Consider the following 57671-nt stretch of genomic DNA (forward strand, 5'->3'; position numbering starts at 1 on the left):
TACAAGGGAGGCGATGAATAATGTATGATAAATCACAAATGATGCGGGGAACATTAGAAGGGTGCATTTTAAAAATTATAAGTGTTGAGCCCACATACGGCTATGAAATAGTCATGACACTTCAGAAGTTCGGTTTTGAGGATGTAAAGGAAGGTACTATTTATCCGCTTTTAATGCGTTTAGAAAAAAAAGAAATAATATCATCAGAGTTTCGTTCCTCACCTTTAGGACCAAGCAGAAAATATTATTCCCTTACGGATTCAGGAAGAAACCTTTTGTATGATTTTACAGAGTGCTGGCACAGTGTTTCAGATACTGTTAATACTATTTTAAGATTGGGGGAGAAATAATGGCTAATTATATTAATAGTGTGTTAAATTCCAACGGATTTGATATTCTGGTGAAGGAAAATAAATTAAGATCTGAATATCTGTCATTTGAAGATAAAAGTATCCTTAAAAAACTTGTAAGCCGTCTTTACGCTTCAAAACTTTCGGCCTTTGATATACAAACCTCACAGAAGGATTTCATAGGGATGGCTTTAGAGGCGGAGCAGAGGGGAGAGACCTTAAGCAGTGTAATAGGAGATGATATGAATTTATTTTGCGAGGAAATTATTAATAACGGAAGAAAAAAAGACTGGAAAGAAGCTGTAATTCTTGCCATGCCATGGTTACTTTTATTTTTAACTGTTTATTACGGGATTATCTACATCGTTTATAATTCCTGTCCGGTTATTATGAAGATAAATCTTCGTGACAGCTTTCTCTATCTTTTTTGGTGTTTAATAGGACTACCTTTGGGAAATTATTTAAGTAGGAAAACCGAATTTGAAAGCAAATTGAAAAAATCACTTCCATTTTGGATTTTTCCAGTATTACTTGTTTTAATGGCTGTTTTGGATAGAATCTTTTCTTTAAAACAGGTTATCTTATTTGAAGTTATAGGATGGGTTCCCTTAGCATTTATGGCTGTTCTTTTGATACTCTCTTATTTTCTTCGAAACATTTATCTTAACAGTCTTGCTATGAAATATAATTGGAGTGATAACTAATAATATACAAAATTATTAAACCTATGTTTAGTTTTAAGCTGCAATAAGGTTTGATAAAGCAATGAGGGAGGCTAAGCAACTTATGATAATTAACACAGGCAACAGAACAGATATACCTGCTTATTTTAGTAAGTGGTTTTTTAACAGAATTAGAGAAGGATATGTTTATGTTAGGAATCCCTATTACAAAAATCAGGTTACGAAATATAAGCTGGCACCCGATGTTGTGGATTGTATTGCCTTTTGTACAAAAAATCCAGCACCTATGCTGCCTAGAATGCAAGAACTTGCTTCCTTTGGGCAATTCTGGTTTGTGACAATTACACCTTATGGGAAGGAAATAGAGCCTCAGGTACCACCTATGGAAAAAGTATTGGAGGATTTTAAAAAACTTTCAAGCTTTATTGGTGCAGAAAAGATAGGCTTAAGATATGATCCCATTTTTATTTCGGATAAATATACCTTGAATAATCATATAGAGAGCTTTGAGAGGATGGCAGCAACACTTTCAGGATATACTCATGACTGTATTATAAGTTTCATCGATTTATATGAAAAGACAAAGCGTAATTTCCCTGGAATTAAGAAAGTTACAAAGGAAGAAAGGTCAATAATAGGAAGAGAATTCGTCCGTATTGGCAAGAAATATAATATCCAAATAAAAACCTGTGTAGAAGGGCAGGAGCTTTTAAATTATGGCATTGACTGCAGTGGCTGTTTGACTAAGCCTGTTATTGAGCGTGCAATCGGTAATACTTTAAAGATCCCTAAAAAGAAATTTTCACGAGAGGGCTGCAATTGCCTTCTTGAAAATGATATTGGAGTATACAATACCTGCGGCCACGGCTGTATTTACTGCTATGCTAACTATGATATGAAAACTGTGAGGGATAATTTGAAAAAGCATAATCCAAACTCCCCATTTTTGATTGGTGGAAACCTTGCTGATGACATAGTAAAAGATGCAAAACAGGAAAGTTATATTGATGGTCAAATTACACTGTTTTAGTTTGTAATTAAATAAAGGTATATTTGTGAGGGTAAAAATCGTATTTTACCCTCATTTTTTTACCTCTTACCCCTTTTATATAACCAGTGAATGAGGAAGCCTTTTAATGTATTCTAAAACTTTATATAATTTTAGTAAGGCAGGTGATAAGGTGAAAATACACATTGAAATAATAAATGATTTAGAAGAGGATGAGGTGGTAATACGATGTCCGCGGGTAGATGATACAATAGAGAAAATACACCAATATGTTATAGAACAGTCCTTAAGTAAAACTAAAATTACATTTTATAGAAAGAATCAGGAGTTTTATTTTCCACTTGAAGATATTTTATTCTTCGAAACTGAAGGTGAGCGTATTTATGCCCATACTTCAAATGAAGCCTATACTGTAAAGTACCGCTTATATGAATTGGAAAGTATTCTTCCAAAATATTTCGTGAGAGCAGCTAAATCTGCAATAGTAAATATTATGCATGTATATTCTATTACTCGCAATATTACGGCTTCCAGTCTTATAAGCTTTAATGACTGCCATAAGCATGTATATGTTTCCAGATCTTACTACAGTGAATTTAAGCATCGTTTAGATGAAAGGAGTTAACTATGAAAAATAGAAATTGGTTTTGGGGAGTATTCTTTTTGTTATCGGCAATATTCGTTATATTTAGCCAAGTTTGGGTCTTTTACGGAATTAGTGTTACTAGCATTTTGGCATCGGTTTTTCTTGCAGCCTTAGCTATAAGCAGTCTCTTACGATTAGAATACTTTGGAACTTTTATACCTTTATCATTACTTTATATTATATACAGCAAACCACTTAAACTTTTTTATATTTCACCCTGGCTTTTAATTTCTTCAGCCATTTTAATAAGTATAAGTTTTAGCTTGTTATTTCCAAAGCGTCATAAGAAAACTGTACACTTTTATAATAGTGCAAAGAAAATTAATCAGTTTAGAGAGAATATTGATAATAATAATCCTTATGTTAAGGTATCCCTAAATTCAGCCAGCAAGTATGTTCATTCTGATGATTTGCAAGGAGGACAATTTATATCATACCTTGGGGTATTGGATGTGTATTTTGACCAAGTGAAAATTAGTTCAGAGGGTGCAAAATTATTTATCGACTGCAATTTAGGAAGCATTAATTTGTATATTCCAAGGGATTGGAGACTAGATGAGGAACTTCATTCATATCTTGGTGAAGTAAGCTATCATAACGATCCTACTAATTTTTCGGGAAATGCACCTAGGGTTATTCTTACTGGTAAAGTAGTTCTAGGTGATGTAAAGATATTTTATATTTAGGAGGGGGAAGCAATGATTCAAACTGAGACAGCCATTTCTGTAAGTGGTCTTGAAAAGTCTTATGGAAACTTAAAGGTGCTTGATAAGATTAACTTTACAGTTAAAAAAGGCAGTATTTTTGCACTGTTAGGCTCTAATGGCTCGGGAAAAACCACAACTATTAAAATCCTATCTACTCTGCTCACTGCTGATAAGGGAAGCGTACAGGTCTGCGGTTTTGATGCTGCTATGAAGCCGCGTAAGGTGAGGGGAGCAATAAGTCTTACAGGTCAGTTTGCTGCAGTAGATGATGTTTTAACAGGTCGAGAGAATTTACGAATGATTGGAAAGCTTAGGCATCTTCCCAATGTAAACAAAAGGGTAGATGAATTACTGGAACGCTTTCAATTGTTAGATGCGGCAGATAGGCGAGCAAATACTTATTCCGGCGGAATGCGAAGAAGACTTGATCTTGCAATGAGCCTAATGGGCAATCCGCCTATACTATTTCTAGATGAACCTACCACGGGGCTTGACCCACAGAGCAGACTTTCTATGTGGAAGATAATAAAAGATTTGGTCCGTACAGGTATAACAGTATTCCTTACAACACAATATCTTGACGAAGCAGATGAGCTGGCAGATAAGATAGCCATTCTTGATAAAGGGAAAATTGTGGCTGAAGGAACCGCTGCAGAGTTAAAAAAATTGCTGCCCCATGGATATGTGGAGATAAAGTTTAACGAAAACAAAGATGTTGAATTGGCACTTAAGCTGCTATATAGCTATAAACCAAGCCTAAATGAGGAAGAACATTCAGTATATATAGCAACAGATGGGAGCATCAAGGAGATAACCAGTATCTTAAGCAGTATTGAAGCTGCGGGACTGAACGCTGTAAGCTTCTCACAGAAAGAACCTACTTTAGAAAACGTTTTCTTAACTATAATAGGAGAGAATAGAGAAAGGAGTGAGTCTATTGTATAGTAAAATCAGAGATGATATTTCTGATATGGCTGTAATAGCAGGACGTTGTCTGCGCCATGCTTTTAGGAGCATTGATACACTAATTACAGTAGTTGCTATGCCTATTATGATGCTGCTTTTATTTGTTTACGTATTTGGTGGATCAATAAATACAGGAAATGTAAATTATGCAAATTATGTTGTACCGGGTATTGTTCTAATGTGCATATTGAGCGGCACGCCTTATACCTCTGTACGGTTAAACATGGATATCAAAAGGGGGGTCGTGGACAGGTTTCGTTCTATGCCTATTGCGAAATCCTCCATATTGGCTGGACATGTATTAACCTCCGTAGCCTTCAATATGTTTTCTTCCCTTATTGTCATATTATTTGCCTTTATAACCGGGTTTAGGCCAAAGGCAGACTTCATGGGCTGGCTTCTTGCTCTTGGTATACTGCTGCTATTTACATTTGCAATGTCATGGCTTGCTGTGGTATTTGGCCTTTTGGCAGATAGTTCGGAAGGTGCAGGAGTGTACGCTTATATAATTTTAGTTATGCTCTTTATAAGCTCCGCTTTTACACCAACTGATTCTATGAACAAAGCTCTTCGCGTATTTGCTGAGCATCAGCCTATGACACCAATTATTGAAGCTGTACGTGCACTATTCCTTAATGCACCAGTTGGAAATAATGCCTTGATTGCGATACTGTGGAGTATAGGTATTCTTATTGTTTCCTACATTGCTTCAATGTTTGTTTATAAGCGTAAATCGGCATAATAAAAACAAAACAATGGCATCTATATCATAACTTATATGGATGCCATTGTTTTTTTATTTATTTCTTAAATTAAACTCTAGAGCTTTAGATAAGTTATCGATATTCCCATGAAATTTAAAGTAAGATGGTTTATTTTTATCTTCATAAATTATAAGAAATGGCGGCTTATTTTGGGGAACTATTATATATACCTCATTAACTTTTGCCGTTAAACTTTTCTTTCGTAATTCAACAGGAGGATTAAGGGGAAACCTAACTTTATATCCTTCAACTGTAAGTGGGCTGATTTTACCACAAAAATTGTCTATACTGTTTACCCAGCTTGAAACCATATTATTTATTTCAGAATTCACCTGTACAGATTTAACTACAATGTTTTGCCTTGTGTCGATAATATCTGCACATGGAGAGCCCATGGCATAAGCAGGTATTGATGGTAGAATTATTATAAGCAAAATTAGTATTACTAATACCTTTTTAGTCATATGAAACACCTCCTTATTTATGTTTCCACAATGCCTTATCATTATTCTTAAGGATATTTTTTATTAGGTATATTCGGGAAAGAATATTTATAATGAATACATTTCTAAAATTAGTTTTGAATAGTTTTCCTTTTTACTAATTTTTGATATATTATCATTATATAGAATTTGGGCAATCATTATTTGTAACATTGGTTTAAGGAGGAAGAAATGTTTGATTTTAATTATGAACCTATGAACAAGGAATTTTGGCAGGGTCGTGTAGATAGTGAGGATAATTATGATGCATTCCGCTGGCATCAATGGATTGATATAATTGATTTAAGAAAGGAGCCTATTACACCATTCATAGGAAAGTTAGGAATAGCTTTTATAGGGTTTTGTTGTGATAAAGGAGTTAATAGGAATAAGGGAAGAATTGGAGCCGCCTATGGGCCTGAGAGCATTCGAAAAGAATTAGCTAACCTGCCCTGCCGTTTTTCACAAGATGTAAAACTTTTTGACGCTGGCAATATACATTGTGAAAACATCTCTCTGGAAGAAAGTCAGGCGCTTCTTTCCAAGGCTGTTTCCAAAATACTGAGCTTGAATCTGTTTCCCATAGTTTTAGGAGGAGGCCATGAAGTAGCATTTGGTCATTACAATGGCTTAATGGATTATTTAACGCTGAATAATACTAAACCAAGGATAGGGATAATAAATTTCGATGCTCATTTTGATTTGAGGCCTTACCCTAATGGCAGCAGCTCGGGTACAATGTTTAGGCAAATATCAGATATATGTCTTAGTAAAGATATTGACTTCTCTTATTTTTGCATAGGTATACAAAAGCACAGCAATACCATTGAGCTGTTCAAAACAGCAGATAAACTTGGTGTGGATTACATCCTAGCAAAGGATATTGCTCAAAGTGATATGTGGAGTGTATTTGAAAGGCTGGATGACTTTATAAAACATCAGGACAAAATTTATATAACAATATGTTCTGATGTATTTTCTACAGCTTTTGCACCTGGTGTCAGTGCAGCTCAGCCCCTAGGACTTGACCCTGAAAGAGTTTTACGTTTTTTGAAGTATATAATTAAGTCCAACAAAGTAATAAGTTTTGACATAGCTGAGGTTGCTCCTCGTTTTGATCAGGATAATACTACTGCGAACCTTGCAGCTGTTATAATATTTACTGTTATCAATTCAATATGTCAGCTTCAGAATTTATCTCTTTAGAGTTTAAAAGTGGAAGATTTTACTTCTCTTGAATCAGGATGGCATAGAATCAAAGCTAAGAAGGAGAACTACTTAAGAAATTAAATGATATGAAAAGCTAAGGAGTGATATCGAGATCATATCACCCCTTTTAATTTAATCTCAAGAGTTAAGCATGAGATAAAACATATTATCTTTTCACTACATTGAAATTATCCTCGATAAGCAGCCAGTTTTGAGGGAATGGAATTCCTAACTTCCAATAGCTTATACCTCTTAGGTTTAGTTCTTTTATTAGATTAAATTTTGCTTGAATTGACCTAGCATCTTCAAACCATACTGTATGATGTTTTCCATCTGAAGCTGTATAGTCAAAATGAGGGGCTTGAGCCGTAGTATCATAGCTTATTGGTACATTATGATCTGCTGCGAGTAAAATGGCATCCTGAGGGCTCACTGCCTTTGCTGTACTTCCCTGTACAAAAGGAAGGGTCCAATCATATCCGTACATGTTTTGGCCCATCATGATTTTAGAACTAGGCATTTCTGTTAAAGCATATTCAATAACCTGTCTAACTTGAGGAAGTGGAGACACAGGCATTGCCGGGCCGCCGCTGTAACCCCATTCATAGGTCATTAAGACAACAAAATCTGCAATTTGACCATGTGCTCTATAGTCATGGGCTTCATACCATTCACCTGCTTGGGTGGCACTTGTTTTTGGAGCCAAGGCAGTAGACATTAAGAAACCCTGTGCACTTAACCTGGCTTTAGCCTTTCTCAGGAAAGCATTATAGTTTTCTCTTAATTCCTTAGGCAAATGCTCCATATCAAAATGTATATCTTTAAAGTTAAGGCGCTTTGCTGTGGCGATAATATTGTCAAGTAAAGTATTTTGCAGCTGAGGATTCGTTAAAATAAGTCTACCTAGTTCTGTACTGAATTGTCCTTGTTCAAGGTTAGTAACTGCCATCAGTAAAATCGCGCCACTATTATCTGCAATTCTTCTGAAATTGTTTAGAGGAGGCTCTTTCAAGGTTCCATCTCTCTGGATTTGGAAACTGAAAGGTGCCAGGTAGGTCAAGTGAGGAGCCGCACTTCGGGCTGACTGCTCTAATTCAGGGGAAACCTTACCAGCTATGGGTTCCACGTATGCGTTTGTTTCTGCACTTCTTTTCGGCTGAGGAGGAATATACAATCTAAATCCAACGGTTAGTGGGGTGGTAGGTGATATTCCATTAACCCTTGCAAGTGTTTGATAATTTATGCCGAAACTTCTTGCAATGCTATATAAGCTGTCTCCTGGTTGAACCCAATAGAAGCTTCCTACAATAGGAATTACAAGTGCCTGACCAACTACAAGATTATTGGGATTTGGAAGTTCGTTTGCTCCAGTAATGGCGCCAACAGTAGAGTTATATGTTTGTGCAATGCTAAATATAGACTGACCTGCTTGAACAACATGAATTTGCATAGTATCTCCTTTCACTTATGAATCATCCATTATTATTTTATGAATTAGCAGGAGAAGTGTACCAATTTCTTATAATTGTTATGGAAATTATTGCTGTATTAATTATTCAATTTTTGTTTATAGGTCAGTTAAATTAAATGCAAATCTTAATCATATTTAAGTACGGCAATACCCGAATAATCTTTAATAGTTGTCTTATTTAATTCCAATACTTTATATTCTGCTGCCTTAAGTCCTGAAGCCGAGATGAATTTGTCAACCTTAGCAAATGCCAGGCCTATTGGACCTAAAGCTTTTGTCCTGTAGTGCATTGGTATTACTACTGTAGGATTTAGTTGTTCCATTACTTTAACTGCATCTAAGGCATCAATGGTATAACCACCACCCACAGGAATAATCAATATGTCTACATTTCCTATTTCCTTCAAATGCTGGGAAGTTAGAATATGTCCAAGATCACCACAATGACAAACATTTATATCCTCAATTTTAAAATTATATATAATATTTTTTCCCTTCTTGGCTCCAGAAATTTTGTCATGAAAGGTTTCAATGCCCTTTATCTCTATACCTTGTTCACTGAAATTGCCAGCTTTATTTATGTGTACAAAACTATTTTTTACTGCATTGATATTATTATGATCACCGTGGTCATGACTAGTAGTTACTATATCTGCTTCAATTTCATCCGGCAGTTTGTAGCCTAAGACATTTTTATAAGGATCTAGTAGTATTTTTGTACCCTTTTCTGAGCTTATGATAAAGCATGAATGACCAAACCATTTAATTTTCATTTTATCCTCCAATTAATTCAAGTTAAAATTTTTATATACCTTTGAATAAACCCATAGAGCATTAAGTAGGAGCAGTGCACTTGTAATAAAGAAAACATAACTTATACCAAACCTGGCCGCCACTTGTCCACCTAGAACTGAACCTCCAAATATCCCCAAATAACCCGCTGATATAGTGAAGCCGAATATCCTGCCTGTAATAGAAGTTGGTGTGATTTTCTTTACGAGGGTATTCACAGAAGGATTTAAGCCTCCTAAGGTTAGTCCTAATAAAAATCGGAGTCCCATTAGCTGCCAGGGATTTTGTACAAAAGCCTGAGGTATATAGATTAGTCCCGCAGCAACAAGTGAAACTAATATAACTTTATGTGGACCAACTTTATCAGAAAGTTTACCTAGGTTTGGAGCTGCAATTATATTGGCAAGGCCTGAGGCTGAGAATGCCAATCCAGATATAAGAGCAATATGACTGGTATTTTTGCTTAACTGTGAAACATATACAGTTATTATAGGTTCAATTGTATATAATGCAAGAGTTATAACAAAAAAGGTTACAGATAAAACAATAGTCAGGCTCTTTTCAGGAACACTATTCCAAACTTCTCTGGCACTTAGCGGCTTTTTAGTCTCACGAACAAAAGCTTCTTTTACAAAAATAAGAGTAGTGATAAAAGCAACCAAGAGCAGTGCACCTGTTATAAAAAATACTGGTTGTAAACCAAAGCTATCTTCAATGAGACCTCCGATGGTTGGCCCCAGAAGTGATCCTGCAATACTTGCAGTTGAAAGTGTTCCTAAGGCATATCCGGCATTTTCCTTATCTGTTTGAGTAGCAATGAGTGTAGCGCAGGCCGTACTATAGCCTGTGATAGCCCCTTGAAGCAATCTTAATCCAATAAGTACATATACATTTGGTGCTAGTCCCATGCAGAATATAACAATTGCCATGCCAAGACTTGCTCTTAGGAGCATGGGTTTTCGTCCGTATTTGTCAGCTGCATTACCCCAAATAGGTGAGAAAATAGCTGAAATTATATAGGTAATGCCAAAGGCAATTCCTGAAAGCTCCGCAACTGATGCAGTATTGGTAATTCCAAGCTGCTTTATATAAAGCGGCATTACCGGTGCAATCTGACTCATTCCTATACCTGAAACAAACATTCCAAACCAGCAGACTATTAAATTTCTTTTCCACAATTTCATAAGCCTTCCCCTTTTCTTGTTGAAATAAGTCATCGTAGAAAACTATTTGTTTTTACTGTGCTTATTTTTCTCGCAGTAGTATAAATACTTGTAATATTATTATAAACTACATAATATAGCTAGTAAACTATATTTTATAGTTTGATAAAATTATATTGTAATGTTAAACTATATTTAATAAGAATTTTAGGAGGTTAAGGACATGCAAAAACGGAATCTTACAAAGGAAAAAATCATTCAAGTTGCTTTTGCATTGGCTGACGAAATCGGTCTTAATCAAGTTACCTTCCCAAAGCTTGCAGAAAAATTGGATATAAAATATCCATCTTTATATAATCATTTTAATAATATGGATAATCTTAAAAAAGAAATGACAGTATACCTTTTAAAGGACTTGAATTTGAAACTTATGCAGAGATTAATCGGCAAAAGTGGCGAGATTGCTATAAGAGAGTTTGCCTATGTTCACAGGGATTTTGCCTTTGAAAACAGAACCGGCTACGCACTTATTATGAATATTCCAAGTAAGGAAGATGAGGAATTATTCCGTTTAGCGAAAGAAACTAATAAGATTGTTAATCAGGTTTTAGAGTCTTTCGTGAAGGATAAAACCATAATGATGCATAAAAGTAGGGCGCTAAGAAGTCTTTTACATGGCTTTATCTCTATGACTTTTCTTGGATATTTTCAAGGTGATGCTAATTTAGAAGACAGCTTTGCATTAATGATAGATGATTTTATTTTGTCACTGTCAAGAAAATAGAAGGATCAATATTCTATTAAAAGACAGGTAAGTTATATTGATGAACAATGGTAAAGAATACGATATTAAGGAGGGTTTTATGCGAGATATTATAATCAATTTACTTGAGGAGTCTGATGCAGAGGAACTTTTTACATTCGAACTTAAAAATAGGGCTTTTTTTGAGAGAGTAGGCTTCCCAAGAGGAGATAACTATTATGAATTAAATAATTTCAATACAATAGTAAAGGAATCAATGGAGGAACAAAAAAAAGGATTAGCATATATGTATTTAATAAAGAATCATACCGGAATGATTCTTGGCAGAATAAATTTATTATCAATAGAAAGAGGAATTTTTAATAAGGCTGAACTAGGTTACAGAATGGGCGAGGAACATCAGGGAAAGGGATATGCAACAAGCGCTGTAAAACTTGTTTTAGATGAAGCAGTCAATAAGCATAAGCTTCATAGGATAGAGGCTGGGACATCACCTAATAATATAGGATCGCAAATAGTTTTAATAAAGAATGGTTTCCAGTTTGCTGGACGCTTTAGTAAATATATCTTTAAGAATGGAGAATGGTGTGACAGCATATTTTTTGAAAGAATACTTGAGTAAATATATTTTGCAAAATACAGCTAAGATGCATTCTTTTGATCATTGCCACGAAAGATTAGATAAATACGAATTAATTTTAAATGATAGGAGAGATAAAGTTGAGAATAGCAAATGGAATTGAAATGCTTGAAATATCATGCAACCTGATGGGTAGGGTGACCAAAATATACCCTGTACTAATATGGGATGACAAAGATATGGTGCTTGTAGATACGGGTCTTCCTGGACAATTGGAAAGGTTTCGGGAAGCAGTAGAAAAGATTGGGTTGTCATTTGAAAGAATCAGCAAGGTACTTATAACACATCAGGACATAGGCCATGTGGGTTCTCTTGCAAGCATTGTAAAAGAAATGAATATTCAGGATGAGCATTTATCAGGACCCAACCAGGAGAACACTTATGACATGGACGAAGTAGTTAAATCCATTAAAAAATTCACCAAGTATGATATACAGAATATAGTGTGCTATCACAGCGGGTTATACAATGATAATGCAAAGGAAGCAATTTGTGAATTAGTTGGGGGAATCAGGAAGTAGGATAAATTTAAATTAGATTGAGAAAAGTGAAATTTTAAACGCCACATATGATAAAAACATGTGGCGTTTAAATTTAAACTAAAAATTATATGTTTTGCGGAACTATTAGCAAGTTTATCCTGTTAAAGTGTATAATTATTAATAAGTAATTTGCAAAGTTATTATGAAGGCTGGTGGGGACATTGTATTTTGATGTTGAAAGGATTGAAAAGATACTGAAAGAGCTTCAGACACTTATTTATTATAAAAGAGAGCGAATAGATGAGGTCTACATAAAAGAAGGAGACTTTAAAAATTGCAAAGCTGCAGATGAGTCTTACGGGGCTTTTATTAAATTTGGGCAATACGATGTTTGGGGAGATAAGAATAAGAGATTTTGGTTTAAAGCTGAAGTTTCCATTCCAAAAGAATTTAATGACAAATATGTAGTTTTAGAAGTCGCTACTGGTAAGGAAGGGCAGTGGGATGCTGTAAATCCTCAGTTTTTGAGTTTCTTAAATGGCAAAGTAGTTCAAGGGCTAGATACAAATCACAGAGAAATTATTATAAGTAAAGCTGCAGCAGAAGGTGAGAACTATAGGGTTGATTTTCATGGCTATGGTGGTATGAATGACTCTAAGTCAAAATTCAATGTATACATAAAGGCCTTTGATGAACTAACAGAAAAATTATACTATGACATAAAAGTTCCTTTAGATACAGCAAAGTTATTAAAAGAAGAAGATAAAAGAAGAATAGATATTTTAAAGCACTTGATAAACACCTTGGAAATTCTAGATTTAAGAAAGCAATATTCCGAAAACTATTATAGGTCCGTTAATGAAGCTGTAAATTACTTAAGAGATAATTTTTATGAAGCTGAATGTGGAAAAATTAATGAGGGAACTGTTGCATGTATAGGACATACCCATATAGATGTAGCCTGGCTTTGGAATTTAAAGCAAACTAGGGAGAAAGCTGTGAGGAGCTTTTCAACAGTGCTGAGTCTTATGAAGGAGTACCCTCATTATAAATTTATGGCATCTCAGCCTGTACTATATAAATTTGTAAAGGATGAAGCCCCTGAGGTTTACGAAGAAATAAAGGAAAGAATTAAGGAAGGCAGATGGGAGGCAGAAGGTGCCATGTACCTAGAGGCAGACTGTAACCTTACCTCTGGAGAGTCCTTAGTAAGACAGCTTTTGCATGGGAAAAAGTTTTTTAAGGATGAGTTTGGAGTAGAGAGTAAGGTGCTATGGCTACCTGATGTATTTGGATATTCTGCAGCCTTGCCCCAGATTTTAAAGGGCTTTGGAATAGATTATTTCGTAACTTCTAAGATAAGCTGGAATGAATATAATAGACTTCCCTATGATACCTTTATGTGGGAAGGTATAGACGGTACAGAAATCCTAGCCTACTTTATTACCGCAAATGATTATGAAAAAGTTATAAATGGCAGTCATAGAACCATATACGAGGCGCAAATAAATCCATCTCAAGTTAAGGGAGCCTATGAAAGATACAAACCAAAGGAAATGAATGATGAGGTTATTATAAGCTACGGGTATGGTGATGGCGGCGGAGGCCCTACCAAGGATATGTTGGAGAATTACATTAGGCTTAATAAAGGCATACATGGCTGTCCTAAAACTGAGGTAAGCTTTACACTAGATTACTTTAAAGCTTTAGAGCATAGGATTAAGGATTATAATAGACTTCCGACCTGGAAGGGAGAGCTTTATTTGGAATTCCATAGAGGAACATATACTACTATGGCTAAGAATAAGAAGTATAACAGATTCTGTGAATATTTATATGAGGATTTAGAGTTATTCAGCTCTATAGCTAAAAACATAGACAAAGAGTTTAAATATGATAAAGAGGGGATAAACAATAACTGGGAGCTTATATTATTAAATCAATTTCATGACATTATTCCAGGTACCTCTATTAAAGAAGTCTATGATGAATCTTGGCAGCAATACGAAAAGGTTATAGAAAGCGGCAAAGATTTATTAAATAATGCTCTAAAAGTTGTAGGTAGAAACATTAAGCTAAGTGAAAAGGCTTTTATAGTATTTAACCAATTATCCTTTTTAAGAAATGAATACTTTGAGTTTGTGTTAACAGAAGAACTAAAAGGTAAAACTCTAGTGGATGCAGATGGTCGGGGGGTTTTAATTCAGACCTTAACTGATAATAAAGCCTTAGCCTATGTAACAGATATCCCAGCTAAAGGATATAAGGTGTTTTATATTAGAGAAGCTTCAGTAAATGAGATTCCTAATAAAGCTGCAGTAAAGATTAAGCGCATAGACAATAAGGAAGTTATTTTAGAAAATAAATTTATAAAAGTGAAGGTGGATTCAAGAGGAGAGCTAACTTCCATATTTGATAAAAGTGCACAAAGAGAAGTTATTAAAACAGGTGAAAAGGCAAATAACTTGGTAATTTATGAGGATAAGCCACATAATCCTTGGGAAGCTTGGGATACAGATATATATTATAGGGAAAAGTCCTGGGATATTACTGACATAGAAGCAGTTGAAGTTTTAAGCACTGGGCCTCTAAAGGCTAGTATAAGAATACGAAAGAAATATGAGGCATCCACAATAGAGCAGATTATAAATTTATATCATGAAAGTTCAAGAATTGATTTTGAGACTAAAGTCAATTGGAATGAAGAAAATGTACTATTACGAGTTAACTTCCCAGTAAGTATTAATGGAAACAGGGCTGCCTATGATATTCAATATGGAAACCTTGAAAGAGACACACATTTTAATAGCAGTTGGGACATGGCTAAATTTGAGGTTTGTGCACATAAATGGGCGGATTTAAGTGAATATGGTTATGGAGCTGCATTATTAAATAATTGTAAGTACGGCTACAGCGTGAAAGATGGAGTTTTAAGTTTAACACTTTTAAAGTCACCTAAATGGCCAAACCCAACCGCTGATATGGGTTATCATGAATTTACTTACTCATTTTTGCCTCATGAAGGTAAATGGCAGCAGGGAAAGGTTCAAGAGGAAGCTTACAAGCTAAATTGCAAGCCATATATCATTTTAGAAGAATCTCACAATGGAATTCTAGAAGATAAACTTTCTTTTATTACTGTTGATGCTGAAAATGTAATAGTTGAAGTGGTTAAAGAAGAGGAAGCAGGAAAGGATACTATAGTAAGATTGTTTGAGAGCTTTAACAAGAGGACAAAGATAAAGCTTTCAACATCAATAAAACCCAAAAGGGTATGGGAAGTAAATTTAGAAGAAAAGGAACTTAAGGAATTAGCATTTAATGAAAATACAATTGAATTTACTATAAAACCTTATGAGATTAAGAGTTTGAAAATAGAGTACTAAGTTTATTACTGCCGGTTATGAGCTGAGTATTAAAGTCTAGCTAGAACAATATGAATACCATAATAAATGTAATGAGGGAGCGCTTTTGAAGTGTTCCTTTTTTTATTAAGAATCTCTGAAGAAACCAGAATAAGCTCATTGACTTGTGTTTCACAGGCAATTTGTAATATTTCATAGACTCATTGACTAATTTAGTCAATGAGCCTATAATATTAATTGACTAGATTAGTCAATGATGCTCTGAGGAGGAGTTTAAGTGGAAGAATTAACAAAACATAAGATATTTACCATGGAAGATAATAAACGTGATACTCTTCTTACTGTGGCCATGAGTAAGTTTGCAAGTAGCGGGTACAAGAAAACTACTACAGATGAGATAATTTTAGCTGCAGAAATATCAAAGGGATTACTTTTTCATTATTTTGGAACGAAAAAGGATTTATATATATTTCTTTTTAAATATGCAAACGCTATAATAATGCAAGATTTCTATGATCGAATTGATATGAAGAAAAGGGATATATTTGAAAGACTGCGTAATATTTTCTTGTTAAAATTTGAGCTCACCAATAAATATCCTGCTATCTTTGACTTTGTGGCATCAGCATATTTTGAAAAAGACCCTGCGGTGGCAGCAAAAATTAATAAGTGCTCAAATCAATTGTTTCAAGACGCCCAGAAGGAGACATTTAAAGATATAGATTTATCTCTATTTAAGGCGAACATTGATGCTTCTAAGGCAATTGATATTATTATCTACACCTTTAGGGGCTATAGTGAAACTCAGGCATCACCTGAAAAACACATAGAAGACTATAATAAGGAACATGAACGATATATAAGGGAAATTGATGATTATATTAGGGTGCTACGTGCAGCATTTTATAAGGAGGGGAAATAAAATGAAGTTTGCTTATAGTTTTAGTGACATTACCAATGAGGCACTTGACTTGGCAGGGGGAAAGGGAAGTTCCCTTTGCAGGATGTATAATGCAGGTATTGCCGTTCCAAATGGATTTGTCATTTTATCTACGGCTTTTGAAAATAATAAGCTAAAGTCACTAGCGCAATTGGATATTAAAAAGTGTCTTGAAATGCTGCCTGAAAGCACTTTTGCAGTTCGCTCCTCAGCACTTTCAGAGGATAGTGCGAAGACCTCCTTTGCAGGGGAGTTCGAATCGGTTCTTGATGTGGCTAGGGTTGATGTGTTCTCTGCAATAGAAAAGGTTGCAGCTTCTGCAAAATCAGAGCGCGTTAGCGAATACAGCAAGGTTCATGGTATTTATGATGGACATAAAATAGCTGTTGTAGTACAAGGGATGATAAGTGCTAACATGGCAGGGGTGCTTTTTTCTGCTGATCCAATTACCGGAAGTCACATAAATATGGTGGGGAACTTTGTTTTTGGAGCGGGTGAGCAGCTTGTGTCAGGAGAAAAAAATGCCTTTCCTTTTACAATATCAAGAGTAGGTGGAAAATATCAGGGGGAAAAATCCTTGGAAGCATATGCTAAGGCCTTGTATAAAGCTGCATTAAAGGCAGAGGATATTTTCGGCTCTAAGCTGGATATTGAGTGGGTTACTAAGGATGGAAAGCTTTATATTGTACAAGCGCGCCCAATTACCACTCTTCAAACAATTGATAATGATACTTATGAAATCAATCAAAGTCTTGATACAGATGCTCTATGGAGCAGTAATAATGTTGGTGAGGCTGTGCCTGACGTAATGAGCCCATTTACATGGAGCTTGCTGCATGAGATGGATTTGGAGTGCCAGAAGGTACCGGGATATTTTATGTTTGGAAATATCTGCGGCAGAACCTATTCAAATATAAGCATTATGATATCTTCCTTAAGAGTGCTTGGATATAATGTTACAAAGGCAAAAGAGCTTATAAGTGATGTATTTGGTTACATTCCTGATAATGTTGAAGTTCCTATTTATCCCTTTGGAACGGCTCAATTAATCAAAGAGATGTTCCAGAGGTCAAAAAAGAGCATAAAGCGCATGAGGGATTCTAAAAAACAAAAGGATTATTACCTAGAAAATACACCTCTATGGTATGTTAAAACCCTTGATAGGATTGAAGATACTAAAAACAGAGAGGATTTATATAAGCTTTGGTCAGCTGATGTGCGTCCTTATTTATCAGCATTATGGTATATTTGGTTTGGAGGTGCTGGAAGTGCCACACTGGCAACCTTTAGGAAAAAGCTTGCAAAGATGACAGGTGAAGAATTGGCTAATTTGTTATGTTCCAATTTCAGCAGCGAACAAACCCTTGTAAGCATGAAACCGCTACTTGCAATAGAGCAAGTGATTAATGGTAGCTTAAGCCGTCAGAAGTATTTGGAGCTTTATGGCCACAGAAGCCCACATGAGTTTGATGTATATTATAAATATCCTGCAGATGATCCATACTTTATTGAAAATCAAATAAAAGAATATAAAGATGCAAATCTAAGGCCAATAGAAATGCAAAAGAAACAACAAAGTGAATTTATGAGGGGCAAAAAGCTTTTTGCTCAAAAATTCCCTAATAAGCAAAAATGGCTTGAGAAAAAGCTTGAACAAATCTCTAAGGATGCAAATACCCGTGAATCTCTTAGAAATGAATTTGTCAAAGTCTTTAGAGTTATGAGGCATTTGCTCTTAAAAATCGGCTCTGTTACAGGGATTGGCGATGACATATTTATGATGTACTGCTTTGAAGTTCCTAAATTTCTGCAGGGAGACACTGAAATGCTTGATAAGCTAGCAAAAAGACGTGCAAATTTTGAAGAATATCAAAAGATGCCTATTTTCCCACAATTAATAAGAGGGAGATTTAATCCGAAGGAATGGATTAGCTCTAAGAATAGAAGGCAGGACTACTACGATCCTAATGCAGAAACACAAGATTTAGATAAAAGTGCCATCAAAGGCTTTGCAGGAGCACCAGGTATTGTTGAAGGCAGGGTGCATATTCTACACAGCTTTGAAGAGGCAAAAGATTTTCATAAGGGCGAAATACTAGTAACTACTTTAACAAACATTGGATGGACGCCGTTATTTCCTAAAGCTTCCGCCATTATTACAGATCTTGGTGCCCCTTTATCCCATGCTGCAATTGTAGCACGAGAACTAGGAATTCCAGCAGTTGTAGGATGCGGAATTGCAACCACCGAGTTAAAGACAGGTGATTACGTAATTGTTAATGGTAGTAACGGTGTTGTTACCAAGAAAAATTAAGCTTCATCACAAACCCCTATACTAAAAATTGTATAGGGGTTAATTTATGTACTGCTATAAGCTTCTTTAAAAATTATATTAAAATTGGTACAAAAATTTATTACTTATGAAACTTTTTAATGAATTCTTCTACCTCAGGAATACCACCTTGATAAATTAGATATCCATTATATGGTTCTCTCTCTGTAATTTCCCCGCAGACAGGAGTAAGCATTATTTCTTTAACCTTTGATAAATCTGAAGTTTGTCCTAGTGCCCAACCTAGTTTAATATAAGCAACTTCTGGCAGTATATTTTCTGCAGGTATTATCCCCATAGTCATTAAATCTCTGCCTGTATCGTAGACGAACATATTAACATATCCCCATAGTGTTTGTACTGTCATATAGATGGCTACTCCTTTTTCAGCAGCACGTTTAATTGCAGGGTAGAGCAGTTTATTAACATGCCCTAGACCTGTACCTGCTATAACAATCCCTTTATAGCCGAGGTCAATCATAGCATCTATAATATCCGGATTCATATTTGGATAATAATAAAGTAGAGATACACGTTCTTCAAACACAGGAGTTATAACTACTTTACTGTCACTGCGGCGGTGATTGTAATCCATACGAAGAGGTGTTATTTTCTGGCGATTCACCATTGCTAGTGGAATATCTCCGATAGTACGAAATGTTGAACGGTAGGAGGAATGCATTTTTCGTACTCGAGTACCGCGGTGTAATAAGCCGTATTCGTCGGAGGTTGGTCCAAACATACACACCATTACTTCAGCAATATCTGAATCTGAGGCTGTTTTTGCTGCATGAATAAGGTTTAGGGCTGCATCAGAAGAGGGTCTATCTGATGAGCGCTGCGACCCAACCATGACAATGGGAATGGGGGATTTTTGAACCATAAAAGATAGAGCTGCTGCTGTATGACTCATTGTGTCAGTACCATGACCTATGATAATGCCATGGGTACCTTTCTTAATTTCTTCTCCAATAGATTGAGCCAGAACTTTATACTCAGCAGGCCCCATATTTTCTGAAAATACAGCAAAAAGTTTCTCAGTACTTAGATTACAAATGTCTGCAAGTTCAGGTACAGCACCATATAATTCACCTGGTGAGAATGCAGGAATAACAGCTCCGGTACGATAGTCAAGACGGGAGGCTATGGTGCCACCTGTACCCAATAATTTTACATTATGTTTTTCTTTTGATGTAGGAAATTCCCTTTCCGGAATTTTATATTGAATCTCTTTATAGTTAAATTCTTTCATATCCTGAATTGTATCTACAGCAATTCCGATATTGTATCCAGTGGCTAGCTTAATTACTATGTGTCTATCATCATCGTTTTCAGAACGTGGAAGTAAAACTCCCTTAAATTCCCCACGAGTAGTCTTTATAACAGCTTCACTCCATACGCGCATATTGAAGCTTTTTAATATTTCTAAGGCTGTGCCTTTATAACCCTTTAAGCTATTGTTCATTATCATATACCTCCTTTGCTGTAATATCAGCAAGTTCATTAAGAGGGATATTTCCAATGGCTATTTTACGTAATTCTTTCATCATCCACTTAAATTTTGCTTTATTATTCTTTGAAGTATTTATTTCATTAAATTTATTATTCATAAATGGAATCAGTGAAAGAATACTATCTCTGCTGCACTTAGTAAAGTTTATACTTTTTAATACAGACATCATTTCCATTTCAGGATGTTCATATACCACAGGCAGCATGTCATAAGCAATATCATACACTATATTATGTTCTTTGATGAAGGCAAAAAGTTCATATATTTTTTCAAAATCAAAGGATAAATTGGTATTAAATTTTCCTTGTATGTGCTTAAGCCTATGAGCTAGTAAGGTTGCAACAATTATGGGATTTATCTGAAAATCATTAGAAACCCTCTCCATAAGAGGAACTAGATTATTTTTCAAAAGATAGAAGAAAGTATCCTCAGGTATTTTCCAGTTTTCAAGCTGAGCTATTCTCTCATTGAGAGCTAGGGGAAGCTTGCTGCGCGCGTTATTGATTAAATCCTCGCTGATAGAAATAGGTGCGGAATCAGTATCTGGATACATACGGTCAGCTCCAGGCAATACTCGTTCAAACATAGTGGTACCATTTCCTAAGGATTTTCTGGTTTCATTAGGTACTCCAATAAAGGCCAATCTACAGCGTTCTTCAATTGTTTCCAAAGCTGTAGTTATATCAGCCTCAGGACCCCATAAAAGTATCTGTGCATCTTCATATTTGGCATGGAGCAGGTTACAAATATATTTAAAGTTAATAGATTTACTATCACTGTCCAAACTTTCTGAATGTGTCATATTGGGTTTTTCAATACAAGCAATTACTTTTAATCTGTCAGAGATTTCATCTGCGAACATTCGGCCAGGTTGAGTAAAAAACGAGAGAATGCCTTTAAAGCCTGGCAAGTTTACTGCCACCAATCGATAGCTTTTATTTAAAGCTTCGGAAACTTGATTAGATGAGGTAGCTACCTTGTTTCCACTAATAATTACGTAGCTAAATTTCCATTCTTTCCACTCTGGTATTCTGGTTATTAGATCACTTCTAATTTCTAAAAGGCTCTTCTGACGAAAGGCTTCATTGTGTACTAATTCTGGTATGGAGCTAATACGTGACACTCCCTTAATTTCCACTCTAGTGCCTCCAGTAATACTAACGTTAACATCCTCACGTGCAGCGCCAATGCCTGTCCTTACTTTACCGGTGCTGCGGTTTAGAAAACGTATATACTGGGCAGCTTCAGCAGCTTCATCAGGAGTTTTCATATCTGGGTAGGTAACAGTCTCAATAAGCGGCATGCCTAACCTATCTGTTGTATATACTCTCACGTGAGCAATGTCTGAAATTTCACGACAAGAATCTTCTTCTATACTAAGCTGAATTATTCGAACTGACTTGGTTCTTAAGGGTATCTGTCCTTCAATGCTTATGATACCTGTTCGCTGAAAGCCAGTAGGAATACTACCATCTAGATATTGCTTGCGTGTGATATGAAGCTCACCTACAATATTAGTTTTAAGAAGCAATGCTATTTCTAATGCAATTTGCAGTGCTTGCTTGTTTATCTTAAAAGGAGGTGTGTCATCAACATCATAAGTGCAGGTGGTTTCGTTGGCAATACGGTATATAATAGTTTTTTTTGTTTTAAACTCCATAAGTGCGGTACCGTCATATCCACCCATTTCACTTAAGGTAGGCCTCATATGTCTAATCACTTCTGCATGGAATTGACCTTTTTCCTGAAAAATACCTGCAGGGCAATGACAAAAGAGTTTCTTGTCTGTTTTGAGCTGTTGATGAACTTCTAGACCACACATAAATCCTAATTTTTCATATGTCTCAGGTTGAGTCTGTTTGCGAGGGGTATAACCAATGCGCTTTTGAGTTTCTATATAGTTATTTTCCATTTTTGTTAATCCTCCAAGATTAATATTTTAAAAGCATATATACAAAACTGAAAAGTATTTACTAAAGCTTGGGCATAACTTTAAAATAATAAATATTATTAATATGTACTAATGAGCAGCTTCTAAAGGTTTTTAAGAAAAATATTATAACTAATCTCTATAAAGAAATATATGTTTTATTATTTTAAATTATGAAGTATAACTTATTAGTTAATATATGAAAAATATAATATAAATACAATGAGGATATTTATAAATAAGTTGGAAAGTTTTTATGGTGAAAAGGCACTGATGTAGGAGAAGCTGCTATAAATAGAATGTTTGAAAAGTTGAGAGTTGAAGAAAAAATAGAAGCTGTAGGCAAGTGAGGTTTATACCATTTATATATACCTCATTAATATAAGAAAAATCTATTATAATATAAGAAATACTTCCCAGATTGATTTTTAAACTGGGAAGTATTTTCTGATTATATATTACCACAAAATTACTAAAATTTCAAGTCTTGTAATGGGTTAGAGTTAGGAGTACTGTGTATTTTGAGGTGATTATGGTGGATAAAAATATGACTTTAGTATTTCTAGATTTACAGAAAAAACAAGCTGCTGTTGACTTAAAAGCGTGTAATGAAATAACAATAAAATATGGATTAGCTTTATCTGATGGAGATATTAATGAGCTGGTGGAAAATCGTTTTAAGTCATTAAAAGATACAGGAAGAATTGAGTTTTCTGAAGGGGTTTTAAAAAAAATAGTGGAAGTCTTTTGTGACTCGCCTTATATAATGCAACAGAATTATAAAGATACATTAATGGAGCTTCAGGAGTCCTTTTATTTCTTTAAAAATGAAGCCATGGATCAGATAGCTGATGATGAACTTATTGAGTTTATGAAAAGACATTTTGATGGAAGATGTCAAGGTTCTTTGGAGTATTTAAGTGGAACTACTTTAGAAGAACTTTGTAGAAATACAAGATACGGATATGAAGTTGATGATACAGATATGTATGGACATGAATTTTAGGAGGCATAAAGATTAATAATCTTTATGTACTTTATAAGAAATACAGGAGGGTTTATGGAAGAAAGCAACAAGAGTTTAATGGCGTTTTCAGATAATATTCAAATAGATAAAAATATAAGTGAAGAAGCTAGAATGCTTATTGAGGTTAAAATATGGAATTTTCTAGGCAAGCACACTGAGAGATATACAATGGGTGATAGCACATCAGTTCCAATAGGAATAGCGGAAGAGTTACTTAATTCAATTTGTTTTTTATTAGCATTAGAATTAAGAGGATTAATGAACGTAAATGAAGTATTGATAGAGGAAGATATAAATGACTTGTTAAAAGCTTCTTGGAGTAAAATAGTCTCTTTGATGGATGAGGGGAAGAAATTATTAGAAGCAGTTAGAAAAAGCTCACCTAATATAGAAAACATATCATATAACGATACATTAAATGAAATAGGTCAATTTTTTTATAAATATGATTATCGATTTTTCGCTCATAAGATAGACTGCAGCATAGATTATCAACTTTCTAATCCCATATCAGAAAAGCTTCAGGGAATTGAATATATAAATGAATACTTAAAAGCGCTACTTATTGAAAATGAGTTTTGCATATGTTTTGATAAGGATAATATTAGTTATATTCTAAATAGCTATTGCTCAGATTATAAAGTACTATTAATTAATATTTTTGAACCAATACTAACAAATGCCATAGGACTTGAAATTTTAGGGGAGGATATATTAACATTAGCCATTTCGATGTTGCAAAGAAAAACATTACTAGGGATTTTTAGAAACTTGTCCAAAACTGAAATTTTAATAAAATTAAAGACCTCAGCAAAGAGAGTATGTGATATTTTAGGGATAGTTGATAATGAAAAGATAGAATATATTGAAAAAACAGCTGCAGATATTTATCCTAGAATTGAAGTAGGATTATCCACAGGAAATATTGATAATATATTTTTATCCTTTAAGTATGAAGAGGATTTAAAAGAAAGTGAGTTTATAGATAATGATACTATGGATAATGAAAGGTTATGCAATTTAATCAATGAAATAAATGATTGTAGGTTTATCTCTGATAAGATTGAAATGGTAAAAGAAGAGGTTCATAGCTTAAGTGACTTAGTGGAAGTGTTAAGCGTGTGTTTTTGGGAAGATGAAGCTTTAGAATTATTTAAAACACTATCAAAGGAAGAGATTTATATTATTAAACATTATTTAGATAATAAATATGAAGCATATAGTTCAGATACAGAATGGGAAATTAAATTTACGCATTATATAAGAAGTAATATATTTAATTACAAAAAAGAGTAAGTTTAGTATTGACTGGTGCCTAAGGGGATAGATTATCATAGAAAAGAGAGGTGATGCCAATCTTTATTTACTTTAGCAAAGAGACAGAAGCATAATACTTTCAAAAGATGCCATTAAAATAGAGAGACGGTAAAATGAAAGATTTTGAGCCCTTCGGAGAAAATTTATTAGTTGCGCAGCCAAAGAAGTTTGGCAATTTTAAAAAACAAGTTGAAATACATTTTAAAGCATTATATGATGAATTCAGGCATCGATGTACTCTATTAAAAAGAAGGTAAGTTATGGATATTAATATTGAAATAATATCACCATATAAAATTGCTTATATACGAAGAATAGGTCCTTACGGTTCAGAGAATGTGCAAATAATGGAACAATTAAAAAGTTGGGCTAGAGAAAAAAACTTATTTAATGAAAGTTCAATTATATTAGGAATAGCCCAAGATAACCCGGAGTTTACAGAACCTAAAGATTGTCGATATGATACATGTTTAGTTGTTTCGGATGAATTTAAGGTTTATGATAAGTATATTAACTTTGGAAAAACTATCGGTGGAAAATATTGCATATTTAAAATAAGTCATACGGTAGATGCTATGCAAAAAGCATGGATGGATATATTTTCAGAGTTATCAAAAAGAAATTATGAATTTGATGATAGTAGACCTATTCTTGAACGCTATGCAATGCAGATGATAAATAAGCATTATTGTGAAATTTGCGTACCAATATTATAAAAGAATGTTAAAACATTTGAAGAGGGATTTTATGAAACATATATTAGTGACAGGTGGAACTGTATTTGTAAGTAAGTATGTAGCAAAATATTTTAATTTACAGGGTTATGAAGTGTATGTTTTAAACAGGGGGACTAAACAACAATTAGATAACGTTAATTTAATATGTGCAGATAGAAATAATTTAGGAGATTGTCTGAAGCAGTATTCTTTTGACACTATAATAGATGTATGTGGATATAATGGAAAAGATATTAAAAATATATTAGATGCTGTTGGAGAATTTAAAGATTATATATTAATTAGCTCATCTGCAGTTTATCCGGAAACAAACATTCAGCCATTTTTGGAAAATCAAAGTATTGGATTAAATTCAATATGGGGCAAATATGGAACAGATAAGATTGAGGCAGAAGAGTACTTACTTTCGAGATTTCCTAATGCATATATTCTTAGACCTCCTTATTTATATGGGCCAATGCAAAATGTATATAGAGAATCATTTGTATTTGAATGTGCTATAAAAAACAGAAAGTTTTATATTCCTGATGATGGCAAAATGAAATTGCAATTTTTTCATGTAGAGGACTTATGTAAGGTTATTGAAAAAATATTAGAAAAGCATCCGAAAGAACATATATTTAATGTTGGAAATTCAAAGCTGGTAGATATAAATACATTTGTTGAACTATGCTATAAGGTTGTAGGAATTTCATTAGAAAAATTATATGTAACTAATCATGATAATCAAAGAGACTATTTTAGTTTTTATAATTATGAGTATAGCTTGGATGTATCAAGACAAGCAGAATTATTGGCAGAACAAAAGGATTTATTTGAGGGATTAAAGGAGTCTTATGAATGGTTTAAGTATAATTCTGATGAAGTAGTAAGAAAAGATTATATTAATTTTATTCAACAAAATCTTGAGTAACTAAGGATTTTCAGTACAAATTATTTAAAGGCTAGTATTATTTCACTTATGTTTTATGATAAATACTTTATTCGAAGCAGAGATTATATATATGAAACAGAACTCTATAAATAATCAGCGTGTAAGGAGGATTTACGCAAAATAAATCCTCCATATTTGAATGGAGGATTAACATGATAATTCTATTTATATTTCAATAATTTTATCTATATAATCATCTACGTCTATAGTGATATGAGAAACTATAATTAGAATTCCTTTAAATTTTATATTTTTAAGAATATTAGATATTATTTCTCTTGTTTCAACATCTACATTAGAGATAGGTTCGTCTAAAATAATTACATCTTTTTTAGAAAGCATTGCCCTGATAAAAGCAATAACCTGTGCTTGACCGCCAGAAACTCCAGACGTATTTTGATTTATTTCAGTATTTAATCCCATAGGTAATTTATTAATATAGTCATAAAGATTTAATTCTCGAATTATCTTTTCTACATCTTCAATGTTCTTTTCAGACTGACCATACAATATATTATCTAACACAGTACCCCTAAATAAAAATACATTTTGAGATACGACACTTATTTTTTCTCTTATATTTTTAACATTTATCAAACATGAGTCTATTTTGTTATATAATATTTGTCCCCCTGTAGGCTTGTACAGTCCAAGTAATAATTTTATTAGAGTTGATTTTCCAGAACCATTTTCACCCTTTATGAGAACTTTATTACCCTTATTTATTTTTACATTTAATTTCTTTAGAACATCTTTTGAATCACTTTTATATCTAAATGTTAAATTATTTAATTCTATAGATTCAATTTCATTATTCAACTGTTTACTTCTTCCGCTATTTTCATCTTCCATATCCAAAAGTTCATAAATTCTTTCAATACTTAAACAAACTGGCTTTATAGTTGTTCCAACAGTTGCAATGCCTTGAATACTACCAAATACTTTAAGAATATATAATGAAAATGATGTATATAATCCAATTGTAAATTGCCCATTTACAATCATAATTCCAGAAATAAGTAATATCAAAAGAGAACCAAGATTATTAATTAAGCCTATATTTTCCATAAATAATAAAATTGATTTACTCTGCTTTATACTACTTTGTACGAGTTCATTAAGTTTATTTTTAAATTTATTAAGATGTGTACTTTTACCATTAAGTGTCTTTATTTCTTCAACACCATTTATTATTTCAAAACATTCTCCATTCAAGACTGCACCAGACTCCAACATTTCATGTGTACTCTTCATAAGGCTATTTGCTGAAGTTTTAGAGGATAAATAAAATATTGGTGTCATAACAAGAACTACTATTGCTAATTTATAATTTATAGTAAACATGACTACTAACGCTAAAATAGCATCAATTATACTCAATAATATGCTAATAACTGATGGTGAGAAAATGCTTCCAATAGATGTACATTCTGAAATTCTGCCCTGAACATATCCTTTTTCAGTAACAGAAAGATAACTCATGGGTAAATCTATAACCTTACCCATTATTAAAATTCTCATCTCGTTTACAACTAAATTATTAATTTTAACAAACATATATTTTGAAACAATTGAAAAAATATATCGTAAAATATATAGTATCGCTATTATCAAAACATTATAATAAAGCATATTAAAACTATTTTTGCTTTTAAGCACATTGTCCAATATTTTCCCTATTAGATATGGTACAGGATTGGCAATTATTGAACTTAAAATTATACCGATGATTCCTGTCCAAAAAATTGTTTTATATTTTTTTATAAATGGCTTTAGTTTTAATAAACTACTTATTTTACCCATATAAACACCCCCAATAATAATCTTATATAAACTATTTCTAAACTTCTAATATAAACAGTTCATCAACATGTGTCTACTTATTATTTTCAACATAAAATTTTATGGCTTCTCCAATAAATTTAGATGCACCATCTCCATATTTCTTATCCAATACTTTTTTATAAGTAGACTCTGACAAATACCGCTCTGCCTGATAGCTCCAATAATTTTCTCCCACCTCAACTTTTAAAGTTTCATGCTGCTTTTGTGTCTCATCTACTATCTCAGAAATGATTTCTTGAATTTCCTTTGAAGAAGGATCTTTACTTAAGTCAGCTATAAGGTTTTTATATAGAGTTTCTATTTTAGGCTCATAATCTCCTAAATAAGCTTCCAAAGCTTTTCCTATAAATTTAGATGCTCCACTTCCATATCTTTCATCTATCCATGCCATGCCAACTCCACCATTTTCCTTATCAAGTTTTTCTAACTCCTTAGAAAATAATGAATAAAGTCGCACAATACTAAGCCAATAATAATCACCAAGTTCATTTTTAAAAGCTTCATAATCTCTTTTAGCTATGCTAGTTATTTCACCAGCAATTTGTTGAATCTCCTCTGAAGAAGGATCTTTACTTAAGTCGGCTGTAAGTTTTTTATATAGCTCTTTTAGTTCAGGATTTCGTTCATAAAAACAATCTTTTTTAAATTCATCAATTTGTTCAGCTTTAGTCATTGCCACAGAATTATTCAAATTCTTCTTTACAGCTTCAGCATATTTTTTTATACTTCCATATTCTTTTACAGCCATCTCTGCAATTTTTTCTTCTGTAGCTTTACATTTTTCAATCATTTCATCAAATTTATCTACACTTCCAAACTGCCTAATTACTTTATCCTTATTTTCTTTCTTAAATTCTTCTAGTACATTATAATATCCACTCATATCAAATTCTTTAAAACTCATCCTATTCGCTCCTTTTAAGGTTTTATTTATAAGCTCTAACAAACCATTTAATCTATCTCGTTTTAAAATAATTAGTTTCTTATGATTTTCTAGCGCTTTCATCTTATCAAAGCCAGGACTTGTTATGATTTCTTCAATTTCCTTTAGTGGTAAATCAAGTTCCTTAAAAAATAAAATCTGCTGCAGGGTTTCAAGAGCTTCATCATCATAAAGCCTATAACCTGCTTCTGTTAATTTAGTTGGTTTTAACAATCCAATCTTATGGTAGTGGTGCAGCATACGTACACTTATTCCTGTTAAATCCGAAACTTGTTTTACTGTTCTCATAACTTCACCTCAAACTTTGATTTTAGAGCCTTAATACCACCTAATCCTCTGCCGGCATGAGTTTTATTAGCATTGTCAACCTCTAATTCTATATTACACTATGACATTGTGTTAGGGTCAACACTTTTAAAAAGTTTAATTCTATACTATTTCTTAAATATAGCTAATTCTAAATTTCAGCAGCAAAAGGCAAGCCCACCTTGTATTTAGGTGGGCTTAAGGCTAATACGTTTATCTATGCTGTCAATAATTGATGAATCAATTAATATCTTTAGTTCTAATATATTACATCAGATTATTTACATCCACTGTCTAAGTGCGAATAATATTTAATAGACCAAGACTCAATTTCTTTAATGATTTTAGTAAGTTCTCTTCCCTTTTCAGTAAGGTAATATTCAACTTTTGGTGGAACTTCAGGATAAATCTGCTTATTTATTAAATCTTCGTTTTCTAATTCTTTAAGCTTTTCATTTAATACCTTTTGACTTATTCCTTTAGTTATTCGTTGAAGCTCTAAAAATCTTCTAGGTTCATCATATAAATGACATAATAAAACTGCCTTCCATTTACCTCTGATAAAATCCATTGCAAAATCTAATAAACATATATAGTGCCTACCATTATAATTTATCATTTGCTTACCTGCCTTTAATCTTTTATATTTAATTAAACTTGATTAACTATGCATTAGAATTACAGTATATACCAAGTAACCTTATAATAACAAATTTATAAATTAAAATAAACATAGATTATTATTAAATATAACTTTATTTTATGTCAATAATATAGATATTACGATAAATCTTACCTAAAGGTAAGTAATCTAACGAAAAAGTACGTACTTGTCGCTTGTATTATTGAACCATATAATAAACACATATTTGAAAATAAATTATATGGAGGTATATATGAAAGTAGTTGCTTTTAATGGAAGTCCTAAAAAGAATGGAAATACTTATGAGGCAATAAAGGCTGTAGCAGCAAAGCTCGAGAAAGAGAATATAGAGGTAGAAATTGTCCATGTTGGTAATAAAGTAATACGTGGATGTATGGATTGCGGCGGATGCAGCAGAAACATGAACGAGCGTTGTGTTATGAAGAATGATGAAGTTAATGACTGGATTCAAAAAATGAAAGAAGCTGACGGGATTATTTTAGGTTCTCCTGTACATTATTCAGCTATACCAGGAACGATGAAATCATTTTTGGATCGTGCATTTTTAGTTACATCTGTGAACAATGGAATGCTTAGACATAAGGTAGGGGCTAGTGTTGTAGCAGTAAGAAGATCCGGTGGTGTTCCAACATTTGAACAGCTGAATAACTTTATCAATTATTCAGAGATGGTAATGCCTACATCAAATTACTGGAATGTGATTCATGGTACAAAACCTGGAGAAGCGGTGCAAGATGAAGAAGGAATGCAAATTATGAGTGTTCTAGGAAAGAATATGGCATGGTTATTGAAGGTTATTGATTCTGGTAAAAATAATGTAAAGGAAAATGAAAGAGAAGATAAAATATTTATGAGCTTTATAAGATAAGCTTTGAAGGTAAAGGTATTTAATTCATTATAAGGAGAGAGATAATATGATAAGTGATTTAAAAAATACAGTAGCTTTAAATAATGGTGTAAAAATGCCATGGCAAGGGCTTGGCGTTTTTAGAGTAGAGGATAGCCCAAAATTAGTTGATGCAGTAAAGACTGCAATAAAAAACGGTTATAGAAGCATAGATGGAGCAGCTATTTATGATAATGAAGTAAGTATGGGAAAGGGAATAGCTGAAGGAATAAAAGCAGCAGGTATTTCAAGGGAAGATCTATTTATAACATCTAAGGTTTGGAATGCTGATTTGGGATACGAATCCACAATAAAGGCTTATGAAACAAGTCTAAAGAAACTTGGACTTGATTATTTAGATTTATATCTTATACATTGGCCTGTAGAAGGTAAGTATAAAGATGCTTGGAGAGCATTGGAATATTTATATAAACAAGGCCGTGTAAAAGCAATAGGAGTAAGTAATTTTCAAGTACATCATCTTGAAAATTTAATGAAGGATGCAGAGATTAAGCCAATGATAAATCAAATAGAATTTCATCCACGCTTAACACAGGAGAAGGTTAGAGTGTTTTGTAAACAAAATGATATTCAAGTTGAAGCATGGTCACCACTCATGGTTGGTAAATTATTTGATAATGAAATATTGAAGGAAATTGCTCATAATCATAATAAATCTATTGCTCAAATTATACTACGCTGGGATATACAAAATGGAGTGATAACTATTCCTAAGTCCACAAAGGTCGGTAGAATAATAGAAAATTCACAGATATTTGATTTTGAATTAACTAATGAAGAAGTAGAGAAGATAAATTCTTTAAATCAAGATTTGAGAGTAGGACCTGACCCAGATAATTTTGATTTTTAATAATAAAGATGTCATAAAGTCTTTCACATATCTATGTAAGACTTTATGACTATTTTTTTATTCAGCTGAATCATCTTTTTTAGATTCTTTATTAAAGTATTTATCTAATTCCTTTCTCATGTTATCTGGGATTTTTCTTTCAATTGGAAATACTACTGAGTTTACAATAGATTCGCTGAATTCTCTAGTTATAATAGTAGTTTTTTCTAAGGCTTCAGCACTTAAATAATCAATAACATCGTTGCGAGTGTGGATGAATGCCCCGCCGCTGGGAGCAAAACGACAGAACGTAACAGAAGGAATTCCTGCATCAGCAAAGGCTGTAGAATCACTTGAGTATATACTCTGTTCTACCTTAAGTGGGAAGCCTTTAATTTTAGCCACATGATCAATATAATCAACTAAGCTCTGCTCTGCGGTAACTAGAGCCTTCTCTTTTCCAAGAATGGAACCTCCAACATCTACATTAATCATTAGAAGATGTTTCTTAAGCTCTTCCTCATGAGCCTTTAAATAAGCATGACTACCAAAAAGTCCGATTTCCTCAGAACCATACCATACAAATTTTACAGTTCTGATTGGTGGATTTTCTTTAAAATGTCTAAGCAGCTCCATTATAATAACTGAACCAGCACCATTGTCATATACACCTGTACTGAAGGGAACACTGTCATAATGAGCACCGAAGGATATTATCTCCTCAGGGTACTTAGAGCCTTCTAAAGTTACAACAACATTATGGGAAGTAAGTTCAATATCTTCAGTAATTAGGTCTATTTTAACTTTAGAAGCTTTGTTTTTAACCATATGGAAGCAATCTTTCATGCGCATATTTAATGCTGGTATTTTCCCATATTGTGTGTTCTTTTCACGCATTCTAACTATAGAAATATCAGTTTTGTCTTTCTCATCATTAGCAGTGCCGCACATTGTTATATAACCAGCGATACCAGCTTCTATAAGTTTTTTATAAAGCTCTGGATTTGGCCTCATATTTAGAAGTACAAATTTTCCTTTAAGGTCAACTAAATTTGCATCAAGCCCATCTTCTATGTATATAAAATCTGTAGTTATTCCGCCTTCAGGTGTGCTAATTGAGCAGTTATATGGTGTAATTTCATATTCTTTTTCATAGGGCTTTACTACCTTTAGCGAAGCTTTTTTAATTTTAGAAGTAGGAACCTTATAATCCTCTAAGTGGCCCACACATCCTATGGAAGATATTTCTTCTAGTAGTATGTTTGCTGCCTTTAATTCTTCTTCAGAACCGCTAGTTCGTATAAAGCCAATTTTCTTTAAAAGTTCAAATTCTCTTTGACTATTAATAGACATAACACTTTCCCCCCCATATCTTCTTATAAATAGTATACTAAAGTTAATAAGAATATTCAAAAGGATCAAATGTAATATTCTATCCAGACTTGTCTAATAATATAGTATGTACAGGGATATCCTCTCTGTATTTATAATCTTTTATAAGTATTCTTCAATAATAAGGCATCTTTCTCAACTTGAGGCCCTTCTAAAATAATGCATCCTTTTACATCAAAGTCTTTTATTGCTTTTAAACATTCCACATAATCGAAGTCACTTTCTGATAGAGGAAGATGATGCTTTTCGCCTTTTTCATTATAATTTATTCCGCCCATATGAATGTGTAAATCTTCCAGTGCAGGTCTACCAAGCTCATTAAGAACATATTGAAGTATATTTGCAAAATCGTCATAGGATTTTAATGAGCCATTTCCTCTAGCATGTATATGGGAAAAATCAATACAAAGTTTGCAGGATTTCACTTTCTTACAAAGGGAAATCAATTCCTCAAGTGTCCCAAACTGTGTTCCTTTTCCTGTAGTCTCAAGCCTATAGTCCACTTTTTTATATGGAAGCTTTAATAAATTCTCTCTTATTGTATTGTATGCATCCTCCTTTGAATCTTTTAAGTAAAACCCTGGATGAAATACTAAGCTCCTCCCGTTGACTTTCGATAATCCTTCTGCAGCTTTTATTATTCTTTCCATTGATTGCTTTTGCTTTTCAGTTTCATCTGCATTCAAATTTATATAATGTGATCCATGAGCTGACAAATAAAAATCATTTATAAAACTAGTATTTAAGATTATATCTTTATTCTTATCTGTTACATTAACATTTCTTACAAAAAGAAGCTCCATAGCATCTAGACCTATTGACTTTGCATAATGAATACCAGAGGCGTAGTTAATATTTTTTATTCCACTGTAAATTGGCAAACCTGATATTCCAAATAAAAGCCTATCCATGGGTTATCACCTTTGTACTTTCTGACAAATAATTTTAAAAATTAATTGCATTACAATAAAAAATCCATATAAAAGTGAAGCAACTAAAGTTATTTTATAATTAATATAGATGAAATATTCGTAAGTAGTCTTAATATTATAACTAATTTATTCTTCAATAAATCCTGTTAGTTCTTCGTTGAATTTCTCTTTCTGATCATAAAATATCCCGTGACCACTTTCTTCAAATGCTATCAGCTTTGAGTTTTTAATACCTTGTCTTTGTGCTTCTGCTAAAGGAAAGAGGCAGACTTGGTCATGAATTCCATGAAGAATTAGAGTTGGAACGCTTATTTTTTCTAGATCAGAAAATAATGGTTCAAACCAAGCATTTGCAGTTCCAGCAGTAGCCCAACCTGCTGCCTGTAATCCTAATTGGAAGAACCAATCAGAAAATGGCTGAGTTATGTGTTGGAAGAAAAACATGTCTCCAAAATCTCTTAGCATTTTAGGTCGATCATTTAATGTTCCTTGAATTAAATCATCTACAACTTCCTTTTTTACACCATACGGGAAGTTAGGACGCTGCATTAGACTTGGGGCTGCTGCTGAAATTAGAACAAGCTTCGATACACCGTATTCTTTGTGTCTGGACATATATCTTATAGCAATGGCTCCTCCTGTAGAGTGCCCCGCTAGAATAAAATTTTTCAATCCAAGTGCATTTACAACACCACGAACATCGTCTGCAAATCGATTGTAGTTATAACCAGTGAAAGGCTTATCAGAATCACCAAATCCCCTCTGGTCTAATCCAATGCATCTATATCCCATTTTAGGAAGTTGATTAAACTGATATTCAAATAGTTTATGACTTCCAGGCCAGCCGTGTAGAAATAAAATTGTCTTTTTACCATCTGGATTAATATCCTCTACATATATTTTTATATTTGATTCTACTTTAACAAAGTATCCCACTCAAATACCCCCATTTATAAAACTGCTCCATTAATAGATTATTCTTGAGAGTACAAATATGTGCACTATTGTGCTATAGAAAATTCAAATAGTTAGTAAAGCATTTATTAAAAATACAAATTGGATTACAGATTAAATTTATGGTAAAGTTATCATGGAAAATATCTCTTAACGGTTGTTTTCCAATATATCCAGTGAGGTTTAATTACCTCTTTGTAATCGTTAAAATAGGGGGAAAAGGAATGAAAAAAATGAATAAAATTGCAATAACTTTACTTATTGCAATGATTACTGCAGCAGCTTTAATTGGTTGTACAAATAATAAAAATACAGCTGATAATACTGCTAAGACTAATGCTTCAGGTGCCAAAACAATAAGCACAAAAGATTTACAAGCTAATATAGGAAAAAGCGATTGGGTAGTAGTTGATACAAGAGAAAATGATGCTTATAATGGTTGGATACTTGATGGAGTAACAAAGGGTGGGCACATTAAAGGAGCAACTGATTTTTCAGCAGCTTGGCTTAAGGTTAATGATAAGGATAAAGATAAAAGATTAGATGAAGCTTTAAAGACTAAAGGAATAAGCCCGGATAAAAATGTTGTTTTATATGATGCTAATGGAAACGATTCAACGGATGTAATAAAATATTTATCACAAAAGGGATATAAAAATTTATACCAATATAATATTAAAGACTGGGTAAAAGATGGGAGCCTTCCAATGGAAGCTTATACAAACTATCAAGATATAGTGCCAGCATCTTGGATTAAAGATTTAATAGACGGTAAAAAGCCAGAAACCTACAACAATAACAAGTATAAAGTATTTGAAGTTAGCTGGGGTGAGGAAAAAGATTCACCAGATTATTTAAAAATTGGACATATTAAAGGTGCAGTTCATTTAAATACTGATGAAGTTGAAGAAGGTCCTCTATGGAATCGTCTTTCTGATGCAAAGCTTCAAAAATTTGCAGAAAATAATGGAATAACAACAGATACAACCATAGTGTTATATGGAACAGATCCAATGCCTTCTTACAGAGTAGCTGTAATATTAAAATACATGGGAGTTAAGGACGTTAGAGTATTAAATGGTGGATTTACAAAATGGACAAATGCTGGTTACGAAGTTGAAAAGACATCAAATAAAAAAGTTCCAGTAGCTTCCTTTGGTGCCACAGTTCCTGTAAATAAAGGATATATTATTGATATGCCTCAGGCTAAAGAAATATTAGCAGATAAAACTGGCAGCAAATTAGTTGATGTAAGAACTTGGGATGAATATATTGGTAAAACCTCAGGTTATGATTATATTAAACCAAAGGGACGTCCAGCTGGTGCTGCATGGGGCCATGCAGGAACAGACAACAGCAATTTAAATGATTATAGAAATATAGATTTAACAATGCGTAATAAAGATGAAATACTTGCTATGTGGAAGGATTATGGTATTACTCCAGATCAAAGACTAGCCTTCTACTGTGGAACAGGCTGGAGAGCTGCAGAAGCTTTAACTTACGCAGATGTTATGGGACTTAAAAATATTTCGCTTTATGATGGCGGTTGGAATGAATGGAGTGGAAACACAGGAAATCCAGCAGGTCCTATTGAAGTGGGGGAACCAAAGAAATAATTATTGCCTAAATATATAAGGCTGTCGCATCAAGGATAAATACAACAATGTATTGTGCTGATTTTAGTTCGCATAGTATTATATTGTATATAACTTTCCTGCGGCAGCCCTTTAGTGCTTTTAAGGATATGATCAATAATTTAAATAAAGTATGGTGATGTAAATATGAAAAAAAGAGGAATAAAGATAGTTAAAGGATCAATTACTATTTTGCAGCTGCTAACTTTAAGCATACCTATAGTATTACAATATTTATCAGATAAAAAAATGGGAGTTGAAAGGTATTTGATTTTTAAAAAAGCAATGTTTTCTAAAAGCATACCTGTTCCAAAGACATTTGAAAACTTAGTTACTTATCACTTCTTTTTAATAGCTATTATAATAATCGTAATTTTGCAATTAGTTAAAGTAGTTTTAGACAGGAGAAAATAAATGAAGAAACCGAGGTATGATATAGAAACTTTAGAACTTATAAATGAAATAGCTAATAATTGCACTAGCTGTAAAAAATGTATGAAAGAATGTATAATGCTAAATGACTTTGGGAATTCTCCAAGTGACATATTTAAGGGTTTCTTACAGAAGAAAGATATAAAACCAATAATTCCATACTCCTGTACTATGTGTAATAAATGTAAAATGGTTTGCCCTAAAAAATTAAATATTCCGGAAGGTTTTATGAATATAAGGGAAGCTATAATAAAATCTAATGGTGGAAGATCAACTTTAAAAGGTCATAAGGCAGTATATGTTCATCAACTGCTTAGCTCCGGGTTTTTAAAGATTTTTACTACAAGGAGATAGCTTATGAAAAATATAGCTTTTATGCCAGGGTGTAGTTTATCCTCCTATTCTCCAGAGGCTGTTTTAAATATATTATCCTTTCTTAAAGAAAATTTTGATAATGTATCTGCAATACAAAGGTGCTGTGGTATGCCAACTTTAGTATTAGGACAAAAAGAATTATTTTTGAAAAGATATGAAGAACTTAATAAAGACATTGAAACTTTAGAAATAGACGAAGTAGTAGTAGCTTGTCAAAACTGTTATTTAATATTAAATCAATATAGTAAAGATGTGAAAATAACTTCTTTGTGGACGTTAATTAAAAATATTGGACTTCCAAAAGAATTTAAAAATAAATCTAAAGATAGTGATGTAGTGTTCAGTATACAAGACTCTTGTCCTACAAGAAATTACAGTGATATTCATGACGGAGTAAGATGGATACTTACAGAGCTTGGATATAAATATGTTGAATCTAAATTTTCTAAAGAAAATGCTATGTGCTGCGGCCAAGGTGGAATGGCTGCAGCAGTAAATCCTGATTTATCAAAAAGAATCGCAGAAAATATAGTTTCACAGTTTAATACGGATTATGTCGTAACTTACTGTGCTGCTTGCCGTTCTTCAATGTATAAGACAGGAAGAGAAGCCTATCACATATTAGATTTAATTTTTGGACCTGTTGTATATAAAAATACAAAAAGTCCTGAAGATGTGTTATCAAGGCCTATTAAAGCTTGGATTAATAGATATAAATCTAAAGAAATAATAAATAAATTGAAAAAATAGTCTATGTATAATAATTAGTTAGGGTGGATAATGTGAAAAAAAGTAGATTGTTTAAAATTATAATGTGGATAATAATAGTCATAGGTATAATTTTAATTTATAAATTAGGTATAGTAAGCAGATTAAAAGACATAAAGCAAATGCAGCAATGGTTTAAAAGCCTTGGCACTATTGGATATTTAATGTACATTGTTATATATACCTTAGCTAGTGTATTTATGCTTCCAGGTTCTGTTCTAACTATAGCTTCTGGAATAGCTTTTGGACCGATAGCAGGCGCTGTATTAGCCCTTATAGGTGCAACCTGCGGTGCCACAATGTCCTTTCTTATATCAAAATATTTAATGAGGGATATAGTAAAAGTAAAGCTTGGAGATAATTTGATTTATAAAAAAATAGATGACGGCTTTAAGTTAAATGGTTATAATTTTTTGATTTTAACTAGATTAGTGCCAATATTTCCATTTAATTTGCAAAATTATGCTTATGGATTAACAAGTATAAAAACATCTACCTATATATTTTGGAGTTTAATTTGCATGATTCCTGGAGCTTTTATTTATGCTTATATGGCTGGAGAAATAGCAGCAAGAGGCATATCCCTTAATATTTTAATGAAATTTACTATCGCTGGGATTATTCTGTTTATTGTATCATTAATTCCAAAATATATAGTTAAAAAGAAAGGAATAAAAATAGAATAGTTGTAGAGAGGAAAAATTTTAATGTTAGACACAAAAGGTAGAAAATTTGTACAACCAATAATTGAAACAATTGCTGAATTGTTTTTAAAACTAGGTTTTAAGGCAAATAGCATAACATTTATAGCATTTATAATTGGAGTACTTTCAGCAGTGGTCTTTTATTTTAGTTATAATTTAATTGCAGTAATATTATTATGGATTTCAGGGCTATTAGACGCAGTAGATGGAACTATGGCTAGGAAAACAAAAGCAACTGCCTTTGGAACTATACTGGATATAACCTTTGATAGAGTTGTAGAGATTTCAATAATAATAGCTGCGGCATTAAAATTTCCTAATAATAATTTCTTATTAGTAATTTTACTGTCTTCAATAATACTTTCCATGACAGTATTTCTTACAGTAGGAGCATTAAGTGATAAAAATAGTGAAAAATCTTTTTATTATCAACCTGGTTTAGCTGAAAGAACTGAAGGATTTATATTTTTTTCCTTAATGATTTTATTTAATAATTACATAAATATTATATCAATCATATTTTCATTAGCTATTTTTTATACTGCGATGCAAAGAATTTTTGAAGCTAAAAGAATTTTGACATAAAAAATAAAAATTAAGGTAAGCTTAGTAAGTTATAGTGATAGAGATTAAGCTGTGCCATTTAGAATGAGGAATACGGGGGGACTTTAATGAAGAAAAATATCCTTATTATGGTATTATCTATTTTGATATTACCTTTATTTTTGTCTGGCTGTGCCCATAAGGAAAATAAAGAATTAAAAACTGTGACAATTTATATGTGGGGTGGCAGTGACAGTATTAATGAATATATGGATAAATGGGTAGCTCCAAAATTAAAAGATGAGCAAGGCATACTTCTTAAAAGAGTGCCTATAAATACGCCTAAAGATGTAATAAATAAATTAATAACAGAAAAGCAGAGCGGAAAAACACAAGGAGACACAGATATTATATGGATGAATGGAGAAAATTTTAAACTTGCTAAAGAAAGTAAAGTACTTTGGGGGCCCTTTACAGATAAGCTTCCTAATTTTCAAAAATATATTGATGGTAACTCTAATGATATAAAATATGATTTTGGGGAAGAGACAGAGGGAATGGAAGCTCCTTTTGGGAAAGTACAATTTGTGTACATCTATAATTCTGAAAAAGTAAAAAATCCACCTAAATCCTTTGAAGAATTAAAAGAGTGGGTTAAGAAAAATCCAGGTAAATTTACATATCCTGCCTCAATTGATTTTACGGGTAGCGCTTTTATAAGACAAGGATTTTATGAAACCTGTGGAGGATATGAGAAATATCTAAAACCAATAGATGAAAAGAGTCTTGTAGAAGACTCAAAGCCATTATGGAAATATTTAAATGAAATTAAGCCTTATTTATGGGAGCAGGGAAAGACCTATCCAGAGAGCCTTTCAAAGCTGGATCAGCTATACTCCAACGGAGAGATTTGGATGACAATGGGTTATGATGAAGCAAGAGCAGCTTCTGAAATAAAAAAAGGAACTTTTCCTAGCTCAACCAAAACTATGGTATTTAGCAGTGGAACCCTTTCAAATACACATTTTCTAACTATACCTTTTAACAGCCCAAATAAAGCTGGAGCAGAAGCAGTTATTAATTTTCTATTATCACCAGAGGCACAAATAGCAAAGTTTGATCCTAAGAATTGGGGAGATGGACTAGCTTTAGATTTTTCAAAACTATCAGAAGAGGATAAGAATAAAGTAAAAGCTATTAATAGAGGAGAAGCTACACTTCCTGAAGCAGAACTTGAAAGTCATAGAGTTCCAGAGATTAATGCCGGCTATGTAGAGTTTCTTCAAAAAGGTTGGATCCAAAATGTTTCAAAAAATTAAACCATATATTTTAATTTTGCCTGCAATGCTTGTAGTATCGACCTTGTTTTTAGGAGGTCTTGCCCTAGGTTTTCTTCAAAGTCTAGGGCTTTTTAGTATAATGGGAAATTCACATATCACTTTTAATTTTTATAAGCAGCTGGTTAGCTCTGTTGATTTTATAAAGTCTATAGGACTTACTTTTAAAATATCTGTTATTTCAACCACAGCTTCAGGTGCTCTTGCTATGATATTAACATATATATTGTTTATAATAGAAGAAAATAAAATTTCTAAAATACTTAGAAGGATTTTTCAGCTGCCTATTCTTGTACCACATATTACAGCTGCTTATCTTATAGGACTTTTATTTATGAAAAGCGGATGGATATCCAGCATAACCTATTATTTTGGGATAACTAAAAGTATGGAAGCCTTTCCTTCACTTATCAACAATATAAATAGTGTTGGTATAATAATCACCTATATATGGAAGGAAACCCCCTTTATTATACTTATGCTGATTCCTGCCATGCAACGAATAGAAACCTCCTGGCTTGAAATAGCTAGAGTTTTTGGTAGTGCTAGAAAAGAATTTTTTAAAGAAGTAGTAATACCTTTATTAATGTCTACATGGATATCTTCCATGCTTATAGTTTTTGCTTTTACCTTTTCAGATTTTGAAGTACCTTATTTACTAGGAGTTACCTATCCTAAACTTGCGGCAGTTTTTTCTTATGATATTTATATAAATGGAGAATTAATAATAAGACCTTTGGCTCTTGCTGCAAATTTTATGCTTACTATTATTACAGCAATTTTAGGTATTTTAGCCTATAAAATTATACAAAAATCGGATATAAAAAAACAGGTGAGATGGTGAGTTAATTTGAACAAGCTTAAAGCTGCAAAATTTATTATAATAGCAATAATATTTGCTTTCTTAATTATTCTTCCTTTTTTACCACTGATTATCACAAGCATATCCATAAACTATAGATGGCCTGCTGTATTTCCTAGTCAATTTAGTATTCGAGCTATTAGATATGTATTTTATGATAATCCCAATACCTATGAAGCTGTTATTAACACATTAGTTATTGGTATATCCGTAATTATTATAGATTTGATATTAGCTATACCTGCAGCTATGGCACTCACGAGATATGAGTTTAAAGGTAAAACAATAATGAAAGTGTTGTTATTTGCTCCAATAATTGTACCACCCTTTACAGCTATTATGGGGATGTATACCATATTTATTAAGCTTGGATTAACAGAGTCCATATTGGGAGTTATTTTAGCACATATATTGCCTAGCTTACCTTACATGATAAAGGCAATGATGGTTTCCTTTAATACATTAAACACTAATCTTGAAGATCAGGCATCAATTCTAGGTGCAAACAGGGCAAAGAAATTTTACTATATTATTTTTCCTCATTTGTTGCCTTCAATATTTGCAGGTGCAAGCCTTACTTTTTTAATATCCTCTAGTCAATACTTTTTGACTTTATTAGTAGGAGGAGGAAAAGTAGCTACTTTAGCTATAATAATGATTCCCTTTATAAATGGAGGAGATAAGGCTATCGGTTCTGTTTATAGTTTAATATTTTCTATTGTAGCATTGATTAATATCTCAATTTTAGATTTTGTATTAAAGACTTATTATAAAAATAAACACTTTAAAATACTTTAACTTTTGGAGTGGGGGAAATTATGCCTAAATTTGAACTTATAAACATAGAGAAAACCTTTCAAGGAAATAACAAATTAGATCATAAAGATGCTTTTATCTTATCAGATATAAACCTAAAAATTGAAGACGGAGAATTTGTTTCAATACTAGGACCTTCCGGCTGCGGGAAAACCACACTTTTAAAGCTTATGACGGGACTTATAAAGCCTGATAAAGGCAGAATATTAGAAGATAATAAGGACATTACTGATATGCCGGTTGAGAAGAGAAATTATGCTATGGTAGCACAGCAGCCCTTATTGTTTCCTAACATGGATTTATTAGATAATATATGTTTTGGTCTTAAAATGAAGAAAATAAATAAAGCTCAGAGGATTACTGAAGCATTGGATATGATTAATAAACTTAAACTTAATGGACTTGAAAAAAGGTATCCATCTCAGCTAAGTGGAGGACAATGCCAAAGAGGGGCTATTGCAAGAGCGCTTGTAGTAAAGCCTAAAGCTCTTTTCTTGGATGAAGCTTTTAATGCCTTGGATGAAGAATTAAGATTGGAACTTACAAGTTTTATCAGAGCTTATCATAAAAATAATGGCTTAACAACAATTCTGGTAACCCATGATAAGGATGAAGCCAATTACTTATCTGATAGAATTATTAATATATAAATGAATTTATAATAGTTGAGCTAAAAAGTAATTTTGATATATAATATTAAATGAATAAGCTTCTAGGAGGTAACTAAAGATGGATTTAGAAAGTATAAAGAGTTCAATTGCAGCAAATGTATATCATATTCCTGCAGAAAAAAAGGTAGCAATGCATAAGCATGATAGACATGATGAAATATTTTACTGTATACAAGGCGAAGGCTTTGGTGTACTTGAGGAAAGTGAAGTTGAACTTTCTGTTGGCAAGGCTTTTATTGTTCCAGCAGGCAGCATGCATGCCTTAAGATCAGATAAGGAAATGTATGTAGCTTCATTTTTAGTGCCAAAACTCTAATTTAAAACAAATGGCATACATAAGAGTTATTACTATAAATAAGTAATGACTCTTATGTATGCCATTATTATTATCTGATAGAATTATTAATATGATATAATAATTATTAAAGCAATAATTGAAAGGTTTAATAATAGCAGCAAACAATAAAATGGTGCTTCACAATAGTTTTCTCAATATAAAATCAATACTTTTTGTATTAAAGGAGAAGTTTATGAAACACAATGCTAAAGCTTTGATAAGTGAATCATTTAAACAGTTATTAGCCAAGAAATCTATAGATAAGCTAACTGTGAAAGGACTTTGTGAATATTGCGGAGTAAACAGGCAGACCTTTTATAATCACTTTACTGATATTATGGACGTTTTTAAATTCGTATTTTTTCAGGAACTATCAATAGAAATTGCGCAAAATAGAACCTTTGAAACCTGGGGTGGTGGTTTCATGGCTACAATGAATTATCTGAAGAAGAATTCAAAAATGATTTTGCATGTATATAATTCTTCTTATTGGCCTGAAACCAATATCTACCTTACAGGTCTGTCTTACAGACTGCTGGATTCCGTAGTGGATGAGTGCATCGAAAAGTTAGGAGTAAAACTAGAAACTAAGGATAAAAATTTCATTATAAATTTCTATATACATGTGTTTAATGGTCTTATGATAGATTGGGTAAGTGAAGGAATGGAAGAGGAACCGGAAATTATTCTTAAGAAGCTTTTGATTATGATATCAGGAAGTATTCCTCGCTCTGTAGCTGCCTTTGTAAAAGAAGAAATAAAATAAATTTTTAATATATAAATAAAAGTGTTAAAATAGACACTTTTATTTTTTTGTCTATTGATAAAAGATTAACAAAAATTATACAATATATGTATAAAACACTAATTTTATATATTAGGGGGTATATTATGTTTGTGTTCAACTATAGTCAAGGGGCATCAGCATTAAGTGTATGGGGAGTTTGGATAATTGTTTTTATATCACTTTTTGGCTTTAATGAGGCAGCTCGTAGATGGAAATATGTAGGCTTTTTCAGCTTTGTTATTTTGCCGCTGACACTTTCAATATTATGGTTTACGGTATTAAATGAAACAACTTATACAGATTGGTTTCATTTAGCAAAGGTGTATTCTTCCACAGCTGGATGTATAGGCTTTTGGTGCATCAGGCACGTTAAGTTTAGAAACAAAGTCACAGGCATAGAATGGAAACTATCTGATAAAAAGTGGGCACTATGTTTTCCACCTCTTATTCTTGCAATAAACATTATGGAAGCAGTAATCCGTGATTTTCAAGTGGGTATTCAATATGCTGGTGGAGGAAATTTAGTAGATGAGGCCATGTATGTACTTGGAGGGCCTTGGAATTTTATGAACGGTATAGCTGGTATTTTAAACATAATAACTATAACAGGATGGCTTGGAATTTGTATAAAAAAACAGACGGCTAATGATGGCAGCAAAGATATGCTGTGGCCTGATATGCTGTGGTTTTGGATAATAGCTTATGATTTATGGAACTTTGCCTATACTTACAATTGTCTTCCGGGTCATTCCTGGTATTGCGGTTTTGCTCTGCTGCTAGCTCCAACTCTCTGTGCATTTACAGTGGGAAAAGGAGCATGGCTTCAGCATCGTGCACAAACCTTGGCAATATGGTGTATGTTTGCACAGACCTTCCCAGCATTTATTGACAAAGGGGCCTTTGCAGTATCATCCTCCTATAATAAAATACCGCTGTTTGCATTCAGCCTGTCAGCTTTACTTGCAAATATAGGAGTATTTATCTACATGATTTATAAAGTAGTTAAAACAAAGAGAAATCCTTATCTTGGGGAACTTTATACAGATCTTAAGGAATATAAGGAAATCAAGGCACTTGAAGAGGGCGTATCATTAAATCAAGGTAATGTTTTTAATTTATAAAAAAGATAATAATGTAACTTTAATAAATGAGGGTGTGAAGCATATGGATGCATATAAAGTTTTGGAAATTAAACAAAGTGTTTTTGAAGATAACGATAAACAAGCAGCTCTCCTTAGGGAGGAATTAAAAAAGAATAAGACATTTTTATTGAATTTAATGTCATCACCAGGTTCCGGTAAAACAACAACTGTTTTAAGAACTATTGAAGCCTTGAAGGATGAAATGAGCATTGGAGTTTTAGAAGCAGATATTGACTCAGAGGTGGATGCTCATACTGTTTCAAAAACTGGGGTAAAAGTAATCCAGCTGCATACAGGGGGAATGTGCCATCTGGATGCAGGTATGACTAAACAAGGCCTGCTAGGGCTTGGAACAGAAGAACTTGAGTTTGTAATCTTAGAAAATGTAGGGAATTTGGTATGTCCAGCAGAATTTGATACAGGAGCATCAAAAAATGCCATGATTTTAAGTGTACCCGAGGGAGATGACAAACCGCTAAAGTACCCTCTAATGTTTTCAATTGTGGATGTTGTATTAATTAACAAAATTGATGCAATAGCTAATTTTGATTTTGATTTTAAGAAAGTAGAAGAGCGTGTTAAAAAATTGAATCCTAATATCAAGGTTATACCCATATCTGCAAAAAATAGTCAGGGAATTGATGAATGGATTAATTGGATTCGCAGCGAAGTTAAAAACTGGAATAAGGCATAATGCCATAGTGAAATATTACTTGGGGGGGAATGAATGTGGTTAAGAAAAAAGTACTTGAAATGGCCAATAAGATTGCTGCTGGAATTACAGGAGGACTTATAAAAGTAAAGCCAGAAGATCCGGAATATAGAATTTTTGAGCCTCTTGTTACAGATGAAATGGCAGAAGTAGCACTTTGTCTTGAAATAAGAAAACCTAAAACTGTAGAAGAGGTTGCTGCTAAGTGCAGAAAGCCAGTTGAAGAGGTAGAGAAAATGCTTTATCAAATGGCTTTAGATGGAGTTATAAAATTAGAAATAATAGATGGTGTTAATCAATACTGTTTAGAGCTGTTTGTTCCAGGCTGTATGGAATACATGGTGGATAACAAAGTAAACTTGGAGAAGTACCCAGTAATTGGTCAGTGTTTTGAAGAATATACAAGAAAATTAGGTGCATTAATGGCAGGAAATATTCCAGTTGGCTTAGGTGTAATGAGAGTTATTCCGGTTCAAAGTGCTATTGATGGAGATACAAGAAAAGCTTCTTATGAGGAAATAGAATATATTCTTAATAATAATGATCGTTTTGCTGTTACGGATTGTGCCTGTCGTGCATCTATGAGAATCCTTGGACAAGGATGTGGTCATAGAGTTGAGGATATATGCCTTAGGCTTGGTCCAGTTGCCGATTATTATATTCGTACAGGAAGAGGCAAAGAAGTTACTAAGGAGGAAGCATTTAATATTTGCAAACAAGCTGAAAAAGAAGGGCTAATGCATCAGATACCTAATTTATCAGGTCCAGGAAATGCCCTTGCTATTTGTAATTGCTGTGGATGTTCTTGTTTTGGACTTAGAAATACAAATCTTTATAGAAATCCTGATTGGTCTAGATCAAACTATATTTCACAAGTGGATACAGATAAATGTGTTGCTTGTGGAGAATGTGTAGAAAACTGTCCATCAAATGCTTTAAGATTGGGTCAAAAATTATGCTTAAAGAAACCTATTGAGATTCCTAAGGAAAAAGATACTCCATATGATACTAAATGGGGAAAAGACAAGTGGGATTTTGATTATCGTCATCGTAAAGTTGTTGATGAGAGTGGAACAAGTCCATGTAAAACTGGATGTCCAGCTCATATAGCAGTTCAAGGATATATTAAGATGGCATCACAAGGAAAATATAGAGATGCATTAGAGCTTATAAAGAGAGAAAATCCATTACCAGCTATCTGCGGACGTATTTGTCCAAGAAATTGTGAAGCTGTTTGTACTAGAGGAGATGTGGATGAACCACTTGCAGTTGATGAAATTAAAAAATTTATTGCTGATCAGGATTTAAATGCTAAGCACCGCTATGTACCTGAAAAAATGGTAAAAAGAGCAGGGAAAATTGCTGTAATTGGTGCTGGCCCTGCAGGACTTTCTTGCGCATATTTCCTAGCTGTTAATGGATATGAAGTAACAGTGTTTGAAAAGCAAAATGCCTTAGGTGGTATGCTAACACTTGGAATTCCTTCCTTCAGGCTAGAAAAAGAGGTTGTAGAGTCAGAGATTGATGTACTCAAAGAATTAGGAGTAGAATTTAAAACAGGAGTTGAAGTTGGTAAGGACGTAACAATTCCTGAATTAAGAAAACAGGGCTATAATGCATTTTATATAGCAATAGGTGCACAAGAAGGAAGAAGTCTTGGGCTTGAAGGTGAAAGTTCTGAAGGAGTAATGACTGGTGTAGAGTTCCTACTTAGAGTAAACCTTGGTGAAGATTTAAGGTTAGAAGGATCTGCAGTTATTATCGGTGGAGGAAATGTTGCTATTGATGTTGCTAGAACTGCTGAGAGAATTGGTGCTTTAAGAGTAGATATGTTCTGCTTAGAGAGCAGAGAAGAAATGCCTGCTCTTGATGAAGAAATTGAAGAAGCAGAGGCAGAAGGAATTGAGATAAATAATTCATGGGGTCCAAAGAGAATTGTAGTAGAAAATGGTCATGTAGTTGGAGTGGAATTTAAAAAATGTATTTCTGTTTTCGATGAAAATAAGAGATTTAATCCTAAATTTGATGAAAATACAACAAAGATTGTAAAAACAAACCATGTATTGATTTCAATTGGTCAAGGAATAGATTGGGGCTCATTATTAGAAGGCTCTAAGATTGAATTGAATCCTAACAAGACAATAAAAGCTGACCCAATAACTTTCCAAACAGGTGAGGAAGATGTATTTACCGGGGGAGATGCTTTAACTGGACCAAAATTTGCTATCGATGCTATTGCACTAGGAAAACAAGGCAGCATTTCAATTCATCGTTATGTCCATGGGGACAGTTTGACATTAGTTAGAGAAAGAGAATACCATGCTCTTGATAAAGAAAATTTGAGTTTGGATGGATATGATCGTTTACCAAGACAAAGAGCACTTCATGTAGAAGGAAGTAAATCAAAAGAAACCTTTAAGGATATGCGTATTACCTTTACTGAAGAGCAAGTTAAGAAGGAAACTCAGCGCTGCCTTGGCTGCGGTGCTACAGTTGTAGATCAATATCAATGTGTTGGCTGTGGAATTTGTACTACTAAATGTAAATTTGATGCAATTTCACTTGTTAGAAAATATGATGCTGCTGGTACAGATATTGATCATATGAAACCTATAGTTATAAAACACGTTATTAAACGTCAAGGTAGAATTGCAGTTAAAAGTGTGAAGAAATTATTCACAAAATAAAAGTAAAAGAGGGGGAGCGTAAGTTCTCTCCTTCTTTATACTTTCACTTAAGAGGTGATAAGATTGCATGAAATAGGAGTTTTGATAGGAGTTATTGAAACTGTTGAAAATATAGCAAGAAAAAATGCGCTAACAAAAATCGATACCTTAGTGCTTCAAATTGGGGAGCTTTCATCTATGATACCAAGGTATATTGAAGCCTGCTACCCTGCTGCTGTAGATGGTACGCTGCTTAAGGATACGAAGCTGAAAATTGAAATTTTGCCAGCTAATGCTATTTGTAAAAATTGTAATAAGGTATTTAATCTCCTTGAGAATAACAGCAAATGTCCAAAGTGCGGAAGTAAGAACTTAGATATATTATGCGGAAAAGAATTTATAATTAAGGAGATTATTGCCTTCTGATGGAGATTATAATGGTGACTGTAAAGCTTTGCACCAATCAGCAGATAATGGAGTGACATGGAAATATATAAAAGAAGTTCATAATAAATAGTTAACATAGGTTAATAAATATTTGGGATTATTTGCCGTATGATTTTTCTTAATATTGACAAATATAAACATTTTTAATATAATATTGGTAATAAGACAATTGATTATTTTGAATTAAATTTATGAGTCAACATGGCTGCATAATATTTATTGTATTGCATTTGTTTCAACAGAATAAAAATTGCGTGTAACTTCTTAAACAGAAGGCAAGAGCAAAAAGGGTAATGTACCCATTTTGCTCTTTTTTGTCTTTCTATTACTTACACTTATTTTATTTAGGGGGGTGATAAATGGAATATTTAACTAGACATAGAACTGCTTAAAAAAATTAAAGGCTTATATGATTACGGTTTTGGTCTAAGCTATTAAAAATTTGAAAAGGAAGTGTAGACGAATTGAATATTAAGTCTTCAAAAAGGTTCGTAAGCATTTTTGCAGCAACTGCCATGGTTTTAAGTCTAATACAGTTTCGACCTGTATTAGCAGTTGATGCCTTAAATTCCTCAGGCCAGTATAAATTAAGCATCTCACCAACACCTCAATATGTAAAAGAAAATCCTGGAGGGTTTGAGATAACTCCGAAGGTGGGACTGGTCATCAGTGATAAAACAGATCCTTATGCACTGCAGGTAGTAAAAGACTCACTAAAATCTTCTGGAGTAACAAGTGTAGAAGAAAAGAAAGCATCAGATCCACAAGTAAGTAATGAAGTTACAGTATGGGTAGGGGGACCTTCTGAAATTCCTGAGACTGATAAGATACTTGAATCTCTTGATATAGAAGGACCTGATAATCTTAAGGCAGAGGGTTATGTATTAGCAATTGGAAAAGACCACAATGGAAACAGAGATATAGTTTTGGCTGGTAAAGATAGTACTGGAACCTTTTACGCTGCCCAATCCTTTAGTCAGATTATAAGGGGAAATACGCATAATATATGGGTGCCCTGTGTTGAGGTGCGTGATTATCCAGTGATGCAATATAGGGGGGCAATAGAAGGTTTCTATGGTACTCCATGGTCACATCAAAATAGACTTGATCAGATTGATTTTTATGGAAAAATGAAGATGAATACATACATATATGCACCAAAGGATGACCCATATCACAGGGATAAATGGAAGGAACCATACCCGGCAGATAAATTGGCACAGCTTCAGGAACTTGTTAATAAGGCTAAAGAAAATCATGTTGACTTCAACTTTGCTATATCTCCAGGGTTATCTATTAGGTTTTCAAATGATGATGATTTTAAAGCACTAGTGAACAAGGCACAAGCAATGTATGATTTGGGTGTAAGAACCTTCTCTATCTTACTTGATGATATTGATTCAACCTTAAGGGATCCTCAGGACAAGGCAATGTTCGGAAATGACTCCAATCCACCTGCTGCAGCTCAGGCTTATCTTCTTAATAGATTTGAAAGAGAGTTCATCAAAACTCATCCTGGTGCAAACCCACTTGAAACTGTTCCTACAGAGTACTATGTAGCTAGGCATACACCATATTTAGACAGATTGGCTGAACTTTCTGATCCTGAAATTGTATTTATGTGGACTGGACCGGCTGTGGTACCTGCAGCAATAACAGCTGATCAGGCAAAAACCATAAAGGAAGTTTACAAACATCCTGTTTTAATATGGTATAACTATCCGGTTAATGATTACTGCAGAAACCAGCTGTTAATGGGGCCAGAAAAGGGGTTAGACCCTGCACTTTCTGAAAATGGAATAGTAGGTATAATCTCCAATCCAATGAATGAGGCAGAGGCTTCTAAGATTCCTGTTTTCACAATAGCTGATTATAACTGGAATCCAAAGGCATATAATTCCGATGATTCCTGGATGAGAGCAATGAAAGATTTTGGCCCTAACGTAGTTGACTCCTTATATACTTTCTCTGACAATGCAAGATCATCCATACTAAGCAGTCAAGAATCAACTTCACTAAAGCCCATTGCAGATGAATTCTGGAACAATTTTATGGATGCTGATTTAAATGCACTTAAAAAGACATCAAAAGCTTTAATAAATGAATTCCAAAAGGTACAAAAGGCACCATCAGATTTACGCAATAACCTTCAAAACAAGGGCTTCCTTACTGAAACAGACAATTATCTCACAAAGCTTGAGGCACTTGGAACTTCAGGAATAGCTGCAGTTAACATGATGACTTCACTTGCAAATAAGGATACAGAGTCTACCTGGAAGTACAGAGTTGAATTGGGGAAAGCATACAATCAGGCAAAATCAATTAATTTAGTTATAGGTTCAAAGGTTATAATACCCTTTATAGAGAAAGCGTTAAATGAATATGATAAAACTGTAAATACCGGCAAGGTAAAAACCTTCTCCACCATTGGAACCTATTCTGATTACACTCTTGATAAAATGACAGATGGCAATAATAATACCTGGTACTGGGCAGACAGAAACCCAAATACAGGGGATTACTTTGGAATAGACCTTGGGAAACCTACTGATATCTATACCATACACATTTTAATGGGAAAAGATACAAAGGCAACTGATTATATGAGAAATGCTGTTGTTGAATATTCTCTTGATAATGTCAATTGGACAGCACTAACAGGGCAGTTGAGCGTTCCTGATATAACCTTGAATAATATTTCTATAAAAGCACAATATGTTAGACTTAGATGTGCTAAGGGTTATACACCATACTGGATACAAGTAAGGGAGTTCTCAGTGGGAACAACCCCATTAGAAGTAACATCAACACTTTCTTCATATAACACCTATAACAACTATACTGCAGACAGAATGACAGATAACGATCCTAATACCTTCTACTGGACAGCAAGATCACAAAAAATAGGGGACTATTTTGGAGTTGACCTTGGAGAGCCTAAAGACGTTAAAACCGTTAATATACTAATGGGATCGCCCTGGAGAGATACAGACTATACAAAAAAAGGTGTTGTTGAATATTCCCTTGATAATAGTACCTGGACAGCTTTAACAGATACCCTCACTCAAAGAGAGATTTCATTAGAAGGCCTATCAATAAAGGCAAGATATTTAAGGTATAGAGCATTACAAGATGATTCAGATTGGCTGAAGGTACGTGAATTCTCAGTAAACCGTAAGGCTGGAGACATTGCCATAAGCGGAACTCCTGAAGGAGAAAAAGGTTTTGGTTTACTTAATATTGCAGACCGCGACATAGACACTGCATATAAGGCAGCTGTGTTACCGGCAGCTGGAGATAAGATTGTTCTTGACTTCCCAGCAGTTAAAACTGTTACTAAATTATTGATTCTGCAGGACCCAGAAGCTATATCCAACGCAGTTGTTGATGTAAGGGACAGCAGCAACAATGTAGTACAAATAGGGACTCTTTCGAAGGCATATAATAATCTTACTGTTGGCAAGGACATAAATCAAGTTATTATCAACTGGGTTAGTAACGGTGTAAAGCCTGTTATTTACGAATTAATTCCTACTTATGAGTAAATTATAATAGGCCAACAAATATTTGGATTGAGTCCTAGTAGGATACTTAGCTAGTTGTATAATTAATTTTGTTAAAAACGCTGTGATTAGTTCGAATTACTAACTCACAGCGTTTTTTGTGATGCTAAAAATTATTGTATAGACAGCAAATTTTTTAATATAAGTTATTTTCTTCTTCTAATTATCATCATTCAAAGGTTAATTTATAATTTATCTTCTAAAAATATATTGACTTGAATATGAATAATGATATAATTGTTCGTATGCGAATGAATCGAAAGCGAACAATTATGATACGAAATAATTTTGTAAAATAATAGGAGGGCAAAATGTATTTAAGTAATACAAATGTGGAAGCGGCAAGGCTTTTTTCTGAAGTAAGTAAAATTATAAAACAAACCATAAGGAAAAACTTTGTAGGTGCTGATGTAACCATTCCGCAAAGCATGGTACTTCATACACTATGTAAGTATGGAAAAATGAAGATCAGCGATATAAGTGAACAAATTCACCTAACCAACAGCACTGTTTCCGGTATAGTGGACAGATTAGAAAACCACGGACTGGTGGAAAGAACAAGAAATTGTGAAGACAGAAGAACAGTTTATGTAAATGTAACTAAAAAGTTCATTGACGAGTATAAAGGTCATAAGAAAATAGAAGAAAGCTTTTTGGATTTACTTAGTTCAGCTACTCCAGAAGAAATGGACAAGATAATTGATGGATTGAGCACATTAAAAAGAATATTAATTGACAGAATGGAGAGGTAACATTATGTTAAGACTTTACAGATTTTTAAAGCCATATACTATTATGGTTATAGGTGTTGTAATTTTAGTAACCTTACAGGCTTTAGGAGACCTTTATCTTCCTACTTTGATGTCAGACATAATAAATGACGGTGTTATGCAGGGAGACACAAACAAGATTTTTCATATTGGCGGTGTGATGCTTCTGGTTGCTTTAGGAGGAGTTATTTGCTCAGTTATTGCCAGCTTATTGTCTTCCAGGTCTGCATCAGGCCTTGGGGAAATTATTCGAAATAAAGTATTCAGGAAGGTTGAGAGTTTTTCACTACATGAATTTGATAAATTTGGTACTGCAACATTAATTACAAGAACCACAAATGATATCACACAAATTCAAATGGTTACCATTATGATAATGCGTATGATGATCAGTGCACCAATTATGTGCATAGGCGGTATTATAATGGCACTTAGAAAAGATGGGTCACTTACCTGGGTTTTAGGAGTTTCAATACCAGTTCTTATATTGGTTGTAGGAATAATAGCATCACAGATGATACCTCTTTTCAAAAAAGTACAGGTAAAGGTTGATAGAATAAATCTTGTCTTACGTGAAAAACTTACAGGAATCAGGGTTATACGTGCTTTTAATACAATAGACAAAGAAGCAAAGCGTTTTAATGAAGCTAATGTTGATCTTACAGAAAACTATATCAAGGTTAATAGAATTATGGCATTTATGATGCCATCCATAATGCTTATTATGAACTTTACTTCACTGGCAATTCTCTGGTTCGGTGGCAAACGTATCAGTGAGGGAACACTGGATTTAGGTGCACTTTCTGCATTTACTCAATATGCAATGCAAATCATGATGTCAATGCTTATGCTTTCAATGATGTATATCATGGTTCCACGTGCACAGGCTGCAGCAGCGAGAATTAATGAAGTACTTGATACTGTACCGGATATAACAGATGCAAAGAAAATTATGGACAAGTTTGAAGGCAGAGGATATGTTGAATTTAAAGATGTAACCTTCAATTATCAAGGAGCTGAAGAACCTGCTCTTAGAAACATTTCCTTTACTGCAAAACCTAATGAAGTCACTGCTATTATTGGAAGTACTGGCTCCGGCAAGTCTACATTAATAAATCTTATTCCAAGATTTTATGATATACAAAGTGGAAATATTTTAGTTGATGGTGTAGATGTAAGGGAGATTTCACAGGAAGACCTTCGAAAAAAGATAGGTTTCGTTCCTCAGAAGGCGGTTTTATTCTCAGGTACTATAGCTGATAATATCAGATTCGGAAATGATAATGCAAGTGACGAAGAGGTTAGGCATGCCGCTGAAGTCGCGCAGGCAGCTGATTTTATTGAAAATATGGATGGAGGCTATTCTCACGAAATCGCTCAAGGTGGTACAAATGTTTCTGGTGGTCAAAAGCAGCGTCTCTCTATAGCACGTGCATTAGTCAGAAAGCCTGAAATATATATTTTTGATGACAGTTTCTCTGCTTTAGACTTTAAAACAGATGCAAAGCTTAGGGCGGCACTTAAGAAGGAAACTTTGGATTCAACTGTGATTATTGTTGCCCAAAGAGTTGGTACAGTTATGGATGCAGATAGAATTATAGTTTTAGATGAAGGTTCTGTTGTAGGAATCGGAACTCATAAGGAATTACTTGAAAAGTGTGACGTTTACCGTGAAATTGTATCCTCACAACTTTCAGAGGAGGAAATAGCATGAGTGAAAACAGAGAAAGCAGTAAACCAGCAGGAGGCCGAAGGGGCGGACCAATGGGTGGAATGGGAAGACCTGTAGAAAAAGCAAAGGACTTTAAAGGCTCCTTCAAAAGGCTTCTAGGATATTTAAAACCACATAAAACTAAGCTCGCAATTGTTCTTATATTTGCTATTTTAAGTACTACCTTTACAATAGCAGCTCCAAAAATAACAAGTAAGGCAATGAATAAATTGCAAAATGCTTACATGGCTCGTAAGATGTTATCTGAAATGGCAAAGGGTCAAAATAAAGCAATAGATCAAATGAACAGCAAAATGGGAGATGTTGAAAAAGAAGCTGTAGATAAAATTATTGACAAAATGGCTGACGGTCAGAAAACAGCAGTAGATAAAATAACCACAAGTATGGGGGATGCTCAATCAAAAGCTGTTGATGAGATATATAAAAATATGGCAGTACAAGTGTATCAAGGTGTACTGACAGGACAGAAAACTGCCGTTGATAAAATAACTACTCAGATGGCAGCTGCTCAAAAGTCAATGGTTGATAAAATTAAGCAGCAAATGCAGCAGGCGCAGCAGGCAGCCCAAAATGGGATTCAGGTTCCTCAGCAAGACCCTGAGTCTTTGGCGGCCATTCAAAGCTTAATGCAGCTGCCCATGATTGATGCAACAAATGACAGAGCAACAAGAGTTAAAACTACTCTTCAGTTTATTGATATTCTTGAGGCTATGCCTGCAAATGGACAGATTGATAAGGCTTCTCTTGCACCATTAAAGGAATTATTGAATATTCAAATGCTGGACAAAGCTAAGGTAGGAAATGATAAAGTTACTGTAATCAAAAAATTCATGAGTACTGCAAAGAAGCTGCCTGGAGGCAGCAGCGCACAAAGCTCAATGAGTCTTACTACGGCACAAATGAATGAGGTGTATAATAAAATTGCCAAGATGACAGACTTTAGCGCTAAAACTTCAAGCTCAAATTCCAAGATGGATCAAAAGGCTGCGGATGCTGTAGAAAAATTGCTGAAGCTTCCATTGATAAACAACATTCAAGATACTGCAGAGAAGAAGAATACTTTAAATCAGCTAATTGATATATTCAAAGATATGCCTGATATGTCAAACAGCAGTAATACTTCAAGCTCTGGAAGCCAGATAAATAAGTCAGACCTACAGACTATTAAAGACTTATTGGCAGTGCCGGATATAAGCACAATTAATGATTCAAAAGAAAAGACTGCATCAGTAATCAAATTGGTTGATGTACTTGGTAAAATGCCTAAGGTGGACAACGGTTCAAGTACACAATCAAATGACACAATGAATCCTGAAGAGCTTAATAGTGTAAAAGAATTATTAAGTTTACCAATGCTAAACTCAATAACTGACACTAATGAAAAAGCTAAAGTTACAAGCAAAATGCTTGATATATTCGGCAGCATGCCGGAGATAGATACTACTAACAGTTCAAATTCAAAAAATAAAATAGATACAAAGAGTATAAAGTCAATTCAGGAGTTTATTGCACTTCCAAAGCTGGATACATTAACCGATGCCAATCAAAGGGCTGATGTAACTAAGAAAATTTTGGATTTGGGAAGTGAATTGACAAAGACCATGGATAATGCTCCTACAGATCCAAAAGATAATGTGAAGTTTACTGATGATCAAATAAAGTCAGTAATTACTGCAATAAGAGAAACAAATGGTGAATATGATTTCCACTATATTGGAATAATTGCGCTTATACTAATAGGAATGTATGTAATAAGTGCATTATTCAGCTTGACAATGGGTCTTGTAATGTCAGGAGTTTCACAGAAGACAGTCCGTGATTTAAGGAGAGAGGTAGACGAAAAGCTTGCAAGGCTGCCGCTTAAGTACTTTGATATGCATGCTCATGGTGATATTTTAAGCCGTGTTACAAATGACGTTGATACTATTGCAACTACTTTGCAGCAGAGCTTAACACAAATAATTACATCTGTTGTGTCTATAATCGGTTATATCATAATGATGCTTACAATCAGTCCTGTTTTAACACTTATTGTAATAGCTACTTTACCGCTGTATATTATAGCTACAGTTACTATTGCTAAGAAGTCACAGAAGTACTTTGCAGCTCAACAAAAGGAAATCGGCCTTATTAGCGGGCATGTAGAAGAAATGTACACAGGACATAAAATAGTAAAAGCTTTTGGACATGAAAAAGATTCAATAGAAGAGTTTGAAGCAATAAATAAAAGACTAAAAAATGCAGGCTGGAGAGCTCAATTTGTTTCAGGTATTATGTACCCGCTAATGAACTTTATAAGCAATATTGGTTATGTGGGAATAAGTATGGTAGGTGGTATTTGGATTACTAAGAGTATATTGGGTTTAGGAGATATAC

The 57671-nt window shown here is 33.5% G+C and carries 53 protein-coding genes (1 of these 53 cut by a window edge); 41 read left to right on the forward strand and 12 right to left on the reverse strand.

Going from position 1 to position 57671, the window contains the following annotated elements; translation table 11 throughout:
* The first annotated feature begins 20 nt into the window (after positions 1-20).
* From ACJDUH_RS02260 to ACJDUH_RS02290, 7 genes are all read left to right on the forward strand, one after another.
* Complete coding sequence (locus ACJDUH_RS02260; RefSeq protein ID WP_406763527.1) at positions 21-350, forward strand: PadR family transcriptional regulator; 330 nt, start codon at positions 21-23, stop codon at positions 348-350.
* Positions 350-1054: a hypothetical protein gene (locus tag ACJDUH_RS02265; protein WP_406763528.1), complete on the forward strand. Its 705-nt coding sequence runs from the start codon at positions 350-352 to the stop codon at positions 1052-1054. The genes ACJDUH_RS02260 and ACJDUH_RS02265 overlap by 1 nt, the downstream gene beginning before the upstream one ends.
* A gap of 82 nt (positions 1055-1136) precedes the next feature.
* On the forward strand, positions 1137-2063 hold the full coding sequence (locus ACJDUH_RS02270; RefSeq protein ID WP_406763529.1) for a DUF1848 domain-containing protein: 927 nt from the start codon (positions 1137-1139) through the stop codon (positions 2061-2063).
* 106 nt (positions 2064-2169) lie between these two features.
* Positions 2170-2667 (forward strand): LytTR family DNA-binding domain-containing protein, encoded by a 498-nt coding sequence (locus ACJDUH_RS02275; protein ID WP_406763530.1) that lies wholly within the window; start codon positions 2170-2172, stop codon positions 2665-2667.
* Positions 2668-2669: 2 nt separating this feature from the next.
* Complete coding sequence (locus ACJDUH_RS02280) at positions 2670-3374, forward strand: LiaF transmembrane domain-containing protein (RefSeq protein WP_406763531.1); 705 nt, start codon at positions 2670-2672, stop codon at positions 3372-3374.
* A gap of 12 nt (positions 3375-3386) precedes the next feature.
* Complete coding sequence (locus tag ACJDUH_RS02285; RefSeq protein ID WP_406763532.1) at positions 3387-4340, forward strand: ATP-binding cassette domain-containing protein; 954 nt, start codon at positions 3387-3389, stop codon at positions 4338-4340.
* Positions 4324-5103, forward strand: coding sequence for an ABC transporter permease (locus tag ACJDUH_RS02290; RefSeq protein WP_406763533.1), 780 nt, complete (start codon positions 4324-4326; stop codon positions 5101-5103). The genes ACJDUH_RS02285 and ACJDUH_RS02290 overlap by 17 nt, the downstream gene beginning before the upstream one ends.
* A 54-nt stretch (positions 5104-5157) precedes the next feature.
* On the opposite strand, the gene ACJDUH_RS02295 is transcribed toward ACJDUH_RS02290, so the two are convergent.
* Positions 5158-5589, reverse strand: coding sequence for a hypothetical protein (locus tag ACJDUH_RS02295; RefSeq protein ID WP_406763534.1), 432 nt, complete (start codon positions 5587-5589; stop codon positions 5158-5160).
* A gap of 210 nt (positions 5590-5799) precedes the next feature.
* On the opposite strand from ACJDUH_RS02295, the gene hutG reads away from it, so the two are divergent.
* A complete protein-coding gene (gene hutG / locus ACJDUH_RS02300; RefSeq protein ID WP_406763535.1) occupies positions 5800-6813 on the forward strand; it encodes a formimidoylglutamase in 1014 nt (337 codons plus the stop codon).
* Positions 6814-6982: 169 nt separating this feature from the next.
* Here the strand turns inward: hutG and ACJDUH_RS02305 are convergent, their stop codons facing one another.
* The 3 genes from ACJDUH_RS02305 to ACJDUH_RS02315 all read right to left on the reverse strand — a co-directional run bounded on the left by ACJDUH_RS02305 (position 6983) and on the right by ACJDUH_RS02315 (position 10263).
* Positions 6983-8281 carry a glycoside hydrolase family 18 protein gene (locus tag ACJDUH_RS02305; protein ID WP_406763536.1) on the reverse strand — a complete coding sequence of 433 codons (1299 nt, stop codon included), beginning with the start codon at positions 8279-8281 and terminating at the stop codon, positions 6983-6985.
* Positions 8282-8412: 131 nt separating this feature from the next.
* Complete coding sequence (locus ACJDUH_RS02310; RefSeq protein ID WP_406763537.1) at positions 8413-9060, reverse strand: MBL fold metallo-hydrolase; 648 nt, start codon at positions 9058-9060, stop codon at positions 8413-8415.
* A gap of 12 nt (positions 9061-9072) precedes the next feature.
* A complete protein-coding gene (locus tag ACJDUH_RS02315) occupies positions 9073-10263 on the reverse strand; it encodes a multidrug efflux MFS transporter (RefSeq protein ID WP_406763538.1) in 1191 nt (396 codons plus the stop codon).
* A gap of 202 nt (positions 10264-10465) precedes the next feature.
* Between ACJDUH_RS02315 and ACJDUH_RS02320 the strand changes: the two genes are divergently transcribed.
* The 6 genes from ACJDUH_RS02320 to ACJDUH_RS02345 all read left to right on the forward strand — a co-directional run bounded on the left by ACJDUH_RS02320 (position 10466) and on the right by ACJDUH_RS02345 (position 18746).
* Positions 10466-11026 (forward strand): TetR/AcrR family transcriptional regulator, encoded by a 561-nt coding sequence (locus ACJDUH_RS02320; protein WP_406763539.1) that lies wholly within the window; start codon positions 10466-10468, stop codon positions 11024-11026.
* Between the two features lie 79 nt (positions 11027-11105).
* Positions 11106-11627, forward strand: coding sequence for a GNAT family N-acetyltransferase (locus ACJDUH_RS02325; RefSeq protein ID WP_406763540.1), 522 nt, complete (start codon positions 11106-11108; stop codon positions 11625-11627).
* Between the two features lie 98 nt (positions 11628-11725).
* Positions 11726-12166, forward strand: coding sequence for an MBL fold metallo-hydrolase (locus ACJDUH_RS02330; RefSeq protein ID WP_406763541.1), 441 nt, complete (start codon positions 11726-11728; stop codon positions 12164-12166).
* Between the two features lie 182 nt (positions 12167-12348).
* Complete coding sequence (locus tag ACJDUH_RS02335; protein WP_406763542.1) at positions 12349-15513, forward strand: alpha-mannosidase; 3165 nt, start codon at positions 12349-12351, stop codon at positions 15511-15513.
* A gap of 256 nt (positions 15514-15769) precedes the next feature.
* The gene (locus tag ACJDUH_RS02340; protein WP_406763543.1) at positions 15770-16414 is read left to right on the forward strand and encodes a TetR/AcrR family transcriptional regulator; all 645 of its coding nucleotides are present in this window, start codon (positions 15770-15772) and stop codon (positions 16412-16414) included.
* A gap of 1 nt (position 16415) precedes the next feature.
* Positions 16416-18746, forward strand: a complete 2331-nt coding sequence (locus tag ACJDUH_RS02345) for a PEP/pyruvate-binding domain-containing protein (RefSeq protein ID WP_406763544.1) — start codon at positions 16416-16418, stop codon at positions 18744-18746.
* Between the two features lie 100 nt (positions 18747-18846).
* Here ACJDUH_RS02345 and gatD read toward each other — a convergent pair whose 3' ends face one another.
* Positions 18847-20229 carry a Glu-tRNA(Gln) amidotransferase subunit GatD gene (gatD, locus tag ACJDUH_RS02350; RefSeq protein ID WP_406763545.1) on the reverse strand — a complete coding sequence of 461 codons (1383 nt, stop codon included), beginning with the start codon at positions 20227-20229 and terminating at the stop codon, positions 18847-18849.
* Positions 20219-22189 carry a Glu-tRNA(Gln) amidotransferase subunit GatE gene (gatE, locus tag ACJDUH_RS02355; protein ID WP_406763546.1) on the reverse strand — a complete coding sequence of 657 codons (1971 nt, stop codon included), beginning with the start codon at positions 22187-22189 and terminating at the stop codon, positions 20219-20221. Before gatE ends, gatD begins: the two co-directional genes overlap by 11 nt.
* A 553-nt stretch (positions 22190-22742) precedes the next feature.
* On the opposite strand from gatE, the gene ACJDUH_RS02360 reads away from it, so the two are divergent.
* From ACJDUH_RS02360 to ACJDUH_RS02380, 5 genes are all read left to right on the forward strand, one after another.
* The gene (locus ACJDUH_RS02360) at positions 22743-23213 is read left to right on the forward strand and encodes a DUF6323 family protein (protein ID WP_406765000.1); all 471 of its coding nucleotides are present in this window, start codon (positions 22743-22745) and stop codon (positions 23211-23213) included.
* A 54-nt stretch (positions 23214-23267) separates the two neighbouring features.
* Positions 23268-24530 (forward strand): DUF6179 domain-containing protein, encoded by a 1263-nt coding sequence (locus ACJDUH_RS02365; RefSeq protein WP_406763547.1) that lies wholly within the window; start codon positions 23268-23270, stop codon positions 24528-24530.
* Positions 24531-24664: 134 nt separating this feature from the next.
* Complete coding sequence (locus tag ACJDUH_RS02370; protein WP_406763548.1) at positions 24665-24808, forward strand: hypothetical protein; 144 nt, start codon at positions 24665-24667, stop codon at positions 24806-24808.
* 3 nt (positions 24809-24811) lie between these two features.
* On the forward strand, positions 24812-25267 hold the full coding sequence (locus ACJDUH_RS02375; RefSeq protein ID WP_406763549.1) for an AraC family transcriptional regulator: 456 nt from the start codon (positions 24812-24814) through the stop codon (positions 25265-25267).
* Between the two features lie 31 nt (positions 25268-25298).
* A complete protein-coding gene (locus tag ACJDUH_RS02380) occupies positions 25299-26201 on the forward strand; it encodes an NAD-dependent epimerase/dehydratase family protein (RefSeq protein WP_406763550.1) in 903 nt (300 codons plus the stop codon).
* A 186-nt stretch (positions 26202-26387) separates the two neighbouring features.
* Here the strand turns inward: ACJDUH_RS02380 and ACJDUH_RS02385 are convergent, their stop codons facing one another.
* The 3 genes from ACJDUH_RS02385 to ACJDUH_RS02395 all read right to left on the reverse strand — a co-directional run bounded on the left by ACJDUH_RS02385 (position 26388) and on the right by ACJDUH_RS02395 (position 29935).
* Positions 26388-28025 carry a peptidase domain-containing ABC transporter gene (locus ACJDUH_RS02385; RefSeq protein WP_406763551.1) on the reverse strand — a complete coding sequence of 546 codons (1638 nt, stop codon included), beginning with the start codon at positions 28023-28025 and terminating at the stop codon, positions 26388-26390.
* Positions 28026-28098: 73 nt separating this feature from the next.
* Positions 28099-29298 (reverse strand): MerR family transcriptional regulator, encoded by a 1200-nt coding sequence (locus ACJDUH_RS02390; protein ID WP_406763552.1) that lies wholly within the window; start codon positions 29296-29298, stop codon positions 28099-28101.
* A gap of 295 nt (positions 29299-29593) precedes the next feature.
* On the reverse strand, positions 29594-29935 hold the full coding sequence (locus ACJDUH_RS02395; RefSeq protein ID WP_406763553.1) for a winged helix-turn-helix transcriptional regulator: 342 nt from the start codon (positions 29933-29935) through the stop codon (positions 29594-29596).
* A gap of 277 nt (positions 29936-30212) precedes the next feature.
* Between ACJDUH_RS02395 and ACJDUH_RS02400 the strand changes: the two genes are divergently transcribed.
* Both ACJDUH_RS02400 and ACJDUH_RS02405 read left to right on the forward strand, forming a co-directional pair.
* The gene (locus ACJDUH_RS02400) at positions 30213-30848 is read left to right on the forward strand and encodes a flavodoxin family protein (RefSeq protein WP_406763554.1); all 636 of its coding nucleotides are present in this window, start codon (positions 30213-30215) and stop codon (positions 30846-30848) included.
* 46 nt (positions 30849-30894) lie between these two features.
* Complete coding sequence (locus ACJDUH_RS02405; protein WP_406763555.1) at positions 30895-31737, forward strand: aldo/keto reductase; 843 nt, start codon at positions 30895-30897, stop codon at positions 31735-31737.
* A gap of 57 nt (positions 31738-31794) precedes the next feature.
* On the opposite strand, the gene ACJDUH_RS02410 is transcribed toward ACJDUH_RS02405, so the two are convergent.
* The 3 genes from ACJDUH_RS02410 to ACJDUH_RS02420 all read right to left on the reverse strand — a co-directional run bounded on the left by ACJDUH_RS02410 (position 31795) and on the right by ACJDUH_RS02420 (position 34976).
* Entirely contained in the window at positions 31795-33069 is a 1275-nt protein-coding gene (locus ACJDUH_RS02410; protein WP_406763556.1) for a M28 family metallopeptidase, read from the reverse strand.
* Positions 33070-33200: 131 nt separating this feature from the next.
* Positions 33201-34019 carry a TIM barrel protein gene (locus ACJDUH_RS02415; protein ID WP_406763557.1) on the reverse strand — a complete coding sequence of 273 codons (819 nt, stop codon included), beginning with the start codon at positions 34017-34019 and terminating at the stop codon, positions 33201-33203.
* A 147-nt stretch (positions 34020-34166) separates the two neighbouring features.
* Positions 34167-34976, reverse strand: a complete 810-nt coding sequence (locus tag ACJDUH_RS02420) for an alpha/beta fold hydrolase (RefSeq protein WP_406763558.1) — start codon at positions 34974-34976, stop codon at positions 34167-34169.
* A 242-nt stretch (positions 34977-35218) separates the two neighbouring features.
* Between ACJDUH_RS02420 and ACJDUH_RS02425 the strand changes: the two genes are divergently transcribed.
* The 20 genes from ACJDUH_RS02425 to ACJDUH_RS02520 form a co-directional block, all read left to right on the forward strand.
* Positions 35219-36613, forward strand: coding sequence for a rhodanese-like domain-containing protein (locus ACJDUH_RS02425; RefSeq protein ID WP_406763559.1), 1395 nt, complete (start codon positions 35219-35221; stop codon positions 36611-36613).
* Positions 36614-36778: 165 nt separating this feature from the next.
* Positions 36779-37045 (forward strand): hypothetical protein, encoded by a 267-nt coding sequence (locus tag ACJDUH_RS02430; RefSeq protein ID WP_406763560.1) that lies wholly within the window; start codon positions 36779-36781, stop codon positions 37043-37045.
* Complete coding sequence (locus ACJDUH_RS02435) at positions 37046-37417, forward strand: 4Fe-4S dicluster domain-containing protein (RefSeq protein ID WP_406763561.1); 372 nt, start codon at positions 37046-37048, stop codon at positions 37415-37417.
* A 3-nt stretch (positions 37418-37420) separates the two neighbouring features.
* Complete coding sequence (locus ACJDUH_RS02440; RefSeq protein WP_406763562.1) at positions 37421-38188, forward strand: heterodisulfide reductase-related iron-sulfur binding cluster; 768 nt, start codon at positions 37421-37423, stop codon at positions 38186-38188.
* Positions 38189-38220: 32 nt separating this feature from the next.
* Positions 38221-38892 carry a TVP38/TMEM64 family protein gene (locus tag ACJDUH_RS02445; RefSeq protein WP_406763563.1) on the forward strand — a complete coding sequence of 224 codons (672 nt, stop codon included), beginning with the start codon at positions 38221-38223 and terminating at the stop codon, positions 38890-38892.
* 21 nt (positions 38893-38913) lie between these two features.
* A complete protein-coding gene (locus tag ACJDUH_RS02450) occupies positions 38914-39495 on the forward strand; it encodes a CDP-alcohol phosphatidyltransferase family protein (protein ID WP_406763564.1) in 582 nt (193 codons plus the stop codon).
* 86 nt (positions 39496-39581) lie between these two features.
* Positions 39582-40772 (forward strand): ABC transporter substrate-binding protein, encoded by a 1191-nt coding sequence (locus tag ACJDUH_RS02455; protein ID WP_406763565.1) that lies wholly within the window; start codon positions 39582-39584, stop codon positions 40770-40772.
* The gene (locus ACJDUH_RS02460) at positions 40756-41634 is read left to right on the forward strand and encodes an ABC transporter permease (protein ID WP_406763566.1); all 879 of its coding nucleotides are present in this window, start codon (positions 40756-40758) and stop codon (positions 41632-41634) included. Before ACJDUH_RS02455 ends, ACJDUH_RS02460 begins: the two co-directional genes overlap by 17 nt.
* A gap of 6 nt (positions 41635-41640) precedes the next feature.
* Positions 41641-42450, forward strand: coding sequence for an ABC transporter permease (locus ACJDUH_RS02465; protein WP_406763567.1), 810 nt, complete (start codon positions 41641-41643; stop codon positions 42448-42450).
* A 20-nt stretch (positions 42451-42470) separates the two neighbouring features.
* The gene (locus ACJDUH_RS02470) at positions 42471-43118 is read left to right on the forward strand and encodes an ABC transporter ATP-binding protein (protein ID WP_406763568.1); all 648 of its coding nucleotides are present in this window, start codon (positions 42471-42473) and stop codon (positions 43116-43118) included.
* Between the two features lie 79 nt (positions 43119-43197).
* Positions 43198-43455, forward strand: a complete 258-nt coding sequence (locus ACJDUH_RS02475; protein WP_406763569.1) for a cupin domain-containing protein — start codon at positions 43198-43200, stop codon at positions 43453-43455.
* A gap of 214 nt (positions 43456-43669) precedes the next feature.
* Entirely contained in the window at positions 43670-44242 is a 573-nt protein-coding gene (locus ACJDUH_RS02480) for a TetR/AcrR family transcriptional regulator (RefSeq protein WP_406763570.1), read from the forward strand.
* Between the two features lie 125 nt (positions 44243-44367).
* The gene (locus ACJDUH_RS02485) at positions 44368-45384 is read left to right on the forward strand and encodes a DUF5692 family protein (protein ID WP_406763571.1); all 1017 of its coding nucleotides are present in this window, start codon (positions 44368-44370) and stop codon (positions 45382-45384) included.
* Between the two features lie 43 nt (positions 45385-45427).
* Entirely contained in the window at positions 45428-46099 is a 672-nt protein-coding gene (gene hypB / locus ACJDUH_RS02490) for a hydrogenase nickel incorporation protein HypB (RefSeq protein ID WP_406763572.1), read from the forward strand.
* Between the two features lie 35 nt (positions 46100-46134).
* Positions 46135-48804, forward strand: a complete 2670-nt coding sequence (locus tag ACJDUH_RS02495; protein WP_406763573.1) for an FAD-dependent oxidoreductase — start codon at positions 46135-46137, stop codon at positions 48802-48804.
* A 63-nt stretch (positions 48805-48867) separates the two neighbouring features.
* Positions 48868-49209 carry a hydrogenase maturation nickel metallochaperone HypA/HybF gene (locus ACJDUH_RS02500; protein WP_406763574.1) on the forward strand — a complete coding sequence of 114 codons (342 nt, stop codon included), beginning with the start codon at positions 48868-48870 and terminating at the stop codon, positions 49207-49209.
* Positions 49210-49694: 485 nt separating this feature from the next.
* Positions 49695-52775: a glycoside hydrolase family 84 protein gene (locus tag ACJDUH_RS02505; protein ID WP_406763575.1), complete on the forward strand. Its 3081-nt coding sequence runs from the start codon at positions 49695-49697 to the stop codon at positions 52773-52775.
* Between the two features lie 329 nt (positions 52776-53104).
* Positions 53105-53545: a MarR family winged helix-turn-helix transcriptional regulator gene (locus ACJDUH_RS02510; RefSeq protein WP_406763576.1), complete on the forward strand. Its 441-nt coding sequence runs from the start codon at positions 53105-53107 to the stop codon at positions 53543-53545.
* 4 nt (positions 53546-53549) lie between these two features.
* Positions 53550-55277, forward strand: coding sequence for an ABC transporter ATP-binding protein (locus ACJDUH_RS02515; protein WP_406763577.1), 1728 nt, complete (start codon positions 53550-53552; stop codon positions 55275-55277).
* A gap of 1277 nt (positions 55278-56554) precedes the next feature.
* On the forward strand, positions 56555-57671 hold the 5' portion of the coding sequence (locus tag ACJDUH_RS02520) for an ABC transporter ATP-binding protein (RefSeq protein WP_406765001.1). Its footprint extends 920 nt past the window's final position; the window shows 1117 of its 2037 coding nt (coding positions 1-1117); it begins with the start codon at positions 56555-56557; its stop codon lies off the right edge, out of view.

Origin of the sequence: Candidatus Clostridium radicumherbarum (assembly GCF_045310525.1) — a bacterium.
Taxonomy (GTDB): Bacteria; Bacillota; Clostridia; order Clostridiales; family Clostridiaceae; genus Clostridium_AT; species Clostridium_AT radicumherbarum.

Coding starts and splice junctions, on each gene's coding strand:
- ACJDUH_RS02260 (WP_406763527.1), top strand. CDS start 21: ATGTATGATAAATCACAAATGATGCGGGGAACATTAGAAGGGTGCATT.
- ACJDUH_RS02265 (WP_406763528.1), top strand. CDS start 350: ATGGCTAATTATATTAATAGTGTGTTAAATTCCAACGGATTTGATATT.
- ACJDUH_RS02270 (WP_406763529.1), top strand. CDS start 1,137: ATGATAATTAACACAGGCAACAGAACAGATATACCTGCTTATTTTAGT.
- ACJDUH_RS02275 (WP_406763530.1), top strand. CDS start 2,170: ATGTATTCTAAAACTTTATATAATTTTAGTAAGGCAGGTGATAAGGTG.
- ACJDUH_RS02280 (WP_406763531.1), top strand. CDS start 2,670: ATGAAAAATAGAAATTGGTTTTGGGGAGTATTCTTTTTGTTATCGGCA.
- ACJDUH_RS02285 (WP_406763532.1), top strand. CDS start 3,387: ATGATTCAAACTGAGACAGCCATTTCTGTAAGTGGTCTTGAAAAGTCT.
- ACJDUH_RS02295 (WP_406763534.1), bottom strand. CDS start 5,589: ATGACTAAAAAGGTATTAGTAATACTAATTTTGCTTATAATAATTCTA.
- hutG (WP_406763535.1), top strand. CDS start 5,800: ATGTTTGATTTTAATTATGAACCTATGAACAAGGAATTTTGGCAGGGT.
- ACJDUH_RS02310 (WP_406763537.1), bottom strand. CDS start 9,060: ATGAAAATTAAATGGTTTGGTCATTCATGCTTTATCATAAGCTCAGAA.
- ACJDUH_RS02315 (WP_406763538.1), bottom strand. CDS start 10,263: ATGAAATTGTGGAAAAGAAATTTAATAGTCTGCTGGTTTGGAATGTTT.
- ACJDUH_RS02320 (WP_406763539.1), top strand. CDS start 10,466: ATGCAAAAACGGAATCTTACAAAGGAAAAAATCATTCAAGTTGCTTTT.
- ACJDUH_RS02325 (WP_406763540.1), top strand. CDS start 11,106: ATGCGAGATATTATAATCAATTTACTTGAGGAGTCTGATGCAGAGGAA.
- ACJDUH_RS02345 (WP_406763544.1), top strand. CDS start 16,416: ATGAAGTTTGCTTATAGTTTTAGTGACATTACCAATGAGGCACTTGAC.
- gatD (WP_406763545.1), bottom strand. CDS start 20,229: ATGAACAATAGCTTAAAGGGTTATAAAGGCACAGCCTTAGAAATATTA.
- gatE (WP_406763546.1), bottom strand. CDS start 22,189: ATGGAAAATAACTATATAGAAACTCAAAAGCGCATTGGTTATACCCCT.
- ACJDUH_RS02365 (WP_406763547.1), top strand. CDS start 23,268: ATGGAAGAAAGCAACAAGAGTTTAATGGCGTTTTCAGATAATATTCAA.
- ACJDUH_RS02370 (WP_406763548.1), top strand. CDS start 24,665: ATGAAAGATTTTGAGCCCTTCGGAGAAAATTTATTAGTTGCGCAGCCA.
- ACJDUH_RS02375 (WP_406763549.1), top strand. CDS start 24,812: ATGGATATTAATATTGAAATAATATCACCATATAAAATTGCTTATATA.
- ACJDUH_RS02380 (WP_406763550.1), top strand. CDS start 25,299: ATGAAACATATATTAGTGACAGGTGGAACTGTATTTGTAAGTAAGTAT.
- ACJDUH_RS02385 (WP_406763551.1), bottom strand. CDS start 28,025: ATGGGTAAAATAAGTAGTTTATTAAAACTAAAGCCATTTATAAAAAAA.
- ACJDUH_RS02390 (WP_406763552.1), bottom strand. CDS start 29,298: ATGAGAACAGTAAAACAAGTTTCGGATTTAACAGGAATAAGTGTACGT.
- ACJDUH_RS02395 (WP_406763553.1), bottom strand. CDS start 29,935: ATGATAAATTATAATGGTAGGCACTATATATGTTTATTAGATTTTGCA.
- ACJDUH_RS02400 (WP_406763554.1), top strand. CDS start 30,213: ATGAAAGTAGTTGCTTTTAATGGAAGTCCTAAAAAGAATGGAAATACT.
- ACJDUH_RS02405 (WP_406763555.1), top strand. CDS start 30,895: ATGATAAGTGATTTAAAAAATACAGTAGCTTTAAATAATGGTGTAAAA.
- ACJDUH_RS02410 (WP_406763556.1), bottom strand. CDS start 33,069: ATGTCTATTAATAGTCAAAGAGAATTTGAACTTTTAAAGAAAATTGGC.
- ACJDUH_RS02415 (WP_406763557.1), bottom strand. CDS start 34,019: ATGGATAGGCTTTTATTTGGAATATCAGGTTTGCCAATTTACAGTGGA.
- ACJDUH_RS02425 (WP_406763559.1), top strand. CDS start 35,219: ATGAAAAAAATGAATAAAATTGCAATAACTTTACTTATTGCAATGATT.
- ACJDUH_RS02430 (WP_406763560.1), top strand. CDS start 36,779: ATGAAAAAAAGAGGAATAAAGATAGTTAAAGGATCAATTACTATTTTG.
- ACJDUH_RS02435 (WP_406763561.1), top strand. CDS start 37,046: ATGAAGAAACCGAGGTATGATATAGAAACTTTAGAACTTATAAATGAA.
- ACJDUH_RS02440 (WP_406763562.1), top strand. CDS start 37,421: ATGAAAAATATAGCTTTTATGCCAGGGTGTAGTTTATCCTCCTATTCT.
- ACJDUH_RS02450 (WP_406763564.1), top strand. CDS start 38,914: ATGTTAGACACAAAAGGTAGAAAATTTGTACAACCAATAATTGAAACA.
- ACJDUH_RS02455 (WP_406763565.1), top strand. CDS start 39,582: ATGAAGAAAAATATCCTTATTATGGTATTATCTATTTTGATATTACCT.
- ACJDUH_RS02460 (WP_406763566.1), top strand. CDS start 40,756: ATGTTTCAAAAAATTAAACCATATATTTTAATTTTGCCTGCAATGCTT.
- ACJDUH_RS02470 (WP_406763568.1), top strand. CDS start 42,471: ATGCCTAAATTTGAACTTATAAACATAGAGAAAACCTTTCAAGGAAAT.
- ACJDUH_RS02475 (WP_406763569.1), top strand. CDS start 43,198: ATGGATTTAGAAAGTATAAAGAGTTCAATTGCAGCAAATGTATATCAT.
- ACJDUH_RS02480 (WP_406763570.1), top strand. CDS start 43,670: ATGAAACACAATGCTAAAGCTTTGATAAGTGAATCATTTAAACAGTTA.
- ACJDUH_RS02485 (WP_406763571.1), top strand. CDS start 44,368: ATGTTTGTGTTCAACTATAGTCAAGGGGCATCAGCATTAAGTGTATGG.
- hypB (WP_406763572.1), top strand. CDS start 45,428: ATGGATGCATATAAAGTTTTGGAAATTAAACAAAGTGTTTTTGAAGAT.
- ACJDUH_RS02510 (WP_406763576.1), top strand. CDS start 53,105: ATGTATTTAAGTAATACAAATGTGGAAGCGGCAAGGCTTTTTTCTGAA.
- ACJDUH_RS02515 (WP_406763577.1), top strand. CDS start 53,550: ATGTTAAGACTTTACAGATTTTTAAAGCCATATACTATTATGGTTATA.